The 57,671-nt window shown below is 75.6% G+C and carries 26 protein-coding genes (1 of these 26 running past the window's edge); 7 read left to right on the top strand and 19 right to left on the bottom strand.

The annotated features are described in order from the left end of the window. The 3 genes in view from C8054_RS11405 to C8054_RS11395 are tightly spaced (at most 48 nt apart) and all read right to left on the bottom strand, a layout consistent with a single transcriptional unit that may run on beyond the window. Nucleotides 1-723: the beginning of a beta-propeller domain-containing protein gene (locus C8054_RS11405; protein ID WP_107156745.1), read on the bottom strand. 1,221 nt of this gene lie to the left of the window's left edge; the window shows 723 of its 1,944 coding nt (coding positions 1-723); its start codon is at nt 721-723; the stop codon falls past the left edge of the window. A gap of 48 nt (nt 724-771) precedes the next feature. Further along, nucleotides 772-1,068, bottom strand: coding sequence for a MoaD/ThiS family protein (locus tag C8054_RS11400; RefSeq protein WP_107156744.1), 297 nt, complete (start codon nt 1,066-1,068; stop codon nt 772-774). Then, a complete protein-coding gene (locus C8054_RS11395) occupies nt 1,065-2,180 on the bottom strand; it encodes a sialidase family protein (protein ID WP_107156743.1) in 1,116 nt (371 codons plus the stop codon). The genes C8054_RS11400 and C8054_RS11395 overlap by 4 nt, the downstream gene beginning before the upstream one ends. Before the next feature lie 163 nt (nt 2,181-2,343). Here C8054_RS11395 and C8054_RS11390 point away from each other — a divergent pair, with 163 nt between their 5' ends. Next, nucleotides 2,344-2,757: an MmcQ/YjbR family DNA-binding protein gene (locus C8054_RS11390; protein WP_107156742.1), complete on the top strand. Its 414-nt coding sequence runs from the start codon at nt 2,344-2,346 to the stop codon at nt 2,755-2,757. A gap of 1 nt (nt 2,758) precedes the next feature. On the opposite strand, the gene C8054_RS11385 is transcribed toward C8054_RS11390, so the two are convergent. Next, the gene (locus C8054_RS11385; protein WP_107156827.1) at nt 2,759-3,286 is read right to left on the bottom strand and encodes a GNAT family N-acetyltransferase; all 528 of its coding nucleotides are present in this window, start codon (nt 3,284-3,286) and stop codon (nt 2,759-2,761) included. A 111-nt stretch (nt 3,287-3,397) separates the two neighbouring features. Here C8054_RS11385 and C8054_RS11380 point away from each other — a divergent pair, with 111 nt between their 5' ends. Next, nucleotides 3,398-4,288, top strand: a complete 891-nt coding sequence (locus C8054_RS11380; protein ID WP_107156741.1) for a S9 family peptidase — start codon at nt 3,398-3,400, stop codon at nt 4,286-4,288. A 50-nt stretch (nt 4,289-4,338) separates the two neighbouring features. Then, a complete protein-coding gene (locus C8054_RS11375) occupies nt 4,339-4,755 on the top strand; it encodes an ASCH domain-containing protein (protein WP_107156826.1) in 417 nt (138 codons plus the stop codon). A 90-nt stretch (nt 4,756-4,845) separates the two neighbouring features. On the opposite strand, the gene C8054_RS11370 is transcribed toward C8054_RS11375, so the two are convergent. Next, the gene (locus tag C8054_RS11370; RefSeq protein WP_107156740.1) at nt 4,846-5,268 is read right to left on the bottom strand and encodes a hypothetical protein; all 423 of its coding nucleotides are present in this window, start codon (nt 5,266-5,268) and stop codon (nt 4,846-4,848) included. A gap of 217 nt (nt 5,269-5,485) precedes the next feature. Here C8054_RS11370 and C8054_RS11365 point away from each other — a divergent pair, with 217 nt between their 5' ends. Then, nucleotides 5,486-6,322 carry a glycosyltransferase family 8 protein gene (locus C8054_RS11365; protein ID WP_158273843.1) on the top strand — a complete coding sequence of 279 codons (837 nt, stop codon included), beginning with the start codon at nt 5,486-5,488 and terminating at the stop codon, nt 6,320-6,322. A gap of 62 nt (nt 6,323-6,384) precedes the next feature. Here the strand turns inward: C8054_RS11365 and C8054_RS11360 are convergent, their stop codons facing one another. The 4 genes from C8054_RS11360 to C8054_RS11345 form a co-directional block, all read right to left on the bottom strand. Beyond that, complete coding sequence (locus C8054_RS11360; protein WP_107156738.1) at nt 6,385-6,750, bottom strand: glyoxalase/bleomycin resistance/extradiol dioxygenase family protein; 366 nt, start codon at nt 6,748-6,750, stop codon at nt 6,385-6,387. An 18-nt stretch (nt 6,751-6,768) separates the two neighbouring features. Further along, the gene (locus C8054_RS11355) at nt 6,769-7,083 is read right to left on the bottom strand and encodes a DUF5988 family protein (RefSeq protein WP_233219587.1); all 315 of its coding nucleotides are present in this window, start codon (nt 7,081-7,083) and stop codon (nt 6,769-6,771) included. A 188-nt stretch (nt 7,084-7,271) separates the two neighbouring features. Further along, nucleotides 7,272-8,012, bottom strand: coding sequence for an ABC transporter permease (locus C8054_RS11350; protein WP_107156737.1), 741 nt, complete (start codon nt 8,010-8,012; stop codon nt 7,272-7,274). Further along, entirely contained in the window at nt 8,009-8,941 is a 933-nt protein-coding gene (locus C8054_RS11345) for an ABC transporter ATP-binding protein (protein ID WP_107156736.1), read from the bottom strand. Before C8054_RS11345 ends, C8054_RS11350 begins: the two co-directional genes overlap by 4 nt. Before the next feature lie 284 nt (nt 8,942-9,225). Between C8054_RS11345 and C8054_RS11340 the strand changes: the two genes are divergently transcribed. Next, complete coding sequence (locus C8054_RS11340; protein WP_107156735.1) at nt 9,226-10,629, top strand: acyl-CoA synthetase; 1,404 nt, start codon at nt 9,226-9,228, stop codon at nt 10,627-10,629. On the opposite strand, the gene C8054_RS11335 is transcribed toward C8054_RS11340, so the two are convergent. Both C8054_RS11335 and C8054_RS11330 read right to left on the bottom strand, forming a co-directional pair. Then, nucleotides 10,626-11,291, bottom strand: a complete 666-nt coding sequence (locus C8054_RS11335; RefSeq protein ID WP_107156734.1) for a 4'-phosphopantetheinyl transferase — start codon at nt 11,289-11,291, stop codon at nt 10,626-10,628. The genes C8054_RS11340 and C8054_RS11335 overlap by 4 nt on opposite strands. A 51-nt stretch (nt 11,292-11,342) precedes the next feature. Next, nucleotides 11,343-12,734: an AMP-binding protein gene (locus C8054_RS11330; RefSeq protein ID WP_107156733.1), complete on the bottom strand. Its 1,392-nt coding sequence runs from the start codon at nt 12,732-12,734 to the stop codon at nt 11,343-11,345. Between the two features lie 1,286 nt (nt 12,735-14,020). Between C8054_RS11330 and C8054_RS11325 the strand changes: the two genes are divergently transcribed. Beyond that, entirely contained in the window at nt 14,021-16,777 is a 2,757-nt protein-coding gene (locus tag C8054_RS11325) for an AAA family ATPase (protein ID WP_107156824.1), read from the top strand. A 492-nt stretch (nt 16,778-17,269) separates the two neighbouring features. Next, a complete protein-coding gene (locus tag C8054_RS11320) occupies nt 17,270-20,077 on the top strand; it encodes an AAA family ATPase (protein WP_107156732.1) in 2,808 nt (935 codons plus the stop codon). Between the two features lie 93 nt (nt 20,078-20,170). Here the strand turns inward: C8054_RS11320 and C8054_RS11315 are convergent, their stop codons facing one another. From C8054_RS11315 to C8054_RS11280, 8 genes are all read right to left on the bottom strand, one after another. Next, on the bottom strand, nt 20,171-21,526 hold the full coding sequence (locus tag C8054_RS11315) for a glycosyltransferase (RefSeq protein WP_107156731.1): 1,356 nt from the start codon (nt 21,524-21,526) through the stop codon (nt 20,171-20,173). A 12-nt stretch (nt 21,527-21,538) separates the two neighbouring features. Further along, nucleotides 21,539-22,375 carry an ABC transporter permease gene (locus C8054_RS11310; RefSeq protein ID WP_107156730.1) on the bottom strand — a complete coding sequence of 279 codons (837 nt, stop codon included), beginning with the start codon at nt 22,373-22,375 and terminating at the stop codon, nt 21,539-21,541. After that, nucleotides 22,372-23,397, bottom strand: a complete 1,026-nt coding sequence (locus C8054_RS11305) for an ABC transporter ATP-binding protein (RefSeq protein WP_107156729.1) — start codon at nt 23,395-23,397, stop codon at nt 22,372-22,374. The genes C8054_RS11310 and C8054_RS11305 overlap by 4 nt, the downstream gene beginning before the upstream one ends. An 84-nt stretch (nt 23,398-23,481) precedes the next feature. After that, nucleotides 23,482-29,139, bottom strand: coding sequence for a type I polyketide synthase (locus tag C8054_RS33220; protein WP_107156728.1), 5,658 nt, complete (start codon nt 29,137-29,139; stop codon nt 23,482-23,484). A 25-nt stretch (nt 29,140-29,164) separates the two neighbouring features. Then, entirely contained in the window at nt 29,165-38,518 is a 9,354-nt protein-coding gene (locus C8054_RS33215; protein ID WP_107156727.1) for a type I polyketide synthase, read from the bottom strand. Nucleotides 38,519-38,562: 44 nt separating this feature from the next. Then, nucleotides 38,563-43,536: a type I polyketide synthase gene (locus C8054_RS11290; protein WP_107156726.1), complete on the bottom strand. Its 4,974-nt coding sequence runs from the start codon at nt 43,534-43,536 to the stop codon at nt 38,563-38,565. A gap of 31 nt (nt 43,537-43,567) precedes the next feature. After that, complete coding sequence (locus tag C8054_RS11285) at nt 43,568-54,511, bottom strand: type I polyketide synthase (protein ID WP_107156725.1); 10,944 nt, start codon at nt 54,509-54,511, stop codon at nt 43,568-43,570. Nucleotides 54,512-54,555: 44 nt separating this feature from the next. Then, nucleotides 54,556-57,671: SDR family NAD(P)-dependent oxidoreductase (locus C8054_RS11280; protein ID WP_146179909.1), on the bottom strand; the 3,116-nt coding region annotated here is incomplete at its 5' end.

Raw genomic sequence — 57,671 nt, 5'->3', positions numbered from 1 at the left:
GGGGAAGGCCAGCCGGGGTGTGGAGCGGACCACCACCCGGGCGGTCGCCCCGACCTGCCGCGCGTCGACCATGCTGCCGTCGATCCGGTAGTCGCCGAGGATCCGCGGCGCCTCGGCGAGGTCGACCAGGACCAGCCGGGCCTGCGGCTCGTCCGGGGCGGGCCGCCCCTTCGGCGCGGCGGACTTGGCCACCCGGCGGGCCGGGAGCAGCACGAGCGCCCGGTCGCCGTGCAGCAGCAGGCTGGTGTCGCCACGGGCGAACCGCTCCCCGACCGTCGGGTCGATCGCCAGCCGGCCGGTCAGCCGGCGACTCGCCGGATCCACCACGGAGAGCACGCCCCGGGTCACCGCGACGATCCGCCGGCCGTCGGTCTTGACCAGGTCCGGCTCGTCCACGCCGGCCTCGTGCACGGTGGTGCCGGAGAAACCGGCCGTGGGCGCGCTCGCCGCGTCCTTCGCGGCGGCCGGTCCGGCGGCCCGTTCGACGATGAGCCCGCCGTCGCCGCCCACCCCGAGGCCCCACGGACCGACCGCTGGCCGCGCCGCGGCCCGGAGCTGCCGCAACGCCTGCTCACAGGAGTCGAATGCGACCAACCGCAGCCCGCCGGCCGACCCGCCCCGGTCCCGGGGCGGCGGCGCGGCCGACGGTGCGGCGGTGCAGCCGGCGAGGGTCAGCGCGACGACCGTCGCCCATCCGACGGTTCGGGTTCTGCCACCAGTCATGAGCTCTCAGACGTGGCCGTCCCGGACCCGGTTCCCGGGTTCGTCGGCTCAGCCCCCGGCCATCGCGCCGAGCACGATGAACGGCTCCTTGCCGACGACCACCTCCTCGGGCAGCGGCGCGTCCGGCGGCTCGTGGGACAGGTCCCGTTCGCAGGCGTAGAAGCGGACGAACGGGCGGCGCGCGCCGCTGTGCCGGTCGCGGATCGTGCCCCGCAGCATCGGGTACGCGGCCTCCAGCGCGTCGAGCACCTCGCGCTGCGTGGGCGGACCGGCCACCTCGACGCGCACCTCGCCGGTGACGTGCGCCAGATTCTTCAGGTGGGCCGGCAGCACGACCCGGATCACGGCAGCACCTGGACCTCGACGGAGAGCACCGGCGGCAGGTCGCGCACGATCGGCGCCCAACTGTCGCCGGCGTCCGCCGAGTGGTAGACCTGCCCGCCGGAGGTGCCGAAGTAGATCCCGCACTCGTCGAGCGTGTCGACAGCCATCGCGTCGCGCAGCACGTTGACGTAGCAGTGCGACTGCGGCAGGCCCTCGGTCAGCGGCTCCCAGTGCTCGCCGCCGGTGCGGCTGCGGTAGACCCGCAGCCGGCCGTCCGGCGGGTAGTGCAGCGAGTCGCTGGTGATCGGCACCACGTAGATCGTCTCGGGCTCGTGCGCGTGCACCGCGATCGGGAAGCCGAAGTCCGACGGCAGGTCGCCGCTGACCTCCCGCCAGCTCCCGCCGGCGTCGTCGGTGCGCATCACGTCCCAGTGCTTCTGCATGAACAGGGTGTCGGGCCGGGACGGATGCTGGGCCAGCCGGTGCACGCAGTGGCCGGTCTCCGAATCCTGGTCGGGGATCTCCGCCGACCGGAGCCCCTTGTTGATCGGCAGCCAGCTCGCGCCGCCGTCGTCGCTGCGGAACGCCCCCGCCGCCGAGATCGCCACGTAGATCCGGTCCCGGTGGACCGGGTCCAGGATGATCGTGTGCAGGCACATCCCGCCCGCGCCGGGCTGCCAACCGGGACCGCTCGGGTGCTGGCGCAGCGCGGTCAGCTCGGTCCACTTCTCGCCGCCGTCGGTGGAGACGTAGAGCGCGGCGTCCTCCGCGCCGGCGTACACCGTGTCGGGGTCGTGCCGGGACGGTTCGAGATGCCAGATCCGCTTGAACTCCCACGGCCTGGGCGTGCCGTCATACCAGAGGTGCTCGCCGACGTCGCCGGCGTAGGCGAAGTCGTTGCCGACCGGGGCCCAGCTCCGGCCGCCGTCGTCCGAGCGCTGGATGAGCTGCCCGAACCAGCCGCCGGACTGGGACGCGTAGAGCCGGTCCGGAGCGACCGGGGAGCCGGTCAGATGGTAGATCTCCCAGCCGCCGAAGTGCGGGCCGTCGACCGTCCAGTCGCGGCGCCGCTCGTCCGACGTCAGCAGGAACGCGCCCTTGCGCGTGCCGACAAGCACTCGAACTATGCTCATATCCTCATCCTTTGTCCGCAGGTGCAGCAGCTATGACCACGGATCGCGTCGAGACTCATCGGTGTTCTACTCCCCGCCTACGACAATCGACGGCCCCACCGGCGGCGGCAAGGACGCCGCGCCGGCCGTCCGGGTTGTCGGTGGGAGTGGTTAACCTGCCCGCGTGACCGCCCCCGGAGACGTCCCACCCGACCACCTCGACCGCCTGCGACCGGTCTGCCTCGGCCTGCCGGAGACCCACGAGGAGCCGGCCTGGGTGGGCCTGCGCTGGCGGATCCGCACCCGCACGTTCGCCCACGCGTACACCGTCGGCCCCGACCACCCGGCCGCCGTCGCGCGGGCCACCGCGACCGACGAGCCGCTCTGCGTGCTGACGTTCCGCGCGCCCGGCGACGAGATCGCCGGGCTACTCGCCGCCGGTCCGCCGTTCTTCGCGCCGGGCTGGGGCGCCGACGTGGTCGGGATGACGCTCGACGACACGACGGACTGGACCGAGGTCGCCGAGCTGCTCACCGAGAGCTACTGCCTGCGGGCGCCGAGGAAGCTGGCCGCCCGGGTGGACCGGCCGCCGGGCTGAGTCAGCCGAGCTTCTTGCGCAGCGTCTCGAACGCCAGGTCCGGGCGACGCGGCACACCGAAGCGCTCGTCGCCGTAGGGGAACGGGCTCAACTCACCGGTGCGAGCGTAGCCGCGCCGCTCGTACCAGGCGATCAGGTCGTCGCGCTGGACGATCACGGTCATCCGCAGCTCACCGGCGTGCCAGCGCTCCCGGGCGTACCGCTCGGCCTCGGCCAGCAGCTCCCGACCCAACCCGCCGCCCTGGTGACCGGGCGCGACCGCGAACATGCCGAAGTACGCGTGGTCGTCCCGGCGCTCCAGCTGGCAGCAGGCGACCGGCGCGCCGTCCCGCTCCGCCAGCAGCACCACGCCGGCCGGGCCGGTCACCGCGGCGGCCACCATCTCCGGGTCGGTACGCTGGCCGTCGAGCAGGTCCGCCTCGTGGGTCCAACCGGCCCGGGCCCGGTCCCCACGGTAGGCCGACTCGATCAGGTCGACCAGGGCGGGCACGTCGGCGGGTCCTGCGGTACGGGTCGTGGTGCTGGTCATCGTGCTCTCCACGGTCGGCGCGGCGTACCCCGCCAGCGTACGCAGGCCGATGCGCGACGCACCCGGCGGCACGGGACGGCCGGAACCGGCGCGGCGTGGTTCACTGCCGGCGTGGAGACGACCATCGGCGCGTCGAGGCGGCCGGCGACGCTCGACCTGCCGGCCGGACCGGTCCGGGGCGGGCTGGTGGTGCTGCACGGTTCGCACGCCGACAAGCGGTCCCACTTCCTCTACCGGCACCTCGCCCGGCTGCTGCCACCGGCCGGCGTCGCGGTGCTGCGCTACGACCGCCGCCCCCGCGTCGACGGCCGCGACGTGCCGCTCGCCGACCAGGCCGAGGACGCCGCCGCCGCGGTCACCGTGCTGCGCCGGCACGTCGGCCCGGCACCGGTCGGGCTGTGGGGCTTCAGCCAGGGGGCCTGGGCGGCGGCGGTCACCGCCGCCGCGCACCCCGTCGACTTTCTGATCCTGGTCGGGTGCAGCGGGGTCAGCCCGGCCGCGCAGATGCGCTACGGCACCGCCGAGCAGCTACGCCGGCACGGCTACGGATCGGCCGACGTGGCCGAGCTGACCCGGTTGCGCGAGGTCGCCGAGGGGTTCCAACGCGGCGACGTGCCGCGCCCGACCGCGCAGGCGGCGCTGACGGCCGCGCTGTCGCGGCCCTGGTTCCCGCTGGCGTTCCTCCCCCGCGAGCTGTCCGAGCGGCCGGGCACCTGGGCCGACATGGATTTCGACCCGGTGCCGGTGTTCGCCCGGCTGACCGGCCCGGTGCTGCTCTGCTACGGCGAGACCGACGCCTGGATCCCGATCGAGGAGAGCATCGCGGTGTGGCGACGGGCGGCCCGCGACGCCGACCTGACCGTGGCCCGGCTGCCCGGTTGCGACCACGCGCCCACGCTCGGGGAGCGCGAGGAACTGGCCGCCGTCAGCCCGCGCTACGAGGCCGCGCTGCTCGACTGGCTCGACCGGTGGCTCCCGGCTCCCGGGGCCCCGCCGGCGTGACCGGCGAAACCGCGTCGCCGCCGACCCGCGGCGCGGCTACGCTGCCCGCCATGACCGCCGAGCTGCCCCCGTACGAGTTCGCCTTCCCCGGCCCGCTACGTGACCAACTGGTCACCGCCGTGCTGGACGGCACCAAGACCAGCACCACCGGGCTGCTTCAGGACAACGAGATCGAGGGCGAGCCGCTGCCGGCCGTCGGCAGCCGGTTCGCGGTGATCGACTCCGCCGGCCGACCGGTGGCCGTGATCGAGCTGGTCGAGGTCCGCGTGGCCCGGCTCGGTGACGTGGACCTCGACCATGCCCGGGACGAGGGCGAGGGCTACACGTCGGTCGCCGCCTGGCGCGCCGGCCACGAGGACTACTGGCACGGCGCCGACTACCGCGGGTGGCTCGGCGACCCCACGTTCACGGTCGACGACGACACGCCCGCCGTGCTGGAGCGCTTCCGCCTCGTCGAGACGCTGTGACGGCACGCTCTGCTAGCTGTGGGTGCAATTGTCGTCGCGGTGGCGACAACAGACGCACCCACAACCCGGTGGTGGGCAGGCCGATGCCGCTCAGTCCATCCACCAGGCCTGCATGTCCGCCCCGAGCGGCGTGAAGCGCAGCACGGTCACCACGGCACCGGCCACCACGCCGGCCAGCAGCAACACCCGCAGCCCGCGCGGCAGCGACCGCCGGTCCCGGGCCAGCAGCACCACGCCGTAACCGGCCAACAGCGGGCTGGCCAACCCGGCGAGATAGAGCAGCGCGGTGAGGCCGTAGAGCCACATGAACGGGTTCCAGCCGTGCATGCCGAACGGCACCAGGTCCTTCGGGTCGTACGCGCCGGTGCGCAGCTCGGCCGGGCCGGCGCCGGCCGACACCATCCGGCCCAGCCAGAGCGCGGCGACGGTGAGGAACGCGACCACCAGCGCCACCTGCGCCGTCGCGACGGTGCGCGCCAGCGGCGGACGGTGGGATCGGGCATCGACAGACATGAGGAAATACTATTCGGCGACCCACGGATGTCGGGGGGCATCGCATCGTCACCGGCGTGCCACACCTCGTCGCTGCCGTACCGACGGAATTGAGGGGGCATATTCAGGGGTTGTGCGTCGAACCCCCTGAGCGAATGCGCATTCCTTGCCGGGCCGACAATTCCACGGCTACTTTTCTGGACGTTGCGCTCACGCACCGCCGCGAAGGAGAGCACCCGTGGACCTGACCCTGACCTTTGACAACGCGTACGCGGCGCACGCCGCGGTCGTCATGTCGACAGTCGCCGAGTCGAACCCGGGCGAGACGCTCCGGTACTGGCTGGTGGCCGCCGACGACGTGCCGGCGAGCGCCCGGAACACGCTCACCCGCATCGCCGGGCCGAACGCCACAGTGGAGTTCCTCCGGGTGGACGCCGCGCAGGTGAACCTGTCGAAGGGCAGCGACCCGCTGATGGCGTACCTGTCACCGGCGATGTACCTGCGGCTGCTGGTGCCCGCGGCGCTGCCGGCGGACGTGCGCCGGCTGCTCTACCTGGACTGCGACACGATGTGCCTGAACAGCCTCAAGCCGCTGTTCGAGCTGGACATGGGCGGGGTGCCGCTCGGCGGGGTGCGGGACCCGTTCAACCGCCGGCTGCTGGACATGGGCGGCATCCCCGGCCTGTCGAGCTACGACCACCTCGACCCGCACGCGCTCTACTTCAACTCCGGCGTGCTGCTGATCGACGTGCCGCGCTGGAAGGAGTGCGAGGTGAGCGAGGTGTCGCTGGACTACCTGCGTCGGCACGCGCACGAGTCCCGCTACCCGGACCAGGACGCGCTCAACTTCGCGGTGCACGCCAACTGGCTGCGGTTGCCGTGGCGGTGGAACGACCTGATGGCCTGGCGACGGGAGCCGGAGTTCGGCGGCAAGCTCACCGACTCGTCGATCATCCACACCGCCGGCCCGGTCAAGCCGTGGCAGCCCGGCTTCCCGCAGGGCGCCCGGCGGGACTTCTACTGGCAGCACCGGCGGCGCAGCGGCGGCGGCCTCGGTTCGACGCTGCGGCGCTGATCCGCGCGGACACGACGAACGGCCCCGCCCGTCGGGCGGGGCCGTTCGTCGTCGTCGGACACCTAGGGGCCGGGCACCGCCCAGCGCAGGCCGGCCGGGTCCCGGAACACCACGCCCACCGGCGGGCCGCCACCTGTGGGTTCGAGCGTCGCGCCGGCCGCCAGCGCCCGCTGCACGAGCTGGTGCGGATCGGCCGGCGCGAGCGGCAGCGGGCCACCCGGACCGCCCGGGTCAGCCGGGCCGTCGGACCACTCGCTGACCGTCAGCCGGTGGCCGTCGACCACCAGTTCGGCGTGCAGGACGCGGCCGTCCAGCAGACACTCCCGCTGCACCGGCACCGCCTCGAAGACCGCCGCGTAGAACGCGGTCACCGTGGCGACGTCGGTCACCGTCAGGTGCGCACCGTTGCGCGGATCCCCGACGCCCATCGCGTTACCGCCTCTCGTTCACTCCGCGATACGGGTTCGGCCGGTCCAGCGGAAGACCGCCGGCGTGCCGTCGACGACGCCGGCCGGATCCCGCTCGAAGTGCTCGTAGCCCCCGTAGTGCCGTACCTTGATCTTGGATTCCACCGGGGACACCCGGTGGTTGCGCAGCTCGACCGGCAACGTCGCCGGCCCGCCCTCCAGCACCGCCTCGACGATGCCGGTGGCGTCCGTGCCTATCTGGTGGGCCGTCAGCGGCCAGGCGGTCCGGTCGTCACCGTTGACGAAGGACGTCGCCGTCCGGACGGCCGGGGCGGGATCGGAAGAAGCTGTCATGGCACGACCTCCGTCGTTCGTGTTCCGCCTCGCCGTGCGCGCGCCGTGGGCGCCGCGCACGAGCGCGGGGCGGATCGCCGCCGGCTCCGCCGGAGCGGCGCGTGCGGCGATCTCCCGTGCGACTCGAACGTAATCCAGATCACACCGCCGACGTACCCTTAGCCGCCCCCTAGCGAGGGCCGGCGGCCCTACTCCCAGCGGAACAGGCGGGTGGCGAGCAGGCAGCCCAGGACGGCGGTGCCGGCCAGCACGAGCAGCTGCGACACGGACGGGCTCTGCCCGGCCCACGCGGCGGAGAGAGTGTCCACGGTGGCGCCCAGCGGCGAGTATTCCCCGATGCGGGCCAGCACGGTGGGCATCTGGTCACGGGGCAGCCAGGCCCCGGCCAGGAACAGCAGCGGGAAGAACAGCGTCGGCCCGATGGACTGCGCCGACCGCGCCGACGGGGCGAGCGCGGCGATGAGCAGGCCGATCGCGAACAGGCAGGCCACCCCGAGCAGGAAGGCCAGCACGAAACCGGGCAGGTTGGCCGGCGCGGGCTGGTCCAGCAGGAAACGTACGCCGACCGCGGTGACCACCGCGCCGGCCACGCCCATGGCCAGGTTGACCACCACCTGGGCGATGAGCAGCAACGCCGGGCTGACCGGGGTGGTGGCCAGCCGGCGCAGCACCTTGCGTTCCCGGTAGATGCCCAGCGCCATCGGCAGCGTGAACAGCGCCAGCATCCCGATCGTCAGGGAGAGCGCGATGGACGGCAGGAACGTCTGCTCGCCGTGCTGCCCCGGGGTCGCCTCCTGGGTGGCGCCGCGCTGCGGCAGGCCGAACACCAGCATCAGGCCGAGCGGCAGCGCGAAGACGAAGAACAGCGAGACCGGCTCCCGCAGGAACAGCTTGGCCTCGACGGCGACGAGCTTGGACAGGGCGTTCACGATGACCTTCCGTCGAGCGCCGGCGGAGTGGCCGGGTGGCCGGTGAGGGAGACGAACGCGTCGTCCAGGGTGGGCTGCTCGACCCGGAGGCCGGCGTAGCGGATCTTGCGCTCGGTCAGCGCCGACAGCACCGCCTGGAGCACCTCCTCGGGACCGGTGACGGTGACCTCGTCGCCGTCCCGGCGCACGGAGCTGACCTCGGGCAGCGCGGACAGCAGCGCGTCGTCGAGGTGGTCGAGCGGGCGGAAGTGCACCCGGTGCTCGGCGTCCACCCGGGACATCAGCCCGGCCGGCGTGTCGATGGCGACCACCCGACCGGCGTCGATGAGCGCGAGCCGGTCGCAGAGCCGCTCGGCCTCGGCCATGAAGTGGGTGACCAGCACGACCGTCACGCCCCGGTCGCGGATCCGCTCGACCAGGTCCCAGGTGTCGCGCCGGCCCTTCGGGTCCAGCCCGGTGGTCAGCTCGTCGAGGATGGCGATCTCGGGGCGGCCGACCAACGCCAGCGCCACCGACAGGCGCTGCTTCTGGCCGCCGGAGAGCTTGTGGAACGCGGTGTTGCGCTGCTCGGCCAGCCCGAGGTCGGCCAGCAGCTCGTCGATGTCGGCGCGATTGCGGTAGAAGGAGCGGTAGAGGTCCAGCGCCTCCCGGACCCGCAGCTTGTCGGGGAGCTGGCTCTCCTGGAGCTGGGCGCCGACCCGCTGGCGCACCTCGGTGCGGTCCCGGATCGGGTCGAGCCCGAGCACCCGCACCGTGCCGCCGTCGGCGCGACGCAGACCCTGCACGCACTCCACGGTGGTGGTCTTGCCAGCGCCGTTGCGGCCGAGCACCCCGAAGATCTCGCCCTGCTCCACGCTGAACGAGACGTCGTCGACCGCCACCTTGTCGCCGTACCTCTTGTGCAGGTGCTCGACTTCGATGACCGGCATCTGGCGGGATCCTCCGTCGGGTACGGGTGCCGCCGGCGAGTCGCGGCGTCGGATGTGGGCGGGGGCGACCCGCGCGGCGGGCCGACGCCGCCCATCATCCGGGCAACCGAGACCCGGTTCAACCCATCGGCCGATGAATCGGGGGTGTACGGCCGCCGCCAGGGGTGTCGGACGGTCACCCGGCGTGTCGTCCGGCCCGGTGGGCGCAGGGGGTGGCCGGCCACCGGGCGGCCCGGTTACCGTCGGTGCGCCGCCGCCGGCGGCGAATCGCGAGAGGGGCGCCCGTGCCGCTGCTGAGCTGGCTCGACCGGTCCACCGACGAGCGACCGGACGCGATCCGCGTCGACGACCGGGCACTGTCCTGGGTGGAGCTGCGCCGGGCGGCTGCCGCGGTCGCCGACGACCTGCACGGGGTCCGCCGGGTGGCGGTGCCCGCCACGTCGAGCCTGGAGACCGTGGTCGGCGTGGTCGGCGGGCTGCTGGCCGGCGCGGCGGTGGTGCCGGTGCCGCCGGACGCCGGGCCGGTGGAGCGCGACCACGTGCTGCGCGACTCCGCCGCCGAGGTGCTGCTGACGACGCCCGGGACGCCGACCGTCGACGGTCCCGCCGGGCCGCCGACCCTGCCGGTGGACCTGACCCGCCGCTCGGACACCCGGCATCCCGAGCCGGACGCGGCGACCACCGCGCTGATCCTCTACACCAGCGGCACCACGGGCGCGCCGAAGGGCGCGGTGCTGTCCCGTCGCGCGGTCGCCGCCTGCCTGGACGGGCTCGCCGACGCCTGGGCCTGGACGCCGGACGACGTGCTGGCGCACGGCCTGCCGCTGTTCCACGTGCACGGGCTGGTGCTCGGCGTGCTCGGCCCGCTGCGGATCGGCGGCCGGCTGCACCACGTCGGCCGGCCCCGCCCCGACCGGTACGCGGCCGCCGCCGGCTCGCTCTACTTCGGCGTACCCACGATCTGGTCGCGGATCGCGGCGGAGCCATCGGCGGCGCGGGCCCTGCGCGGCGCCCGGCTGCTGGTGTCCGGCAGCGCCGCGCTCCCCGAGCCGGTCTTCACCGCGCTCACCGAGCTGACCGGCCACCGCCCGGTCGAACGGTACGGGATGACCGAGACCCTGATCACGGTGAGCGCCCGGGCGGACGCGCCCCGGCGGCCGGGCACGGTGGGCGTGCCGCTGCCCGGGGTGCGCACCCGGGTGGTCGACGAGCGGGGCACGACGCTGCCCACCGACGGGGAGAGCATGGGCGAACTCCAGGTCCGCGGCGACACGCTCTTCGACGGCTACCTGAACCGGCCGGACGCCGACGCGGCCGCCCGGACCACGGACGGTTGGTTCCGCACCGGTGACGTGGCGACGGTCGGCCCGGACGGCGCTCACCGGATCGTCGGCCGGGCCGCCACCGACCTGATCAAGAGCGGCGGGTACCGGATCGGCGCGGGTGAGGTGGAGGACGCGTTGCTGGCACATCCCGGGGTCCGGGAGGCGGCGGTGGTCGGCACCCCGCACCCGGATCTGGGCCAGCAGGTCACCGCGTACGTGGTCGGGAACGGGCTGGGCGAGGCCGAGCTGATCGACTTCGTGGCCCGGCAGCTCTCCGTGCACAAGCGGCCCCGGCAGGTGCGGCTGGTCGACGCGCTGCCCCGCAACGCCATGGGCAAGGTGCAGAAGAGCCGGCTGACCTAGCGTCGCGGCGCCGCCGGCACGGTGACGGCGGTGACCACCAGCCCCCGCTCCACCAGGAACCGGCCGTCGAACGCGGTCAGCTCCACGCCGCCGAGTCGTGGGCCGGGCACCAGCAGCCGGGCGGTGAACGTGCCGGCCGGGTCGACAGTGATGTCCGCCTCGGCGAAGTCCAGCCAGCGGCCGGTCAGCGGGAACCAGGCCTTGTAGACCGACTCCTTCGCGCTGAACAGCAGCCGGTCCCAGCAGGTTCCGGGGTGGGCGACGGCGAGCGCGGCGGTCCGGGTGCGTTCGGCCGGCAGCGCGACCGCCGCCAGCACCCCGTCGGGCAGCGGCGCGTGAGGCTCGGCGTCCACGCCGACGCTGCCGATCGTCCCGACGCGGGCCAGGGCGGCGCCGCGGTAGCCGTCGCAGTGGGTCATGCTGCCGACGACGCCGGCCGGCCAGCCGGGCGCGCCGCGGACGCCGGGCAGGATCGCCGCCGGCGGCAGGCCCAGCCGGGCCAGCGCCCGGCGGGCGCAGTGCCGGACGGTGGTGAACTCCTGGCGGCGCTTCGCCACCGAGTTCGCGACGACGTGCTCCTCGTCCGGGTGCAGGCGCAGCCCGACCGGGTCGGTGAAGCACTCCTCCACCACCACGGCCGGCGGCAGGATCCGCTCGATCACGCCCCGGATGGTAGGGCGTGTGCGCCGGTCCGTCCGACCCGCGGGCGATGGTCAGGGGTCGCGTACGGGGTGCTGTCCGCTCCGCCGGATCAGCAGCGACTTGCGGACCCGGCCCTGCGCGCCGCGGGGCAGCTCGTCGACGAAGTGCACCCGGCGGGGCCGGGCCGCCGCCGAGAGCAGCCGGCCGACGTGGTCGATGAGCGCCTGGGCGGTGAGCCCGGCCGCCGCGACGACGTACGCGACCACCTGCTCGCCGCGCGTGCGGTGCGGCGCGCCGACCACCGCCGCGTCGTGCACGCCGGGGTGGGTGAGCAGCACCTCCTCGACCTGCCGGGTCGGGACCGGCCGGCCGCCGCAGCGCACCACGCCGGTACCCTCCGGGCCGAGGATGCGGTGGCGTCCGGCCGGGTCCACCGTGGCCAGGTCGCCGGTGGGGTGCCAGCTGTCGACCGGTGGCGCCGACCCGGGCCGGTCGACGTACCCGCTGAACATCGTCGGGCTCCGGACGCTCAGCTCACCGACGGCGTCACCGTCGGCGGCCACCGGCCGGCCGGCGTGGTCCAGCACCCGGGTCTGCACGCCGGGCAGCGTGGTGACCGGTGCGCCGGCCGGACCGGTGAGCACGATCAGCGTCTCCGTGGTGCCGTACCCCTCCACCGGATGGTGGGAGGTCAGCAGCCGCAGCCGCTCGCCCACGGCGGGTGCCAGCGGGGCGTCGCCGGAGACCAGCATGCGCGCCCGCGACAGCGTCCGGGCCCGGGGCGCGTCCCGGGCGATGCGCGCCCACTGCCCGGGCAACGCCAGGTAGATGGTGCCGGCCGGGCCGGCGGTGGCGTGCCGGTCGAGGTGGACGAAACGGCTGCCCACCCGGAGCGCGCCGAGCAGTCCGACCACCAGCCCGTACGCCCGGAACAGCGGCGCGCCCTGGACGAGCACGTCCTCGGCGCTCCACCGCCAGGCGGCGGCGAGCAGGTCCAGGTCGGCCGCGATGGCCCGGTGCGAGATGCGGACGCCGCGGGAGAGCCCGCCGACGCCGCCGGTGTAGAGGATCACCGCGTCGCTGGCCGGCAGCGGGTCCGGGTGCGTGGCCCAGGACCGCTCCCGCAGGTCCACCGGGACGACCGGCAGGGTGGCGTCGGCGGTGGAGGTGGGGCCGAGCAGCACGTCGGCGCGGGACTCGCGCAGGATGCGGTGCCGCTCGTCCGCCTCGGCGCCGGGCGGCAACGGCACCACCGGCACGCCGGCCTGGACGGCGCCGACGATCCCGACCATGGTCTCCAGGCTCGGGCCGGCCTCGACCGCGACCGCCCGGGCGCCCAGGATCCGGCCGGTGACCGCGTTCGCGCAGCCCAGCAGCGCCTCGGCGGAGAGCGTCCGGCCGGCGACCCGGAGCGCGTCGCAACGGTCCGCCCCGGACCCCCGCAGCCCGGGCAGGAGCGTCATCGAACCGGGGCCCGGTATCTCGGCGGTGGTTGGCAGATCACGCGCGAACCCTTCACGTCCCGGGCGCGCGGCCCGTGGCCGATCCCCCCGTCGTGCGGTGGATTGTCATCCGCCGACCATGGCGGACAGTCCGAAATTAGGCGGCCGACGGGCGGCGGACAACCCCTACCCCGCATGCGCGACGCCGTCCGGTCGCGGTGTCACCGGCCCGGAGCGGCAGGTGGGGGGTGGACGGAGCCCACCGGATGAAAGTCATTCGCGTTGATCGGTCGACGGTGTGAGGCGTCCGCGGGTGCGAACGGAATCGGGGCGTCGAATCGCGCCTGTCGCTCCACCGCGGCATCCGGCACGACCGGGAAATAACGATTCCTATTTCATTCCGGGGCAGTTCCCGACGGGGCCGCTTTCTTTCCCGCCGCCGTTCCGTGGACCGATGCGCCGCGAATTTCTTGTTTAACAACAAGTTGCGGCAAAGGGCTTCCAGACGGACTGAAACGGGCAAGTTGGGCGAGGGCCGAAAGTGCGACGAGGGCGGCCGGAATCGGCCGGCAACCGCCGGGGCGAGAAACGTCCGAGCGCCGGCGCCCCGTACCGGACGCACCGGCCGGAGCAACCGGCGGCGACGCCGGCCCGCGGCATGCCGGCCGACCGACAGACATCGGGCCGCCGGCCGCCGCGCCCCGCCCGCGCGCCCGCCGTCCGGCAACAGGTGAACAGCGAGAACGCTCTCCCGCCGCGCGGCGGGAGCACACCCGCGACCGGGGGCCGCCGCGCTGACGGCCGGAGCCGGCCGGTCGGCCGCCGGATCCACCCCGAGCCGGGCCGTCCCGTTCTCCACGCGCATTAGCGGCAAGGGTGGAAAACGTTACCAACCGCCCTGTCGACCCGCCTGCGTCACGTTCCGGAAGAACCGGATGACTTTCCGCTGTCGGACCGCCCCGGGCACGCTCGCCGGCCACCGACGAGGCGATGCCATGTTTGCTCATCCTTTACATCCTTCGACTTGCCGCCCAATTGCCGGGCTGACATACTCCACTCCATGAATCGGGATCGATAGAGGCGGACCGCGTCGATCCGCCCAAATTGCGGGACCGCAGGTGGCGGCGGATTTTCGACGTGCGTGACCAGGCGCGACGTTCGATGAAACGCCCACGTCGTACCATCGTTGTCGGTATTCGCCAATTGGAATGGGTCAAGGATTTGTGGGTCTCTGACTGCAACGGGTGTCACCGGAGACCACGGCGCACGGCCCGCCCGGGGGCCGCGGCCGGGCGGAGGCCCACCCGATGACGATGGCCGAACGGGACCGGCATCTCGACGTCCTGACCGGTCGGCTCGCCGGCCTGCTCCACCCCGGCGGACCCGCCCTCACCCCCGGCCCGATCACGCTGATCACCGGACCGGTCGGCGCCGGCAAGACCACGCTCCTCCAGTCCTTCGCCCGACGGTGCGCCGAGGCCGGAGTCACGTTCCTCGGCGCCAGCGCGTCGCGCAGCGAACGCACAGTGCCGCTGGAGGTGGTACGGCAACTCGTCCGACGGGCCACCGTGGACGACGCCGACCGCGACCGCGTCGGCCGGCTGCTGGACCGGGCCGTGCTGCGTTGGGGCGAGACGGCCGACGAGGAGGCGCTCGCCCCGCTCACCGCCGCGATCGGCGGCGAACTGCTGGAACTCGTCGCGCGGGCACCCGCCGTGGTCGCGGTCGACGATGTCCAGCACGCCGACGCGCCGTCGCTACGGTGCCTCGACCACCTGACCCGTCGGGTCACCGGCCTGCCGGTGCTGATCGTGCTGACCGAGGCGCCGCGCACCCGGCCGTGGCATCCCACCGCGTACGCCGAGCTGCTCCAGCCGGCCCGACTGCACCGGGTCCGGCTGCCCCTGCTCACCGCGGACGGAACACACCGGATCCTGGCCGACCGGCTGGGCGCGCCGGTGGCCCGGCGGATCGCCGACGAGGCGTACCGGATCAGCGGCGGCAACCCGCTGCTCGTGCACGCGCTGGCCGACGACCACCCGGCCGGCGCCGAGACGCCGACACCCGGCGAGGCGTTCCGGGAGGCGGTGCTGAGCTGTCTCTACCGCTGCGAACACCTGGTGCTCAAGACCGCCCGCGCGCTGGCGGTGACCGAGGAGCCGCTGCACGGCCCGCTCCTGCCCCACCTGGTCGACCTCCCCTCCGAGCTGAACCTGCACGCCGTCGACGCGGCCACCAGCGCCGGTCTCGTCGACGCCGACGGCCTCCGCCACCCGGCGGTACGCCGGGCGGTGCTCGACGGCATGACGGTGGAGGAACGCGCCCGGTTGCACCGCGCCGCCGCCCAGCTGCTGCACGATGACGGCGCCCCGCCGCCGCGGATCGCGCCGCACCTGCTCACCGCCGACGAGCTGGCCGAGCCGTGGATGGCGCAGACCCTGCTCGACGCCGGCGAGCAGGCGCTGGCCGACGGCGACGTGGACACCGGCCGGCGCTACCTGCGCCGCGCCAACCGGGACTGCGCCGACGAGTGCCTGCGGGCCCGGATCCGCTCCGCCCTGGCCCGCGCCGAGTGGCGGCTGGACCCGCAGGGCGCGGTCCCCCACCTGCTCGGCGTCGCCACCGCCGTACGCGCCGGCCACCTGGACACCCGGCAGGCCGCCGGTCCGATCCAGTACCTGCTCTGGCACGGCCAGATCGGCCGGGCCATGGAACTCATCCACCACCTCGGTGAACGCGCCGACGGGGTGGACGCGCGCTCGGCCGCCGACCTGATGATCATCAAGGGCTGGATGGCCACGCTCTACCCCGGGGTCCCGCTCGACGGCGTCGCCGCACCGGCCGGCACCACCCGGGACCCGCTCGCCCTCGCCCGGGTCCGGCACCGCCTGCGCGGTGTTCTCCTGCTCGACACGGTTCTGGGTCGGGGCGACCTCGGCGCGCTGGAGAACGCCGAACGCACGCTCGGGACGCTCGGGCTGGACGACGAGCCGAACATGTGGAGCGCCGTCTGCGCGGTGATCGCCATGATCTACGCCGACCGGCTCGACCTGGCCGGCGAGTGGTGCGACCGGCTGGACCGGATCGCCTCCGCCCGCCGGCACCGGACGCCGCGTGCCCTGCTCACCGCCGTCGCCGCCACCGTGGCGGGTCGACGCGGCGACCTGCGCCGGGCACGTGAGCTCGCCGAGTCGGCGCTCAACCGGCTGTCCCCGAAGGGGTGGGGAGTCGTCATCGGCGCGCCGCTGGCCATCCGACTGTGGACGCTGACCTGCCTCGAGGAGTGGGACGAGGCGGCGGCCTGCCTGCGTACGCCGGTGCCGCCGACGCTGTTCGAGACCCCGTTCGGCCTGCACTACCTGCACGCCCGGGGGGTGCACGCCCTGGCCGCGGGCAGCCCTGAGGCGGCCCTGGCCGACTTCCAGTTGTGCGGGCAGCTGATGACCTCGTGGCGGCTCGACCAGGCGCCGCTGGTCCCCTGGCGGACCGAATCGGCGCGGGCGCTGCTGCGGATGGGCCGCCGGCAGCAGGCCGAGAAGGTGGTCCGGGAAGAGCTGGACCGGCTCCGCCCGACCGACCTGCGCTACCGGGGCGCCGCGCTGCGGGTGCTCGGCACCGTCGAGGAGGGAACGGAGCGGATCCGGCACCTGCGGTGCGCGGTACGGCTGCTGCGCCAGTGCGGGGACCGGGTCGAGCTGGCGCGCGCCCTCGGCGACCTCGGCCAGGCCCAGCAGCAGGCCGGCGACCTGCGTCAGGCGCGCAGCACGGCCCGGGCCGCGCGGGACCTGGCCGAGGAGTGCGGGATCCCGGTACTGCGGCCGACCGCGGCCGGCCGGGCCACCGCGCCCGATCCGGCTTCCGACGCCGGGATCCTGCTCACCGGCCTCAGCGACGCGGAGTCCCGGGTCGCCGCGCTGGCCGCGCAGGGGCACACCAACCGGGAGATCGCCGAGCGGATGTTCCTCACCGTCAGCGCCATCGAGCAGCGGCTGACCCGGATCTACCGCAAGCTGGACGTCAACTCCCGCAGCGAACTGGCCGCCCGGCTACGGCTCGACCGCTGAGCCCGACCGGCCACCCCGGACCCCCTGGGACCGACCACCCCCGTACCCCTGATGGTCCGCCCGCGGCCGACCATTCGGCCTGCGGGCCCCGCCGAATTGTGGTCTCCTCTCCTCGATCGGTCGTCACCTGCTGTCCATCGAGGCGAAACAGGCCCGTCATCCGGTCGGCCCACGCCCCCCTTCCGGACGGCCACGCAACCCCTAACGTCCGGTCGGCACCGTAGGTTTACCGCCGAAACGGTGGGGTCCCGGGACCGTTGTCGCACGCCAGGGCCGATGCCAGACTCGCCTGGAGCCGGAACCGTCGTCCGACGACGCGTTCCGGTGGGGAGGATTCCAGGTCCACCCGGCCGGCGACCCGGTGCGCTTCACCCCCTGTTTCGCGTCTGCGACGGGTGGGGTGAAGGGGTCGTCGACGACACCGGGCGGAGCGGCCTGCCGGCGGCGGTGACCCCGTCGCGGCGCCGCCGACGAGAAGGGCTGACGACACACGTGCTGGTACAGCGAGAAGAACAGCTCACCCTGCTGCGCGAGACCTTCCAGAACTGCGAACGGCAGCGGAGGGGACACGTCTCGCTCGTCACCGGCGCGGTGGGCAGCGGCAAGACGAGCGTGCTGGAGTCGTTCGGCGACTGGGCGGCCACCGCCGGTGGCCGGGTGCTCAGCGCAACCGCGTCGCGCGCCGAGCGCGGACTGCACCTGGGGGTGCTGGGGCAACTCCTCCAGGGGGCGCGGCTCGACCCCGAGACCGGGGTACGGGTGGAGCGTCTGCTGCGCCACTCCCCGGCCGCCCCGCCGGAGCCCGGGCACGGCGGCGACGACGCCGCCGACCAGGTGTGGGCGCCGGTGCTGCACGGCCTGTTCGGCACGCTGCTCGAACTGGCCGAGTCGGCGCCGCTCGTGCTGACCGTCGACGACGTGCACCACGCCGACCCGGCGTCGCTGCACTGCCTGCTCTACGTCGCCCGCCGGCTGCGGCACACCCCGATCATGGTGGTGCTCGCGGAGGCCCGCACGTTGCGCCCGTCGCACCCGCACTTCCGGGCCGAACTGTTCAGCCAGCCCCACTTCACCCGGATCACCCTGCCGCCGCTGACCGTGGAGGCGATCGCCCGGCTGGTCGACGACGACGTCGAGCCGGCGGCCCGCGAGGCCGCCGAGCGCTGCCTGCGGATGACCGGCGGCAACCCGCTGCTCACCCGCGCGCTCATCGAGGAACAGCCCCGGCCGGCGACGGACGAGGAACCGACCATGGACGCCACCCTCGGCGACGCGTTCGACCAGGCGGTGCTCGGCTGCCTGTACCGGCACGAGCCGGGCGTACGCCGGGTGGCTCAGGCGATGGCGGTGCTGGACCGGCCGGGCGGCCCGGCGGACCTGCTCGGCCACCTGCTCGACGTGGTGCCGGAGTCGGTCACCCCGATGGTCAGCATGCTGCGCACCACCGGCCTGCTGGACCATGATCGGCTGCGGCACCCCAGGATCCGACGGTCCATCCTGGCCGACATGTCCGTCGACGAGCGACGCGACCTGCACCAGCGGGCCGCCGAGGTGCTGCACGAACACGGTGTCGAGCCGGGCGGCGTGGCCGAGCACCTGGTCGCCGCCGGGTGGGCCGAGGCCGGGTGGACCGTTCCCGTGCTGCACGACGCCGCCGCCCAGGCGCTCGCCGCCGGCCGGCCCGACGTGGCCGCCGGCTGCCTGCGCCTGGTCGGCCGCGCCGAGGTGGACGACGAACAGCGGGTCGCCATCACCGCCATGCAGGTCAGCGCGCGCTGGCAGATCAATCCGCTGGCCGTCAACGGGCACCTCGACCAACTGGTCGACGCCGCCCGGGCGGGCGGCTGGCCGGCCGACGCCGCCCTGTCCGCCGCGCCGTACCTGCTGTGGCAGGGGCGGGTCGAGGAGGCCGACGAGGCGATCACCGGCTGCGCCGGGGACGACGAGCAGGCCCACGCGACGGGCCGTCGCCGGACGATGCACCTGCTGCTGGGGCTCTCCCACCCGGAGCACCTGGCCGCCGTACGGGAAGCGGCCGGTGTGCCGCGGACCGCGCTGCTGGCCGGCGGCTCCTCACCGGCGCAGGCGCTGGGCCTCGTCGGCGCGGCGCTGACGCCGACCGGCGACCACGACGCGGTGGCCGGCGCCGAACAACTGCTGCACCGCCACCACTGCGACGACGGCATGCTCCCCATGTTGGCCGCGCCGCTGCTGGCGCTGCTCTGGGCCGGGCGTGCCGACCGGGTGGCCGCCTGGACGGCGGCGCTGCTGGAGCGGCCGGCCGTGCGGCACGCCCCGCTCTGGCGGGCGGTGCTGCGGGCGCTGCGCGCCGAGGCGGCGCTGCGGCTGGGCGACCTGACCGTGGCCGACCAGCAGGCCCGGGCCGCGCTCGACGACCTGCCGGTGGCCGCCTGGGGAGTCGCCGCGGCCGGCCCGCTGGCCACGCTGATCTCCTGCGCCACCGAGTCCGGTCGACACGCCGAGGCGGACCGCTGGCTGGCGCAGAGCGTGCCGGCCGGCGCCTTCCGCACCCCGCTCGGGCTGCACTACCTGGCCGCCCGGGCCCGCCACCACCTGGCGCTCGGCCGGGCCCACGCGGCCACCACCGACCTGCGTCGGTGCGGCGAACTCATGCGCGCCTGGGGCGTGGACGTGGCCGGGCTGGTGCCCTGGCGGCTGGAGCTGGCCCGGGTACAGCTCGCGGTGGGCAACAAGGCGCACGCCACCCAGTTGCTCCAGGAGCAGTTGCGGGTGCCGCACGGGGTGGACGACCGTACCCGGGGCCGGGCGCTGCGGCTGCTCGCCGGCACCACCGCGCCGGACCACCGGCGCAAGCTGCTCTCCGAGGCGGTGAACCTGTTGCAGGGCTGCGGCGACCGACTGGAGCTGGTCCGGGCGCTCGGGGACACCGGGCAGACGCTGCAACGGGCCGGCGACTCGGCGCAGGCGCGGCTGCTGGTCCGTCGGGCGTACCAGCTGGCGCAGGACTGCGGCGCCTCCGTGCTGGCGCAACGGCTGGTCCGGCGCGAGCCGGGCAGCGTGCCGGCGGGTCCGCCGGCCGAGACGCCGGAGCCGGAGGACGGACTCAGTGAGGCCGAACGCCGGGTCGCGGCGCTCGCCGCCCAGGGCCACACCAACCGGCAGATCTCCAGCAAGCTGTTCATCACGGTGAGCACCGTGGAGCAGCACCTGACCCGGGTCTACCGCAAGCTCGACGTCAAGCGCCGCTCGGACCTGCCGGCCCGACTGGTGGCCTTCGCCGAGCCGCTGGGCGAGGAGATCCAGCCCGCCGCGTCCTGACCCGACCGTCGGTGTAAGGCGGGGCCCCTTGTTAACACCGGGTGTTAACAAGGGGCCCCGCCTCTACCGAATGCGTTAAGAAGGGGCCCTTCCTTATCCGCTCAGCACGAGGTCGGCGGCGGCGGTCACGCCGCCGGCGTGGCGCAGGCAGTCACGCCAGCGGGCGGCGCGGTCCCGGAAGGACGGCTCGGCCAGCAGCCGGCGCAGCTTCCCGACGATGTCGTCGACGTCGAGCGGGTCCTCGTGCTCGACCGCCAGCGCCACGCCGGCGTCGACCACCCGCACCGCCCCGTCGTAGCAGTCGAACCAGAACGGCATCACCAGCTGCGGCACCCCGAACCAGGCCGCCTCGTGGATCGCGTTCGCGGCGGCGTGGTTGAAGAACACCCGGACGTGCGGGTGCGCCAGCACCTCCACCTGCGACGGCAGCCACGACTCGACGCGCAGGTTCGGTGGCAGTTCGTCGGCCGGCGGCAGCAACGCGTGCCGGGCGGCGGGCAGCTTCCACAGCACCTGGTGCGCCGGCCCGAGCCGGGCGGCCACCTCGACCAGCGCGGCCACCTGCGCGGCGGTCGGGCGCATGATGGTGCCGAAGCCGACGTAGACCACCGACTCGTGGGCGTCGAGCCAGGCCCGCAGGTCGGCGCCGTCCGGGCTCGGCACGATCTCCCGGGGCACCATCGAGCCCACCATGCGCAGGTTCGCCGGCGCGGTGTCGAACGGGTACTCCAGCCCGAACACCGTGTAGGCGAGCAGCGCCTGGGCCGCCTCGGCGTACTGGGAGGGGCGCAGCTCGACGTTGCTGATGCCGGCGTCCGCGCGCCGTGCCGCGGCGGCGGTGCTGCGGGCGAGCCGCTCCGGCTCGGTGAGCGTGGCCACCAGCGCGGCCCGGTAGCGGTCGTTCGCCGCCCGCTGGCTGGGGTTCATCGCCAGTGGCAGCCCGGACAACGACATCGGGTACGTCGGCGGCAGGCTGTCCTGGAGGAAGTTCGACGGCGGCACCGTGACGCTGATGACGAACGGCACCCCGCGGGTGATGGCCGCGTCCAGGCCGAACGAGGCGAACGAGTCCACCACCGCCCGCGCCGGCCGCACCTCGTCGATGACCGCCAGGCAGCGCTCGTACAGCTCGTGCAGGTGGTCGAAGTCGGTGGACGCGTCGACGTAGCTGGCGAAGTTCACCACCCGGGAGCCGGTGGACATCCGGTGGTGCGTCTCGTCGTCCCAGTGCTCCGGGCGGACCTCCACCCGGGGCGGGCCGAGCGAGACGAACCGCACGTCGCCGTCGCCGGGCAGCGCCTCGATCTCGGCCCGCCGCTCGTCGGTGCAGGCGAACCGGACCGGTCGGGCGGCCCGGCGCTTCAGCTCGCCGGCCAGCGTGAGCAGCGGGTTGAACAGCCCCGCGCTGCCGGAGCTGACCAGCAGCAGCGGGGCGTCGTCGGGGGTCATCGCGGCCGTCCCCTAGTCCATCGCCCGGCGCATGAAGCCGCGGATGCCGACGGCGGTGAAGACCACGAACACCCCGGCGAGCACGACCAGGTCCAGCCAGAGCGGCACCGACTGGACGCCGGGCGGCGCGACGAGCGACCGGGTGGCCTCGCTGACGTAGGTGAGCGGGTTGAGCGCGCAGACCACCTGGAACCAGGGCAGCGAGTCCAGCGCGCGCAGCGGGAACTGGGTGGCGCCGGTGAACATCAGCGGCGTCAGCGTGACCGTGAACATGATCTGGATGCGGTGCGGCGGGACCAGGGTGCCGAACGTCAGACCCAGGGCGGCGCCGACCAGCGCGCCGGCGGCCAGCACGCCGATCACCGGCAGCAGCGTGGACAGCGGCCAGGTGACGCCGAGGATCAGCATGCCGACCGGGATGAGCACCAGCCCGGCGACCAGGCCCCGGATCGCGCCGAAGACGATCTTCTCGAACGCGACGAGCGGGATCGCCATCGGCGACAGCAGCCGGTCCTCGATCTCCCGGGTGAAGGAGAAGTCCATCACCATCGGCAGCGCGGTGTTCTCCAGCCCGATCAGGAACGCGTTGAGCGCGATGACGCCGGGCAGCAGCACGTTGGCGAAGTCGTCGCTGGCGTAGCCGAGATCCTTGAGCACCTTGCCGAAGATCAACAGCATGAACAGCGGCTGGAGGAAGACCTGGGCCATGAATCCGCCCAGCTCCCGGCTGGTGACGAAGACGTCGCGCCAGAGCACCGCCCGGAACGTGGTGAGCTGGTCGCGCAGGCGTACCGGCGGGGGTGCGGTGACGGCCGGCGGCGCCGGCGCGGCGGGGGCGGTGACGGTCACCGAAGGTCCCTTCCGGTCAGGTGGATGAAGACGTCCTCCAGGCTGGGCTGGCCGACGCTGAGGTCACGGACCTCGCAGCCGAGGTCGGTGAGGACCTTCAACGCCATCGGCACGGCGTTGGCCGGCGCACCGGCGGTGTAGACCCGGAACGACAGCGGCGCGTCCGGATCCTCCGGCGTCGGCATCATGGGCATGCCGGGGAACATCGGCAGCTCCGCCGCGCCGCCCGCGCGCAGCCGTTCGACGCGTTCCACGTCCGGCACGTCGGTCAGCGCGGTCTGCACCGCCTCGGCCGGGGCGCCGGGCGCGACCACGAGCGTCAGCGTGCTGCTGCCGGGCAGCGTCCGGGTCAGCGCGGTCGGCGTGTCCAGGGTGAGCAGCTTGCCGTGGTCGACGATGCCGACCCGGTCGCAGAGCTTCTCCGCCTCCTCCATGTCGTGCGTGGTCACCACGACGGTGACCCCGGACCGCTTCAGGTCGGCGATCCGCTCGTGCACGAACAGCCGGGACTGCGGGTCGAGACCGGCGGACGGCTCGTCGAGGAAGAGCACCCGGGGGGCGTGCATCAACGCCCGGGCGATCATGGTGCGTTGGGCCAGGCCGCCGGAGAGGAAGTCGGTGCGGGCCTTCGCGAAGTCCTTCAGGCCCATCTGTTCCAGCAGCTCGTCGGCCCGCTTCACCCGGCGGGCCCGGGACACCCGGTGGTACGCGGAGTGGAACAGCAGGTTCTGCCGGACGGTGAGCGACCGGTCCAGGTTGACCCGCTGCGGCACCACCGCGAGCAGTTGCCGGGCCACGGCCGGCGCGCGGGACACGTCCGCGCCGCAGACCAGGGCACGACCGGAGGTGGCCCGCACCCGGGTCGTCAGCACCCCGATCGTCGTGGTCTTACCCGCGCCGTTCGGCCCGAGCAGACCGAAGACCTCGCCCGCGGCGACCGAGAAACTCAGTCCGTCCACCGCCGGCGGCATGTCGGGCCGGTACTTCTTGACCAGCCCGTCGACCACCACTGCCTCGTCCACGTCGTCATGCTCCCGTCCTGGTTCCTGGTAAGACAGTTGTCCGCCACCGCGATAGGGGGCGTTAGGGGCAGCCAAGGGGCGGCCTCACAGCCCCCGCTCGGCGAGCCACGCGTCGACGGTGGCGGCGAGCTCCGGGCCGCGTTCGCCGACCATGGTGAAGTGGTCGCCGGCCGCGTCCCGCGTCTCGTGCGGGTACGGCCACACCGACTTCCACCCGTCGGGTTCCCCGGTCCACTCCCCCAGCGGCTCGCCGGCGCGTACGAGCAGCGTCGGCGCGGCCATCGGCGTGGGGTTCCAGTCCAGGAACAGCGGCAGGTAGCCGGCCCACGCGGTGGCCCGGTGGTCGTCCATCGGGGTGTACGCGCTGTCCCGCTCGACCATCCCGTCGAGAAGCTGCGAGGTCCAGCCGCCGAGCACCTCGCTGCCGGCCGGGTAGGTGTCCATCAGCACCACCGCGGCCGGGGCGCGGCCCTGCCCCTCCAGCTCGGCGGCGAGCAGGTTGGCCACCATCGCGCCGCCGGAGTGGCCGGCCAGCACGAAGTCGCCGGATCCGACCGCGCGCAGCACGGTGTCCGCGTGCACCCGCAGCAGCGCGTCGAGGTCGGCGGGCAGCTCCTCGCCGACGCCGAAGCCGGGGTTGGGCAGCGCCCACACGTCCCGCCGGCCGCGCATCCCGGCGGCGACGCGGGCGTACTCGTGCGCGCCGGAGAGCAGCGACATGGTGCAGCAGCAGACCACCGGCGTGGCCGGCCCGTCGGCCAGCCGCATGACGGCCGCCGGTCGGGTCAGCTCCTCCGGGGTGCGGAAGCTGGGCCGGAACTGGGCCAGCTTGACCAGCAGCTCGGCGTACCCGGCCGCGTCGGCGCGCGCCTTGGGCTGCCGGAACAGCCCGCCGAGCAGGCCGCCCGCGCCCTCCGGTGACGCCGCGTCGGCGGGCGCGTCGGCGGCCGGCCCGCCGAGGATCGCGCCGAGCAGGTGGCCGGCCAGCGCGACCGGGGTGGGGTGGTCGAAGAGCAGGGTGGCGGACAGCTCCGCGCCGGTCTCCTGGCGCAGCGCGTCGCGCAGCTCCAGCGCGGTGAGCGAGTCGAAGCCCAGCTCCAGGAAGTCCCGGTCCTCCTCGACCGCGCCCGGCCCGGCGTGTCCGAGGACGGTGGCGGCCTGCGCCCGGACCAGGTCCAGCAGGATCCGGCGCCGGTCGGCGGCGGGCACGGCGGCCAGCCGGTCCCGCAGCGCGGTCGCCGGGTCGGAGCCGCTCCCGGCGGCCGGGGCGGTCGGTTCGGTCACCGCGTCCGGCACGCCGCGCAGCAGCGGGGCCGGCCGGACCGCGGTGAACGCGGGCACGAACGCCGGCCAGTCGACGTCCGCGACGGCGACCTCGTCGCCGCCGGCGGCGACGGCCCGGTCCAGCGCGTCGAGGGCCACACCGGGGTCCAGCGGGCGGACGCCCCGGCGGCGGAGCTGCTCGGGGTCGGTGACCTCGCCGTGCCACGGCGCCCACGCCAGCACGGTGGCCGGTCGACCGGCGGCGCGGCGGCGGGCGGCGAGGGCGGCCAGGCCGGCGCCGGTCGCGGCGGTGACCGCGGCGCCGCCACTGCCCCAGGTGGCGGCCGTGGAGACGAAGATCAGGAACTTGTCGACCGGGTGGTCGGCGCAGACGGCGTCGAGGCGGGCCACCGCGGCCAGGTGCGCGCCGACGGTGCCGGCCAACCGGTCCGGGTCGGCCGCCGCGACCGGCTCGCCGGCTCCGCCGGCGTCGGCCACGTGCAGCACGGTACGCACCGGCGTGCCGGCCGCGGCCAGTCGCGCCAACGCGGCGGACAGCGCCTCCGGACCGGCCACGGTGGTCACCTCGACGCCGTGCACCGTGAGCCGCTCCGCGCCGTCGACGGTGGTCCGCTCGACGCCGTCCGTGCTCTCGACGCCGTCCACCGTGGTCCGCCCGTCGCCGGCCCGGTCGATGTCGGCAGGCCGGGGTAGGCCGGCCACCAGCAGGTGGGTCGCGCCCGCCTCGGCGAGCCGGCGCAGCAGGTACGGGCGGCGGACCGGGGCGTCGCCGTGCACCAGCACCGCGCCGTCCGGCCGCCACGGCCGGTCGACGCCGGCCGGCGCGCGTTCCAGCCGGCGGGCGCGCAGGCCACCGGCGCGGATCGCGAGCTGGTCCTCGACGCCGTCCCCCGCCACCACGCGGGCGAGCCGGACGGCGTCCGGGCCGGCCGGGTCGGCGGGCAGGTCCAGCAGGCCGCCCCAGAGCCGGGGGTGTTCCAACGCCAGCACCCGGCCGAGGCCCCAGACGGTGGCGCCCGCCGGGTCGGGCGCCGGGTCGTCGGCGTCGACGGCGACCGCGCCCCGGGTGACGCACCACAGCGGCGCGGTGACCCCGGCGTCGGCGAGCACCCGCACCAGCGCGACGGTGCCGGCGAGGACGTGCGCGCCGGCGGTGGCCGTCGCTCCGGCCGCGTCGCCGGTGGCCGCCGATCCGGCCGCGCCGGTGGCCGGCCCCGATCCGGCCGCGCCGGTGCCCGGCCCCGGTCCGGCCGCCGGCGCTCCGGTGTCCGCCGACGCGTGGCCGGCGGCGACGGCGGGCAGCAGCGAGATCACCCGGACCGGGGTGACCGTGTCGAGGCGGTCACGCAGCACGGCGACCGGGTCGACGCCGGGCGGCGCCGGGACGGGCACCGGGTCCAGGCCCTCGGCGCGTACCGCGTCGGTCACCGCGTCGAGCAGGTCGCCGGGTGGGCCGACGATCAGGCAGGGTCCGGTCGGCGCGGCGCCGGTCGGCGGCTCGACCGGGGTCCAGCCGGTCCGGTAGCGCAGTCCGTCCAGGGTGGTCGTCCGGCGGCGACGGTCCCGATAGCCGGTCAGCGCCGGCAGCAGGTCGCCGAGCGGGCCGGCGGCGTCGTCGTCGAGACCGAGCAGGGCGGCCAGCGCGGCCGGGTCGCCGTCCTCGGCGGTGGACCAGAACTCGCCGTCGGCCGGGTCGGCGGGGCGGGGGCCCAGGTCGAGCCGGATCGGGTCGGGCCAGAACCGCTCGTGCGCGAACGCGTACGTGGGCAGGTCGACCCGGGTCGCGTCGGTGCCGGCGAACAGCGCGGGCCAGCGTACGCCGGCGCCGCGCAGGTCCACGGCGGCGAGCGCGGCGAGCAGGCCGGCCGGTTCGGCCAGCTCACGCCGGGCGACCGGCACGAACGCGGCCGGCTCGGCGTCGGGCAGGCACTCGCGGGCCAGCGCGGTCAGCGCGGCGTCCGGACCCAGGTCCAGGAAGGTGCCGGTCCCGGCGGCGGCGAGCGTGGCCACCGCCGACGAGAACCGCACCGTGTCGCGGACGTGCTCGACCCAGTAGCCCGGGTCGGTGGCTTGCGCGTCGGTGAGCGGCTCGCCGGTGCGGTCGGAGACCAGCGGCACGCTCGGCGGCTGCCAGGTGAGTTTCTCGGCGACCACCCGGAACTCGGCCAGCATGTCGTCCATCCGGGCCGAGTGGAACGCGTGGCCGACCCGCAGCCGGCGGGTCCGGCGGCCCTGGGCGGCGAGCCGTTCCCCGGCGGCGAGCACCGCGTCCTCGTCACCGGAGAGCACCACCGACTCGGGGCCGTTCACCGCGGCCAGCGCCACCCGCGCGTCGAGCAGCGGCGTCACCTCGGCGACGGACGCGCGGACCGCGAGCATCGCGCCACCGGCCGGCAGCGCCTGCATGAGCCGGGCCCGGGCGGCCACCAGCGTGGCCGCGTCGGGCAGCGACAGCACGCCGGCGACGTGCGCGGCGGCCAGCTCGCCGACGGAGTGGCCCAGCAGGTGTGCCGGGCGCAGACCGAGCGCGGTGACCAGCCGGTACGCGGCCACCTGGTAGGCGAAGAGCGCGGGCTGGGTCCACTCGGTGCGGTCCAGCAGCGCCGCCTCGGGGGTGTCCGGCGCGACGAACGCCACCTCGCGCAGCGGCCGGCTCAGGTGCCTGTCGAGTTCGGCGGCCACCTCGTCGAACGCGGCGGCGAAGACCGGGAACCGGCGGTGCAGCTCGGCGCCCATGCCGGGCCGTTGGCCGCCCTGCCCGGGAAAGAGGACGGCGAGCTTGCCGGCGGTCCGGGCCACGCCGCGGACCACGCCGGGCGCGGGCCGGTCCTCGGCGACCGCGCGCAGCCCGGCGCGCAGCGCCGCCGGGTCGTCGCCGGTGACCGCGGCCCGGTGCGGCAGCGCCGCCCGCGTGGTGAGCAGCGCGTACGCGACGTCGGCCGGGCGCAGGTCGGGGTGGGTGTCGAGGTGCTCCAGCAGCCGACGGGCCTGCCCGGCGAGCGCCGGCCCGGAACGCGCGGAGACCACCCAGGGCGCCGGCGGGGCGGGGCGGCCGGCCGGCGGAGTCGGCGGGTCCTCGACCTGTTCGATGACGGCGTGGGCGTTGGTGCCGCTGACGCCGAACGCGGAGACGCCGGCCCGGCGCGGGCGGTCGGACGCCGGCCACTGCCGCGCGTCGGTCAGCAGCTCCACCGCGCCGGCCGTCCAGTCGACGTGCGGGGTGGGCCGGTCGACGTGCAGCGTGGCCGGGAGCCGGCCGTGCCGCATGGCGAGCACCATCTTGATGATCCCGGCGACGCCGGCGGCGGCCTGGGTGTGCCCGATGTTCGACTTGACCGAGCCGAGCAGCAGCGGCGTGGAACGGTCCTGCCCATAGGTCGCCAACAGCGCCTGCGCCTCGATCGGGTCGCCCAGCGTGGTGCCGGTGCCGTGCGCCTCCACCACGTCCACCTCGGCGGCGGTGAGCCCGGCGTTGGCCAGCGCGGCCCGGATCACCTTCCGCTGGGCGGGGCCGTTGGGCGCGGTGAGGCCGCTGCTGGCGCCGTCCTGGTTGACCGCGGTGCCACGTACCACGGCGAGCACCGGGTGGCCGTGGCGGCGGGCGTCGGAGAGCCGCTCGACGAGCAGCATGCCGACGCCCTCGGACCAGCCGGTGCCGTCGGCGGCGGCGGCGAACGACTTGCACCGGCCGTCGGTGGACAGGCCGCGCTGCCGGGAGAACTCCACGAAGACGGTGGGGGTGGCCATCACGGACACGCCGCCGGCCAGCGCCAGCGTGCACTCCCCCAGCCGCAGCGCCTGGCAGGCCAGGTGCAGCGCGACGAGCGACGACGAGCAGGCGGTGTCCACGGTGATCGCCGGGCCCTCCAGGCCCAGCGCGTACGCGATCCGGCCGCTGGCCACCGCCGCCGCGCTGCCGGTGCCGAGGTAGCCCTCGACGCCGCCGCCGACGCCGGTGAGCAGCGCCGCGTAGTCGCCCTGGCTGCTGGTGGCCGCGTACACGCCGGTGGGCGCGCCGCGCAGCGCGGTGGGGTCGACGCCGGCGGACTCGAACGCCTCCCACGCGGTCTCCAGCAGCAGCCGCTGCTGCGGGTCCATGGCGAGGGCCTCGCGCGGGCTGATGCCGAAGAACGCCGGGTCGAAGTCGCCGGCGTCGGGCAGGAAACCGCCGTCGCGGACGTAGGAGGTGCCCCGGCTGGCCGGGTCGGTGTCGTAGAGCGCGTCGAGGTCCCAGCCCCGGTCGGCGGGGAACGGCGCCATCGCGTCGCGGCCCGCGTCGACCAGCTCCCAGAGCTGCTCGGGCGAGCGCACCCCGCCGGGGAAACGGCAGCTCATCCCGATGATCGCCACCGGTTCGGTGAGCCGGTCGGTGAGCTGCTGGTTCTGCTGCTTGAGTTTCTGGTTGTCCAGCAGCGACGCGCGCAGCGCGCCGACCACCTCGTCCAGCGAGACGCTCATCGGGCCCTCCCTGCGGCCGGCCGGGTCACGAGTCGGATCCTTCGAGCGCCATCCGGACCAGTCCGGCGACGTCGAGGTCGTGGATCTCGGCCGCCGGCACGTCCGGGGCCGGATCGACGGCCGGCGCGGCGGTGTCCTGGCCGAGGCGCAGCAACTGGTCGAGCAGGCCGGCCTGGCGCAGCCGGTCCAGCGGGATGGCCGCGAGCACCCGCCGGACCGTCTCCTCGTCGGCGCCGCCGGCCGGCTCGTCGCCGCCGGGGAACAGCTCGTCGTCGAGGTACGCGGCCAGCCCGGCCGGGGTCGGGTAGTCGAACACCACTGTGGTGGGCAGCTCCCGCCCGGTCGCGGCGGTGAGCAGGTTGCGCAGCTCCACCGCGGTCAGCGAGTCGAACCCGAGGTCGAGGAAGCCCCGTTCCGCCTCGACCGCGTCGACCGAGGGGTGGCCGAGCACCTTCGCCGCGTCGGTGCGTACCAGGTCCAGCAGCGCGTCCCGGCGGTCGTCGACGGTCAGCGCGCGCAGCTCGGCGAGCCGGTCCCGGCCCGCCGGCCCGACCGCCGTGACCGGCTCGGCGGCGACGGCGAGCGCCCGCACGGCCGGCAGGTCGGCCAGCAGCGGGCTGGGCCGCAACGCGGTGAACAGCGGGTGGAACGTGGCCCAGTCGACGTCGGCGACGGTGACGCAGGTGTCGTCGGCGGCGAGCGCGTGCCGCAGCCCGGCCATCGCCGGCTCGGGCGGCAGCACCCGCAGGCCACGGCGGCGCAGTTGCTCCGGCGCGTCGTCGTCGAACATGCCGGACTCGGTCCACGGCCCCCAGGCCACCGACGTGGCGGGCAGCCCGTGCGCCCGCCGTCGCTCGGCGAACGCGTCCAGCGCGGCGTTGCCGGCCGCGTATCCGCCCTGCCCGCCGCTGCCCCAGGTGGCGGCGATGGAGGAGAAGAGCACGAACGCGTCCAGTTCGACGCCGTCGAGCAGCTCGTCGAGCAGTTCCGCGCCGGCCAGTTTCGGACCGATGACGTACGCCAGGTCCTCCAGCGTGGTCTCGGCCAGCGGCACCACCTCGCTGACGCCGGCGGCGTGCACCACCGCGCGCAGCGGCGGCCCGTCGGCGCGCAGATCGGCGAGCAGCGCGGCCATGGCGGTCCGGTCGGCGGCGTCGGCGCGGGCGACCCGGCAGTCGACGCCGGACGCGGTCAGCTCGGCCAGCAGGTCGGCCGCGCCCGGCGTGTCGACGCCGCGCCGGCTGGTCAGCACGATGCGTTCGGCGCCGGCGTCGGCCACCCAGCGGGCCACGTGCCCGCCGAGCGCGCCGGTGCCGCCGGTGATCAGGACGGTGCCGCGCGGCTGCCACGGCGTGCGCTCCCCGTCGGTGGCGGCGGGGGCGAGCCGCCGGGCGTACGTCCCGTCGCCGCGCACCGCGAGCTGGTCCTCGGCGGTGGTGGTCAGCAGCGTGGCGAGCCGGCGGGCGACCTCGTCGTCCACGGTGGCGGGCAGGTCGACCAGGCCGGCCCAGCGGGCGGGCTGTTCCAGCGCGGCGACGCGACCGAGGCCCCACAGCGCCGCCTGGCGGGGGCGGGGCGGGGTGTCACCGACGTCGACGGCCCCCCGGGTGGCGCACCAGAGCCGGGCCGGCGCGTCCAGGTCGGTGAGCGCCTGGAGCAGTCCGACGGTGGCGGCCAGGCCGCGCGGCAGCGTCGGGTGCTCGGCGTGCGGCGTCTCGTCCAGTCCGAGCAGGGACAGGATGTGGGTCGGCCCGTCGGCGGTGGCGGCGGCGACCAGGTCGGTCAGCCGGGCGGCCAGTTCGTCGGCGTCGACGGCGGTGTCCACCGGCGCGGTGGTGGCCGCCGGGCCGAGCGCACCGGCCAGCGCGACCAGGTCCGGTTCGGCGGCCCGGTCGGCGGGCAGCAGCACCAGCCAGCGGCCCGGACCGTCCGGCGCGGGCCCGGTGGGGGCGTCGACCGGCTCCCAGCGCACCCGGTAGCGGCTGCCGTCCACCATCGACCGTTCCTGACCGCGTCGCCGCCACGCCGACAGCGCCGGCAGCACCGTGTCGAACGGCTGGTCCGGGGCCACGTCCAGCTCGGTGAGCAGGCCGTCCAGGTCCTCGGCTTCGACGGCCGCCCAGAACCGGCGTTCCACGGCGGTGTCCTCGGTCGGCGGCGCGGTCAGCCAGGCCGGCGGCTGCGGCCAGTAGCGCTGCCTGTCGAACACGTGGGTGGGCAGGTCGGCCGGCTGCGGGTCGGCGTCGGCGTGGAGCGCCGGCCAGTCCACGCCCACGCCGTGCACGTGCAGCGCGGCGACCGCGCGCAGCAGGGTGAGCGGTTCCGGCCGGTCCCGGCGCAGCGTGGGCAGCACCGGCGGGACCGGCCCGTGGGCGGCCAGCACGCCCTGGGCCGGCGCGGTGAGCACCGCGTCCGGGCCGACCTCGAGGTACGCGGTGCAGCCGTGCTCGCGCAACGCGGTGACCGCGTCGGCGAAGCGGACGGTGTCGCGGGCGTGCCGGGCCCAGTAGCCGGGCGCGCCGATGCCGGCCACGTCGACCGGCGCGCCGGTGACGGTGGAGATCAGTGGCACGGTCGGCGGGTGGTGCGGCAGCCGGGCGGCGAGCGCGGCCAGCTCGTCGAGCACCGGTTCCATCAGCGGGCTGTGGAACGCGTGGCTGACGGTGAGTCGTCGGGTGCGTACCCCCCGGGCGGTCCAGTCTGCGGCGGCGGCGTCGACGGCGTCGGTGGGGCCGGCGACCACGACGGCGGCGGGGCCGTTGACCGCGGCGAGCGCGAGCCCGTCGGCGAGCGTGGCGCGGACGTCGTCCTCGCTCGCGGCGACCGCGAGCATGGCGCCGCCGTCGGGCAGCGCCGCCATGAGCCGGCCCCGGGTGGCGACCAGTTCGGCGGCGTCGGCCAGGGTGAGCACGCCGGCGGCGTGGGCGGCGGCGAACTCGCCGATGGAGTGCCCGGCCACCGCGTCCGGGCGCAGGCCCCACGCGCTGAGCAGCCGGAACAGCGCCACCTCGACGGCGAACAGCGCCGGCTGGGTGAACTCGGTGCGGTCCAGCAGCGCCGCGGTGTCGCTGCCGGGGTCGGCGTCGAGCAGCGGGCGCAGCGGGCGGGACAGGTGCTCATCGAGCGCGGCGCACGCCTCGGTCAGCGCGTCGGCGAACACCGGGTACGCGGCGGCCAGTTCGCGGCCCATGCCGGGGCGTTGCGCGCCCTGCCCGGAGAACAGGTACGCCACCCGGGGCCGGCCGGTCACCGCGCCGGTGACCAGCGCGGGCGAGTCGTCGCCGGCAGCCAGCGCGCGGAGTCCGGCGCGCAGCGCCCGCCGGTCGGTGGCGAGCACCACCGCGCGGTGGTCCAGCGCGGCCCGGGACACCGCCGAGGACCAGCCGACGTCGACGAGCGGGGGCGCGGTCGGCCCGGCGAGCCGGTCGGCCCACGGCGTGGCCTGCGCGGCCAGCGAGGCGGCGGTACGCGCGGACAGCAGCACCGGCACCACCGGCGGCTCCGCCGGCTCACCGGTCGGCACCGGTGGCTCGGGGGCCTGCTCCAGGATGGTGTGGGCGTTGGTGCCGCTGATCCCGAACGAGGAGACGGCGGCGCGGCGCGGCCGGCCGGTCAGCGGCCAGGGCCGCCCCTCGGTCAGCAGGTCCACCGAGCCGGTCGTCCAGTCCACCTGGTCGCTGGGCGCGTCGACGTGCAGCGTCGGCGGCAGGTAGCCGTGGCGCAGCGCGAGGATCATCTTGATCACGCCGGCGACACCGGCGGCGGCCTGGGTGTGGCCGATGTTCGACTTGATCGAGCCGAGCAGCAGCGGCCGGTCCTCGGGGCGGCCCTGCCCGTACGTGGCGAGCAGCGCCTGCGCCTCGATCGGGTCGCCGAGCCGGGTGCCGGTGCCGTGCGCCTCGACCGCGTCCACGTCGCCCGCGTCGAGCCGGGCGTTGGCCAGCGCCGCGCGGATGACCCGCTGCTGGGCCGGCCCGTTGGGGGCGGTGAGCCCGTTGGACGCGCCGTCCTGGTTGACCGCGCTGCCCCGCACCACGGCGAGCACCGGGTGGCCGTTGCGGCGGGCGTCGGAGAGCCGCTCGACGAGCAGCACGCCGACGCCCTCGCCCCAGCTCGTGCCGTCGGCGCCGGCGGCGAACGCCTTGACCCGGCTGTCCGGGGAGAGTCCACGTTGCCGGCTGAAGCCGACGAACACGCCGGGGGTGGACATCACGGTGACGCCGGCGACCAGCGCCAGGGAACACTCGGCGGCGCGCAGCGCCTGGCCGGCCCAGTGCAGCGCGACGAGCGACGAGGAGCAGGCGGTGTCGACGGACACGGCCGGCCCTTCCAGCCCGAGCGTGTACGACACCCGGCCGGAGAGCACGCTGCCGGCGTTGCCGGTCATCAGGTGCCCCTCGGCGCCCTCGGCGGTGAGCATGAGGTTGCGGTAGTCCTGGTAGTTGGTGCCGACGAAGACGCCGGTGGGGGTCCCGCGCAGCGTCCGGGGGTCGATGCCGGCGCGTTCGATCGCCTCCCACGAGGTCTCCAGCAGCAACCGCTGCTGCGGGTCCATGGCGAGCGCCTCGCGGGGCGAGATGCCGAAGAAGCCGGGGTCGAAGTCGGCCACGTCGGGCAGGAAGCCGCCCTGGCGGGCGTAGCTGGTGCCCTCGACGGCGGGGTCGGTGTCGAAGAGCCGGTCGAGGTCCCAGCCCCGGTCGGTGGGGAAGTCGCCGATGGCGTCGCCGCCGGCGGCGAGCAGTTGCCACAGCCGTTCCGGGTCGTCCGCGCCGCCGGGGAAGCGGCAGCTCATCGCCACCACGGCCAGCGGCTCGTCGGGGGTGGCCACGGCGGCCGGCCCGTCGACCGGCGCGCCGGCGCCGGTGAGCAGCTCGTCGAGGTGCCCGGCCAGCACCGCCGGGTTCGGGTAGTCGAACGCGAGCGTGGCGGGCAGCCGCAGTTCGGTGGCGGTGGCGAGCAGGTTGCGCAGGTCCACCGCGGTCAGCGAGTCGAGGCCGAGGTCGCGGAACGGGCGGGTGACCGGCACGTCGTCGGCGGCGCCGTAGCCGAGCGCGGTGGCGGCGCACTGGCGGACCAGGTCGCGCAGCGTCTCGGTGCGTTCGGCGGCGGTGCGGCCGGCGAGCTGCCGGGCCAGCGCCGAGCCGGGCTGGTCGCCCGGTTCGGGCGTGGCCGGCGTCTCCGGGGGCCGCAGCGCGTCGGTGACCTCGGGCAGGTCGCCGAGCAGCGGGCTGGGCCGGACCAGCGCGAACGCGGGCGCGAAGCGGCCCCAGTCGACGTCGGCGACGACCACTGTGGGTTCGTCGCGGCCCAACGCCCGGGCCAGCGCCGCGACGGCCAGTTCCGGGTCCATGGCGACCATGCCGCCGCGGCGCAGCCGCTGCTGGGCGCGTTCGTTGTCGGCGGGCAGGCCGGCGCCGGCCCAGGCGCCCCAGGCCACGGAGAGCGCCGGCAGCCCGTCGGCGCGACGCCGGTGGGCGAGCGCGTCGAGGTGGGCGTTGGCCGCGCCGTACGCGCCCTGGCCGGCGTTGCCGGTGGTGCCGGCGACGGAGGAGAAGAGCACGAACGCGTCCAGCTCGTGGTCGCGGGTGAGCGCGTCGAGGTGGTCGGCGGCGGCGCTCTTGGGCGCGGCGACGGTGTGCAGGCGGGCCGGGGTGACGGTGTCCACGATGCCGTCGTCGAGCACGGCGGCGGTGTGCAGCACGGCCCGCAGCGGCGCGTCGTCGGGCAGGTCGGCGAGGAGCGCGGCGAGCTGGTCGCGGTCGGTGACGTCGCAGCGGGCCACGGTGACGCGTACCCCGAGGTCGGTCAGCTCGGCGGCGAGGTCGCCGGCGCCGGGGGCGTCGGGGCCGCGGCGGCTGGCCAGCAGCACGTGCGCGGCGCCGGCGCGGGCGGCCCAGCGGGCCAGGTGCCCGCCGAGGCCGCCGGTGCCGCCGGTGATCAGCACGGTGTCGCGGAGCCGGACGGTGTCGTCGGCGAGGTCGGTGTCGCGGGTGAGCCGGCGGGCGTGGGCGCCGGTGTCGCGGACGGCGATCTGGTCCTCGGGCCCGTCGGCGCCGAGCACCGCGCCGAGCAGCGCGGCGGTGGTGGCGTCGAGCCGGTCGGGCAGGTCGACCAAACCGCGCCAGCGGGCCGGGTGTTCCAGCGCGACGGCCCGGCCGAGGCCCCAGACCGCGGCGGCGGCCGGGTCGGGGGCGGGGTCGGTGTCGCCGGTGGTGACGGCGCGGCGGGTGGCGCACCAGAGCGGCGCCTCGACGCCGAGCGCGCCGAGCGCCTGGACCAGGTGGGCGGTGCCAGCGACGCCGAGCGTGGTGGCCGGGTGCTCGGGGTGGGCGCGTCCGTCGAGGCCGAGCAGGGAGAGCACGGCGGCGGGTCCGTCGGCGGGCAGCGCGGCGCGCAGCCGGTCGGCGAGCGCGGCCGGGTCGTCGGCCGGGTCGACGGGCACGGGTACGGCGTCGGCGCCGACGTTGCCGAGCGCGCCGAGCACGCCGGTGACGAGCGGGTCGTCGGCCAGGTCGGCGGGGGCCGGGACCAGCCAGGCGCCGGTGAGCCGGGTCAGCGGCAGGTCGGGCAGCGGGGTCCAGGTGACCCGGTAGTGCCACCGGTCGGGGTCGGGTTCCCCGTCGCGGTCGGTGACGAAGCGGGGCGGGGCGGGCCAGTACCGCTGGTGGTCGAACGCGTAGGTGGGCAGCGCGACGGTGTCCGTGCCGGCGAGCACGCTGGTCAGGTCGACCGGCAGGCCGATGCTGTGCGCGGTGGCCAGGTTGGTCAGCAGGCGGGTCGGGTCGTCCTCACCACGTCGCAACGTGGACAGCGTGTGCCCGGCGGTGCCGAGGTCGTCCAGGATCGCGGTGACCGGCATGGTCAGCACCGGATGCGGGCTGATCTCCACGAACGTCGTGTGTCCGGCCTCGACGGCGGCGCGCACCGCCATGTCGAACCGGACCGTGCGGCGCAGGTTGTCGTACCAGTAGTCGGCCGTCATCGTCGCCGGGTCCACCCACTCCCCGGTCAACGTGGACACCAGACGCGTGTGACCCGCCTGCGGCGTCACACCGGCCAGCTCCGTACGGAGCTGCTGCGCGACCTCCTCCACGGCGGCGGAGTGCGACGCGTAGTCGACCGGGATCAACCGGGCCCGGACGCCGTCGGCCTGACACGACTCGACCAGGTCCGCGACCGCCTGCGGCGGACCGGACACCACCACGGTCGCCGGGCCGTTGACCGCCGCCACCCCGACACCATCGAAGCCACCCAGCCGGGCGCTCACCTCGTCAGCGGACAGGTCCACCGACGCCATCGTCCCGGTACCGCGCAGCACCGCCAGCGCCCGCGACCGCAACGCCACCGTCTTCGCCGCGTCGTCAAGCGACAGGATCCCGGCGACGCAGGCGGCACCGATCTCCCCCTGCGAATGCCCGAGCACGGCCTGTGGGTTGACCCCCACGTGCCGCCACACCGCGGCCAGGGCGACACCCACCGCCCACAGCACCGGCTGCACCACCTCGACCCGCGCCAACCACGACTCGTCGTCACCGGTCAGCACCGACACCAGATCGACATCGAGGTAGGGAGAGAGAGCCACCCGGCACTCGGCCAGCGCCGCGTCGAACGGCGCGCACCGACCGACCAGGCCGGAAGCCATCCGCGCCGACTGCGCGCCCTGACCCGGGAACACGAACACCGGGCCGGCGGGCCGCTCGGCGGTGCCGGTCACGACCGCCGGTGACGGCGAACCCGCCGCGAGCGCGTCGAGGCCGGACAGCAACTCCTCGGCCGACGAGCCGAGCACCACGGCCCGCTTGTCGAACGTCGACCGGGTGGTGGCCAGCGACCAGGCCACCGTCGCCGGGTCGGCCGGGTGCGCGCGCAGGTGCGCGGCCAGCCGGCCGGCCTGCCCGGCGAGGCCGCCCCGGGTCCGGGCGGAGACCGGCCAGGCGGTGACGTCGGCGGCGAGCAGCCCCGGGGCGGGGACCGCGGCGGGCGGCGCGGGCGACTCCGGCGCCTGTTCCACGATGACGTGCGCGTTGGTGCCGGAGATGCCGAACGACGAGACCGCCGCCCGGCGGGGCCGGTCGCGTTCCGGCCACGGCCGCGCCGACGTCACCAGCTCCAGCGCGCCGGACGACCAGTCGATGTGCGGGGACGGCTCGTCGACGTGCAGCGTCGCCGGCACCAGTCCGTGCCGGAGGGCCAGCACCACCTTGATCACCCCGGCCACGCCGGCGGCGGCCTGGGCGTGCCCGATGTTCGACTTCACCGAGCCGAGCAGCGCCGGCCCGGCGTCGCCGCGGTCCTGCCCGTACGTGGCGAGCAGCGCCTGCGCCTCGATCGGGTCACCGAGGTTGGTGCCGGTGCCGTGCGCCTCGATGAGGTCCACGTCGGCGGTGGCCAGCCGGGCGGCGGTGAGCGCCTGGCTGATCACGCGCTGCTGGGCTGGCCCGTTCGGGGCGGTCAGCCCGTTCGACGCGCCGTCCTGGTTGACCGCGCTGCCGCGCAGCACCGCGAGCACCGGGTGCCCGTTGCGGCGGGCGTCGGAGAGCCGCTCCACCAGCAGCCAGCCGACGCCCTCGGAGAACCCGGCGCCGTCGGCGGCGGCGGCGAAGGAGCGGCACCGCCCGTCCGGGGACAACGCCCGCTGCCGGCTCGACCCGATGTAGAGGCCGGGGGTGGCCATCACGGTGACGCCACCGGCGAGCGCCAGCTCGCACTCCCCCGCCCGCAGCGCCTGCGCGGCCAGGTGCAGCGCGACCAGCGAGGACGAGCAGGCGGTGTCGATGGAGACGGCCGGGCCCTCCAGGCCGAGCGTGTACGACACCCGGCCGGAGGCGACCGCCGCCGCCCCGCCGGTCATCGAGTGGCCCTCGTCGCCGTCGGGCGACATCATCAGCAGCGTGCCGTAGTCCTGCCCGTTGGTGCCGACGAACACTCCGGTACGGCTGCCGCGCAGCGTGGCGGGGTCGATGCCGGCGGACTCGACGGCCTCCCACGCGGTCTCCAGCAGCAGCCGCTGCTGCGGGTCCATGGTGAGCGCCTCGCGGGGGCTGATGCCGAAGAACGCGGCGTCGAAGTCCCCGGCCCCGTCGAGGAAGCCGCCCTCGCGGGCGTACGAGGTGCCGGGGTGGTCGGGGTCGGGATGGTAGAGCCGGTCGAGGTCCCAGCCCCGGTCGTCGGGGAACGGCGCGACCGCGTCCCGGCCGTCGGTCAGCAACTCCCACAGGTCCTGCGGGTCGCGGACGCCACCGGGCAGCCGGCAGCTCATCGCGACGATCGCCACCGGCTCCAGTTCCTGGGACTGGGCCTCGCTGAGCCGGCGGCGGGTGTCGTGCAGGTCCGCCATGACCCGCTTGAGGTAGTCGCGGAGCTTGTCTTCATTGGCCATCGGTAGCCGCTTCCTCGCAGGGGACGGGAGTGAGCCGGTGCGGGTCAGGAGAGACCGAGGTCGCGGTCCACCATGGCGAACAGCTCGTCGTCGCTGGCGTCGCCGAGATGACGGCCGAGGTCGTCGTCGCCGCCGCTGCCCTGGCCGAGCCGGGTGAGCATGGCCTGGAGGCGGACCGTCGCCCGGACCCGGGCGGCCTCGTCGCGGGCCACCACGTCGAGCCCGTCGGCGATCCGGTCGAGGTCGTCGAGCAACGCGGTCGGGGTGACCACGTCGTCCTGGGCCACCTCGGCGTAGAGGTACTCGGCCAGCGTGGTCGGCGTCGGGTAGTCGAAGACCAGGGTGACCGGCAGCGCCACCCCGCTCGCCAGGCCGAGCCGGTTGCGCAGCTCGACCGCGGTGACCGAGTCGAAACCCAGTTCACGGAACGCGCGGTGCTCGTCCACCGACTCCCCGGACGGGTAGTTGAGCACGGCCGCGACCTGGCTGCGGACCAGCGCGAGCAGCACCGCCATCCGGTCGCCGGCGGGCAGCCCGGCGAGCCGGTCGCGCAGCGACTCCGGGCCGTCGGGCACCTCGCCGCCGGTGGTCCGCTCGACCGTCCGCAGCCGGCGGACGTCCGGCAGGTCGCTGATCAGCGGGCCGGGCCGGGTGGCGGTGAACGCGACGGAGAACCGCTCCCAGGCGATGTCGGCGACGGTGAGGAACGCCTCGCCGTGGTCGACGGCCTGGTGCAGCGCGGCGATCGCGGCCTCCGGCGGCATCTCGGGTACGCCGTGCCGGTGCAGCAGTTCACCGAACGGACCGTCGGCCATGCCGCCGCCGGCCCAGGCGCCCCAGGCGATGGACGTGCCGGGCAGGCCGAGTCCGCGCCGGTGCTGGGCGAGCGCGTCGAGGAACGCGTTGCTCGGGGCGTAGTTGCCGACGCCGGAGCTGCCCACCGAACCGGCGAACGAGGAGAACAGCACGAACGCCCCGAGGTCGAGGTCGAGCGTCAGTTCGTGCAGGTGGTAGGCGACGTCCACCTTGGCCGCGAGGACCCGCTCGATCTGGTCGATGCGCAGCTCGTTGATCAGGGCGTCGTCGAGCACCGCGCTGGCGTGCACCACTGCTTTCAGCGGCCGGTCGGCGGGAATGCCGTCGATCAGCGCGGCCAGCGCGTCCCGGTCCGCGGCGTCGCAGGTGACCACGCTGGCGGTGGCGCCGAGCGCGGTGAGGTCGGCGACGAGTTCGGCGGCGCCGGGGGCGTCCATGCCGCGCCGGCTGGCCACCACGATGTGCTCCACCCCGCTGCGGGCGAGCCAGCGGGCGGCGTGCCCGCCCAGCGCGCCGGTGCCGCCGGTGACCAGCGCGGTGCCGGAGGGCTGCCAGGGGTGCGCGGGCCGGCTGTCGCCGAGCGGGACGCGGGTGAGCCGCCGGCCGAGCAGTCCGCCGGGGCGTACCGCGATCTGGTCCTCCTCGCCGGCGGCGGTGAGCGCCGCGACCAGCAGGCCGGCGCTGCGCTCGTCGACCGCCTCCGGCAGGTCGACGAGTCCGCCCCAACGCTGCGGGTGTTCCAGCGCGGCGACGCGGCCGAAGCCCCAGATCATCGCCTGGCCGGGCGAGCGGAGCAGTTCGGCGCGGCCGACCGAGACGGCGCCGGACGTGACCGCCCACATCGGGGCGGCCAGGCCGATGTCGCCGAGCGCCTGGACCAGCGCGACGGTGGCGGCGAAGCCGCCGGGGACGGACGGGTGCATCGGGTGGACGAGTTCGTCGAACGCGAGCAGCGACACCACGCCGGTCACCTCGGTGAGCGTGCCGTCCGCGCCGGTGGTGAGTGCCTCGCGCAGCAGCTTGCCGAGCAGGTCCCGGTCGACGTCGGTGGTGCTGACCGGCAGCGGGACGACGGTGGCGCCGGCGGCGGCGAACGCGTCGACGCACGCCTCCTGCCAGGGTTCGACGATGTCGCCGGTGGGCAGCACGACGAGCCAGGTGCCGGCCATGCCACGGTTGGTGATGCCGGTGAGCGGCTTCCAGGTGTCCTGGTAGCGCCAGCTGTCGATGTCGGACTGGCGACGCTGCTGCCGCCGCCAGCGGTGCAGCACCGGCAGCGCCGGGGCGAGCGCGTCGAGCGCCTGCCCGGCGGGGAGGTCGTCGCCGGCGAGCACCTCGGCGAGGCCGGACAGGTCGTCGCGTTCGACGGCGGCCCAGAAGCCGCTGTCGTCCGGGCTGCCGTGATCGGCCGCCTGCTCCGCCCGCTCGGGGCCACCGCTGCCGTCGAGCCAGAGCCGCTGGTGGTCGAACGCGTAGGTGGGCAGCGCGACGGTGTCCGTCTCGGCGAGGACCGTGGTCAGGTCGACGGGCAGGCCGATGCTGTGCGCGGTGGCCAGGTTGGTCAGCAGGCGGGTCGGGTCGTCCTCACCCCGACGCAGCGTCGACAACGTGTGCCCGGCGGTGCCGAGGTCGTCCAGGATCGCCGTCACCGGCATGGTCAGCACCGGATGCGGGCTGATCTCCACGAACGTGGTGTGACCCGCCTCGACCGCCGTCCGCACCGCCGAGTCGAACCGGACCGTGCGGCGCAGGTTGTCGTACCAGTAGTCGGCCGTCATCGTGGCCGGGTCGACCCACTCCCCGGTCAGCGTGGACACCAGCCGGGTGTGACCGGCCTGCGGCGTCACGCCGGCCAGGTCGGCACGCAACTGCTGCGCGACGTCCTCCACGGCCGCCGAGTGCGACGCGTAGTCCACCGGGATCAGCCGGGCCCGGACGCCGTCGGCCTGACACGACTCGACCAGATCCGCGACCGCCTGCGGCGGACCGGACACCACGACCGTGGCCGGGCCGTTGACCGCCGCCACCCCGACACCGTCGACGCCACCCAGCCGGGCGGTCACCTCGTCGGCGGACAGGTCGACCGACGCCATCGTGCCGGTGCCGCGCAGCACCGACAGCGCCCGCGACCGCAACGCCACCGTCTTCGCCGCGTCGTCCAGGGACAGGATCCCGGCGACGCACGCCGCGCCGATCTCGCCCTGGGAGTGGCCGATCACCGCGTCGGGCGTCACGCCGGCCGCGCGCCAGACGGCGGCGAGCGCCACCCCGACCGCCCACAGCACCGGCTGCACCACCTCGACGCGGTCCAGCCAGGACTCGTCGTCTCCGGTCAGCACCGACACGAGATCGACGTCGAGGTGGGGGGCCAGCGCCGCCTGGCACTCGGCCAGCGCGGTGTCGAACGGCGCGCACCGACCGACCAGGCCGGCGGCCATCTGAGCGGACTGGGCGCCCTGGCCGGGGAAGACGAAGACCGGGCCGGCGCCGGCGGCGGACGCCGTACCGGTGACCAGGCTGCCGGCCGGCAGGCCGGCGGCGAGCGCGTCCAGGCCGGCGAGCAGTTCGGCGGCGTCCGCGCCGACGACGACGGCGCGCTGGTCGAGCGTGGACCGGGTGGTGGCCAGCGACCAGGCCACGGATGCCGGGTCGGCGGGGTGGGCGCGCAGGTGCGCCGCCAGTCGGGCGGCCTGCCCGGCGAGCGCGCCCCGGGTCCGGGCCGACACCGGCCAGGCGGTGGGGCCGGCGGCGAGCAGGCCGGCGCGGCGCGGCGCGGGGGCGTCGTCGGCGGGCGCCTCAGCCGGCTCGGCGGCGGAGGGGCGGTACTCCTCGACGATGACGTGCGCGTTGGTGCCGCTGACCCCGAACGAGGAGACGCCGCCACGGCGGGGCCGGCCCAGTTCCGGCCACTGCCGGTTCTCGGTGATCAGCTCCACCGCGCCGGCGTCCCAGTCGACGTGCGGGGACGGCTCGTCCACGTGCAGCGTCGCCGGCAGCGTGCCGTGCCGCAGCGCCATCACCATCTTGACCAGCCCGGCCACGCCGGCGGCGCTCTGCGTGTGGCCGATGTTCGACTTCACCGAGCCCAGCCAGAGCGGGCGGTCCGCGGGCCGGTCCTGCCCGTACGTGGCGAGCAGCGCCTGTGCCTCGATCGGGTCGCCGAGCGTGGTGCCGGTGCCGTGCGCCTCGACCAGGTCGACGTCGGCCGTGCCGAGTCGGGCGTCGGCCAGCGCGGCCCGGATGACCCGCTGCTGGGAGGGGCCGTTCGGGGCGGTCAGGCCGTTGGACGCGCCGTCCTGGTTGAGCGCGCTGCCGCGGATCACGGCGAGGATCGGGTGGCCGTTGCGTTCGGCGTCGGCGAGCCGCTCCACCACGACGACGCCGCCGCCCTCGCCCCAGCCGGTGCCGTCGGCGCCGGCCGCGAACGCGCGGCACCGCCCGTCGACGGACATGCCGCGCTGGCGGGAGAAGACGATGAACACGCCCGGGGTGGCCATCACGGTGACGCCACCGGCGACCGCCAGGTCGCACTCGCCGCGGCGCAGCGCCTGCCCGGCCAGGTGCAGCGCGACAAGCGACGACGAGCAGGCGGTGTCGACGGTGACGGCGGGGCCGTTGAGGCCGAGCGTGAACGAGATCCGGCCGGAGGCGACGCTCGTGGTGTTGCCGGTGCCGAGGTACATGTCCACGCCGTCCGGCACGTACGGCAGGCCCATCCCGTAGTTGGAGGTGCTCAGCCCGACGAAGACGCCGGTGGCGCTGCCGCGCAGCGACAACGGGTCGATGCCGGCCCGCTCGATCGCCTCCCAGGACGTCTCCAGCAGCAGCCGCTGCTGCGGGTCCATGGCGAGCGCCTCGCGGGGCGAGATGCCGAACAGGGCCGGGTCGAAGTCACCGGCGCGGTCGAGGAACCCGCCGACCCGGGTGTAGCTCTTGCCGGGCTTGTCCGGGTCGGGGTCGTACAGCCCGTCGAGGTCCCAGCCCCGGTCGTCGGGGAACTCGGTGAGCGCGTCACGCCCCTCGGCGACCAGGTCCCACAGTTCCTCCGGGGACCGGACGCCGCCGGGGAACCGGCAGCTCATCGACACGATGGCGAGTGGTTCCTGGTCCCGCGCCTCGACGGTCTGCAGCTTGCGCTTCGTGTCGTGCAGGTCGGCGGTCACCCGCTTGAGGAAGTACCGCAGCTTGTCGTCGTCGCTCATCGCGTCCCTGCCTTGATCCGCGGTGGTCATGTCAGGAGATTCCAAACTCTTTGCTGATGAAGTCGAAGATCTCGTCGTCGCTGGCCGCGTCGAGGTCGGGCCGCTCCGGTTCCTCGGCCGGGCCGGCGAGGTCGGTGGCCTTGGCCAGCAGGTCACGCATCCGGGTGGCGAACCGGTCCCGGGTCGCCGGGTCGAGCGCCAGCGTGGTGAGCAGCGACTCGACCGCGTCGATGCCCTGGAACAGCGGCTGGGTGGAGGGCGCCGCGTCGGCGGCGATCTCGCCGGCCAGCTTCTCGGCGAGGGCGTGCGGCGTCGGGTAGTCGAAGACCAGCGTGGCGGGCAACCGCAGCCCGGACAGCGTGTTGAGCCGGTTGCGCAGGTCGACCGCGGTCAGCGAGTCGAAGCCCAGGTCGGTGAAGAGGCGGCCGGGGTCGACGGCTTCCGGCCCGGCGTGGCCGAGCACCGCGGCCACGTTCGCCCGGACCACGTCGAGCAGCACCTTGCGCCGCTCCGGGTCGGCCAGGCCGGCGAGCCGCTGGGCGAGCGGCACGCCGCCGGTGCCGGCGCCGCCCGCGTCGACCGAGCGCCGCAGCGGCACCCGGACCAGGCCGCGCAGCAGCGGCGCGAGCACCCCGGCCTCGGCCTGGCCGCGCAGCGCCGCCACGTCCAACCGCATCGGTACGACGGCAGCGGTGTCCAGCCGCCAGGCGGCGTCGAACAGGTGCAGCGCCTGCTCGGTGGCGAGCCCGGCGGCACCCTGCTCGGTCATCCGCCGCACGTCGGCGTCGGCGAGGTGACCGGTCATGCCGCTGGCCTGCTCCCAGAGGCCCCAGGCGAGCGAGATGCCGGGCAGGCCCTGGGCCCGCCGGTGCGCGGCGAGCGCGTCGAGGAACGCGTTGGCCGCACCGTAGTTGGCCTGGCCGGCGCTGCCGAGCGTGGCGGCGGCGGACGAGAACAGCACGAACGCGCCGAGATCCCGGCCGGCGGCGAGCCGGTGCAGGTGCCACGCCGCGTCGATCTTGGGGATGCCGACCGCGTCGACGCGGTCCGGGGTGAGCGACTCCAGCACGCCGTCGTCGAGCACGCCGGCGGCGTGCACCACGGCGGTGAGCGGATGCGCGGCGGGAATGCCGTCGAGCAGCGCGGCGAGCGCGTCCGGGTCGGCGGCGTCGCAGGCGGCGACCGTGACCTCGGTGCCGACGCCGGCCAGCTCGGTGACCAGGTCGTCGATGCCGTCGGCGGTCGCGCCGCGCCGCCCGGCGAGCAGCAGGTGCCGCATGCCGTGGGTGGTGGCGAGGTGGCGGGCCAGCAGCCGGCCCAGCACGCCGGTACCGCCGGTGATCAGCACGGTGCCGTCCGGGTCGACGCCGCCGGGCCGGGGCTCCAGCCCGGCCGGCACGCGGGCCAGGCGCGGCGCGCGCACCTGGCCGGCGTGCACGGCGAGCTGCGGTTCGCCGGTGCCGATCGCGGCGGCGAGCAGCGCGGCGCCGGCCGGCTCGGCGTCCAGGTCGACGAGGTGGATCCGGTCGGGGTGTTCGAGCTGGGCGGTGCGGACGAGTCCCCAGGCGGGCGCCGACCGCAGGTCGACCTCGGCCGGGTCGCCGGTGGCGACGGCGCCGCGGGTGACCAGCACCAGGCGGGTGTCGGCGAACCGGTCGTCGGCGAGCCAGGCCTGGAGCGTGCCGAGCAGGCGGTGGGTGGTGGCGCGGGCCTGCGCGGCCAGTTCGGGGCCGGCGCCGGCGCCGGTGCCGCCGACCGGCACGATCAGTGTCCCGGGGGCGGGTTCCCCACCGGCGAGCAGCTCGGCGAAGGATTCCGGGGCGAGGTCGGGGCGGACGCGGGCACCGGCGGCCTCGGCGGCGGCGTTGAGCGCGAGGTCGTCGCCGAGCACCACCCATCCGGTGGCGGCCGGCAACGGTCCGGCGGTCACCGGCAACACCGGCCAGTCCACCTGGAACAGCGACTCGTGCCGGCCGGAGCGGGCCGCGCCGAGCGCGTCACCGGTGACCCGGCGCATGATCAGCGAGTCGGCGTGCAGGACCGGGGCGCCGGTGGCGTCGGCGACCTGGAACGTGACGCCGACGTCGCCGGCCGCGGCGACGCGGACCCGCAGCGCGGTGGCGCCGGCGGCGAGCAGCGTGACACCGGTCCAGGCGAACGGCAGCCGGGGCACGCTGGCGTCGGCGCCGTCGCCCATCCGGCCGAGGAACCCGCCGATGGACATCGCCTGGAGCGCGCCGTCGAGCAGCGCCGGGTGGAGCCCGAACCGGCCGGCCTCGGCGTGGTGGTCGGCGGGGAGCGCCACCTCGGCGAAGACCTCGTCGCCCCGGGTCCAGGCGGCGCGCAGGCCGCGGAAGACCGGGCCGTAGCCGAAGACGGTGGCTTCCAGGCCGGCGTAGAAGGAGTCGGAGGCGACCGGCGTGGCGCCGGGCGGCGGCCACACACCGAGGTCGAACGCGGGCGGTTCGGCGCCGCGCGGGGCGAGCAGCCCGGTGGCGTGGCAGGTCCAGGCCACGTCGGCGAGGATCTCGTCGGAGCCGTCCCGGTACGGGCGGGAGTGCAGTTGCACCGGGCGGCGGCCGGTCTCGTCGCGCTCGCCGACGGTGAGCTGGATCTGGAGCGACCCGAGTTCCGGCAGCACGAGCGGGGCGAGCAGGGTGAGTTCCTCGACCACCGGCGCGCCGGCCTGGTCGCCGGCGTGCGCGGCCAGTTCGACGAACGCGGTGCCGGGCAGCAGGATCGCGTTCATCACCCGGTGCTCGCCGAGCCACGGGTGGGTGCGGACGGACAGCCGCCCGGTGAAGACCAGCCGCTCGCTGTCGGGGAACGTGACGGCGGCGCTGAGCAGCGGGTGGCCGGCGTCCTGGAGGCCGGCGGAGGCGACGTCCTGGGCCCGGTGGGCGGGCGGGTCGAGCCAGAACCGCTGCTGCTCGAACGCGTAGGTGGGCAGCGGGACGGTGTCCGTCTCGGCGAGCACGCTGGTCAGGTCGACCGGCAGGCCGACACTGTGCGCGGTGGCCAGGTTGGTCAGCAGGCGGGTCGGGTCGTCCTCACCACGTCGCAACGTGGACAGCGTGTGCCCGGCGGTGCCGAGGTCGTCGAGGATCGCGGTGACCGGCATGGTCAGCACCGGGTGCGGGCTGATCTCCACGAACGTCGTGTGTCCCGCCCCGACCGCCGTGCGCACTGCGGTGTCGAAGCGCACGGTCTGCCGCAGGTTGTCGTACCAGTAGTCCGCCATCATCGTCGCCGGGTCCACCCACTCCCCGGTCAACGTCGACACCAACCGGATGTGACCCGGCTGCGGCGTCACGCCGGCCAGGTCGGTGCGGAGCTGCTGCGCGACCTCCTCCACGGCGGCGGAGTGGGAGGCGTAGTCGACCGGGATCAGCCGGGCCCGGACGCCGTCGGCCTGACACGACTCGACCAGGTCCGCGACCGCCTGCGGCGGACCGGACACCACCACGGTCGCCGGGCCGTTGACCGCCGCCACCCCGACGCCGTCGAAGCCGCCCAGCCGGGCGGTGACGTCGTCAGCGGACAGGTCGACCGATGCCATCGTGCCGGTGCCGCGCAGCACCGACAGCGCCCGGGACCGCAACGCCACCGTCTTCGCCGCGTCGTCAAGGGACAGGATCCCGGCCACACACGCCGCGCCGATCTCACCCTGCGAATGCCCGACCACCGCCTGCGGGTCGACCCCGACGTGCCGCCACACCGCGGCCAGGGCGACACCCACCGCCCACAGCACCGGCTGCACCACCTCGACCCGCGCCAACCACGACTCGTCGTCACCGGTCAACACCGCCACCAGATCGACATCGAGGTACGGAGAAAGCGCCACCCGGCACTCGGCCAGCGCCGCATCGAACGGCCCGCACCGACCCACCAGACCCGCCGCCATCCGCGCCGACTGCGCGCCCTGACCCGGGAACACGAACACCGGACCGGCGGTGGCGGAGGCCGTGCCGGTGACCAGGTGTGGTGACGGCGCCCCGTCGGCGAGCGCGTCCAGGCCGGACAGCAACTCCTCGACCGACGAGCCGACCACGGCGGCCCGCTGGTCGAACGCCGACCGGGTGGCGACCAACGACCAGGCCACCGCCGCGGTGTCCACGTCGCCCTGCGCGCGGACGTGCCCGGCCAGGCGGGCGGCCTGCCCGGCCAGCGCGGCGCGGGACCGTGCGGAGACCGCCCACACCGTCGCGGCGGTGTCCAGCAGGCCGGCGCCGGTGGCGGCCGGGGCGGCCGGTTCGTCGCCCTGTTCCACGATGACGTGCGCGTTGGTGCCGGAGATGCCGAACGACGACACCGCCGCCCGGCGCGGGCGGTCGCCCGCCGGCCAGGGCCGCGCCTCGGTGGCCAGTTCCACCGCGCCGGCGTCCCAGTCGATGTGCGGGGACGGCTCGTCCACGTGCAGCGTGCGGGGTACGGTGCCGTGCCGCATGGCCTGCACCATCTTGATCACACCGGCGACGCCGGCGGCGGCCTGGGCGTGGCCGATGTTCGACTTGATCGAGCCGAGCAGCAGCGGCCGGTCGGCGGGCCGGTCCTGCCCGTACGTGGCGAGCAGCGCCTGCGCCTCGATCGGGTCACCCAAGGTGGTGCCGGTGCCGTGCGCCTCGACCACGTCCACGTCGGCCGGGGACAGCCGCGCGGCGGCCAGCGCCGCCCGGATCACCCGCTGCTGCGACGGGCCGTTCGGGGCGGTCAGCCCGTTGGACGCGCCGTCGGAGTTGACCGCGCTGCCACGAACGACCGCGAGGACGTGTCGGCCCTGCCGGCGGGCGTCGGAGAGACGCTGCACCAGCAGCAGGCCGACGCCCTCGGCCCAGCCGGTACCGTCGGCGGACGCGGCAAACGACTTGCACCGGCCGTCGGCGGCCAGTCCGCGCTGGCGGGAGAACTCCACGAACGCGGTCGGGGTGGCCATCACGATGACGCCGCCCGCGAGGGCCATGTCGCACTCGCCGCGGCGCAGCGCCTGCCCGGCCCAGTGCAGCGCGACGAGCGACGACGAGCAGGCGGTGTCCAGCGAGACGGCCGGCCCTTCCAGCCCGTACGTGTAGGCGACCCGGCCGGAGATGACGCTGCTGGTCATGCCGGTGAGCGCGTACCCGGAGGTCTCCTCCGGGGCGAACGCGAGCAGCGAGCCGTAGTCCTGGCCGCTGGTGCCGACGAAAACGCCGGTGCTGCTGCCGCGTACCCCGGTCGGGTCGATGCCGGCGGACTCGAACGTCTCCCAGGTGGTCTCCAGCAGCAGCCGCTGCTGCGGGTCCATGGCGAGCGCCTCGCGCGGGCTGATGCCGAAGAAGCCGGGGTCGAACCGGTCGACGTCGGCGAGGAAGCCGCCGCCGCGGGCGTAGAACGTGCCGGCGGCGTCCGGGTCGGGGCTGTAGAGCGTGTCCAGGTCCCAGCCCCGGTCGCCGGGCAGGTCGGTGATCGCGTCGACGCCGTCGGCGACGAGCCGCCACAGGTCGTCCGGGGTGGACACGCCGCCGGGCAGCCGGCAGGCCATGCCGATGATGGCCAGCGGCTCGTCGTCGCCGACGGTGACCGGGGCGGTCGCCGGGTGGGCCGGGACCGGCACGCCCGCGATCTCGGTGTCCAGGTGGGCGGCGAGTTCCTGCGGGCTCGGGTAGTCGAAGACCAGCGTGGCGGGCAGCCGCAGGCCGAACGCGTTGCCGAGCCGGTTGCGCATCTCGACGGCGGTGAGCGAGTCGAAGCCGAGGTCGCTGAACGCGCGGCGCGGGTCGACGGCGGCCGGGTCGGGGTAACCGAGCACGGCGGCGGCCTGCCCCCGGACGATCTCCAGCAGCGCGGCCCGCCGGTCGGTGTCGGCGAGCGCGGCGAGCTGCTGCACCAGCGACGCCCCGGTGGCCGGCGCGGCGGCGGTGCCCCGACCGGCGCGGATCAGCGCCCGGTACAGCGGCGGGACGGCGCCGGCGAACTGGGCCCGCATGGCGGCCAGGTCGAGGCGGGCGGGCACCAGCGCGGCGGCCGGGACGCGGCAGGCGGCGTCGAAGAGCGCCAGCCCCTCCTCCGCCTCCATCGCGGACACGCCGGAGCGGGAGATGCGGTTGAGGTGGACGTCGTCCAGTTCGGTGGTCATGCCGCTGCGGTCGGCCCAGAGGCCCCACGCGAGGGTGAGCGCGGCGAGGCCACGGGCGCGGCGGTGGTGGGCCAGCCCGTCGAGGAACGCGTTGGCGGCGGCGTAGTTACCCTGGCCGGGTCCGCCGGCGGTGGCCGCGAGCGAGGAGTACGAGACGAACGCGGTGAGGTCGAGGTCGGCGGTCAGCTCGTGCAGGTGCCAGGCGGCGTCCACCTTCGGACGCAGCACGCCGTCGACCCGGTCGGGGGTGAGCGAGGAGATGACGCCGTCGTCGCGTACCCCGGCGGCGTGCACCACTGCGGTGAGCGGGTGGTCGGCGGGGAGGTCGGCGAGCAGCGCGGCGACCGCGTCGCGGTCGGCGACGTCGCAGGCGGCGACCGTGACGGTGGCGCCCAGCGCGGTCAGCTCGTCGCAGAGCTCCGGGATGCCGGCGGCGTCCCGGCCGCGCCGGCTGGTGAGCACCAGGTGCCGCACGCCGTGCCGGGTCACCAGGTGCCGGCTCATGAGCTGGCCGAGCGTGCCGGTGGCGCCGGTGATCAGCACGGTGCCGTCGGCGTCGAACGCCGGGTCGGCCGGCTCGGCGGGCGCGGGCACCCGGGTGAGCCGGGCGCCGGCCGCGACACCGGCACGGACGGCGACCTGCGGTTCGTCGGTGTCCAGCGCCGCCACCAGCGCGGCGGCGGCGGTCGCCGGGTCGTCCACGTCGACCAGCACGAACCGGCCCGGGTTCTCCGACTGGGCGGAACGCACCAGGCCGATGACGGCCGCGCCGGCCAGGTCGGTGAGGTCGGCGTCCGGCTCGGTGGCGACCGCGCCGCGGGTGAGCACGACCAGCCGGGTGGCCTCGTAGCGGTCGTCGGCGAGGAACCGCTGGAGCACGTCGAGCGCCCGGTGGGTCGTCTCGGCGACCCAGCGGGGCACGTCGCGCTCGCCGCGCGGGTCGAGGAACGGCACGACAAGCACGCCGGGCGCGTCGGCGTCGTCGTCGAGCGCGCCGGTCAGGGCCGCGAGATCGGGGTACGCGGTGACGGCCGTCCCGGTGGCGGCGACCGCGTCGGCGAGCCCGGGGTCGGTGTCGAGCACCGCCCACGTGCCGGCGGCCGGCCCGGTGGGCAGCGGCAGCGGGGTCCAGTCGATCCGGTACAGCGACTCGGGTCCGCCGCCGCCGGCGGTGCGGAGCTGGTCGGCGGTGACCGGCCGCAGCACCAGCGAGCCGACCGAGGCGATCGGGGCGCCGTCGACGCCGGCGAGGAGCAGCGAGACGCTGTCCGGGCCGGTGTGCCGGACCCGGACCCGGGCGGCGGCGGCGCCGGCGGCGTGCAGCGCGATGTCGTTCCAGGAGAACGGCAGCCGGCCGTGGCCGGGGGGCAGCCCGGGGCCGGCGGGTTCACCGGCGGCGCTGGTGAGGCCGAGCGTGTGCAGCGCGGCGTCGAGCAGCGCCGGGTGCACGCCGTAGCCGCCGGCCTCGGCGGCCGGTGTCTCGGGCAGCGTCAGGTCGGCGAAGAGGTCGTCGCCGCGCCGCCAGGCGGTGCGCAGCGCGATGAACGACGGGCCGTAGTCGTAGCCCTGCGCGGCCAGGTGCGGGTAGAGCTGGTCGGTGGGCACCTCGGTGGCGTCCGGCGGCGGCCAGGCGGCCAGGTCGGACCAGCCGGGTACGCCGGGTTGCGCCGGCCGGTCGGCGAGGACGCCGCTGGCGTTGCGGGTCCAGGTGCGTGGGTCCCCGTCGGCGGTCTCCCGGTCGGTCGGCTCGTCGCCGGGCCGGTCGTGGTCGGGCGCGGAGTGCAGCGACACGGACCGGCAGCCGGTCTCGTCGGCCGGGCCGATCCAGAGCTGGATGTCGACGCCGCCGTTCTCGGGCAGGATCAGCGGCGCTTCGAGGGTCAGTTCGCGGACGTGGTCGGCGCCGACGTGGGCGCCGGCCTGGAGGGCCAGCTCGACGAAGCCGGTGCCGGGCAGCAGCACGGTGTCGAAGACGACGTGGTCGGCGATCCACGGGTGGGTACGCCGGGACAGCCGGCCGGTGAACAGGAAGCCCTCGGCGTGGGCGACGCCGACGGCGGCGCCGAGCAGCGGGTGCCGGGCGGGGCGCAGGCCGACCGCGGTGACGTCCCCGGTCCAGCCGCCGCCGGCCTCCGGCCAGTAGCGCCGACGCTGGAACGCGTAGGTGGGCAGGTCGACGCGGGTCGCGCCGGTGCCGGCGAACCAGGGCGCCCAGTCGATCTGGACACCGTGCACGTGCAGCTCGGCCAGGCCGGCCAGCAACGCCCCGGTCTCGTCCCGGTCCCGGCGCTGCACGGCGGTCGCGACCACGGCCTCGTCGTCGGGCAGGATCTCCGCGGTCAGCGCGGTGAGCACGCTCTGCGGGCCGACCTCCAGGAACGTGTCCGCCCCGGCGGCGCGCAACGCGGCGACCCCGTCGGCGTACCGCACCGCTTCCCGCACGTGCCGCACCCAGTAGTCCGGGCCGGTGATCTCGTCCCCGGCCAACGCACCGGTCACGTTCGACACGATCGGCAGGGCCGGTGCGGCGAACGTGAGCCCGTCGAGCACGGTGCGGAACTCGGCGAGCATCGGCTCCATCAGCGGGCTGTGGAACGCGTGCGACACCGTCAACCGGCGGACCCGCACACCGCGGTCCCGCCAGGCGCGCTCCAGCTCGGTCAACGCGTCGACCGGCCCGGACAGCACCACCGACGACGGCCCGTTGACCGCCGCGATCCCCACGTCCGCGCGACCGGCGATCGACGCGGCCACCTCGGACTCCGGCGCGGCGACCGCGAGCATCCCGCCACCGGCGGGCAGCGCCTGCATCAACCGGCCGCGCGCCGCCACCAACTGGCACGCGTCCGGCAGGGACAACACACCCGCCACGTGGGCGGCGGTGACCTCACCGATCGAGTGGCCACCCACGAAGTCGGGGGTGACGCCGAACGACTCGACCAGGCGGAACAACGCCACCTCGGCCGCGAACAGACCGGCCTGCGTGAACTGCGTCTGATCCAGCAGGTCGCCGTCGCCGAACAGCACCGGCTTCACCGGCTGCGGCAGCAACGGATCGAGTGCCGCGCACACCTCGTCGAGCGCGGCGGCGAACACCGGGAACGTCTCGGACAGCTCCCGGCCCATGCCGGCACGCTGCGCGCCCTGCCCGGAGAAGAGCACCGCCAGGCCCTGCCGGTCGGTGGCCGCGCCGGTCGCCGTGGCGGCCGTCGGCGTTCCGGCCGCGAGCGCCCGCAGGCCGGCGAGCAGGTCGTCGCGGTCGGTGGCGGCCAGCACGGCCCGCCGGTCCAGCGCCGCCCGCGCGGTGGTCGACGAGAACGCCACGTCGAGCGCGGTCGACGCCGGGTCGGCGGCCAGCCGCGCGGCCCAGCGGCCGGCCTGGTCGGCGAGCGCGGCGTCGTCGCGGGCGGACACCAGCACCGGTACGACCGGGCGGGTACGTGTCGGCGCGGCGTCGGCCGGGGCGGGTTCGTCCGGCGGCGCCTGTTCGAGGATGGTGTGCGCGTTGGTGCCGGACACGCCGAACGAGGAGATCGCCGAGCGGCGGGGCCGGTCTACCGCCGGCCACGGGGTGGCCTCGGTGACCAGCTCGACCGCTCCGGTGTCCCAGTCGACCTGCGGCGTCGGCGCGTCCACGTGCAGCGTGGGCGGGACGAGCCCGTGCCGCATCGCCTGCACCATCTTGATCACCCCGGCGACGCCGGCCGCGGCCTGCGTGTGCCCCAGGTTCGACTTGACGGAGCCGAGCAGCAGCGGCGCGGCGTCGCCCCGGTCCTGCCCGTACGTGGCCAGCAGCGCCTGCGCCTCGATCGGGTCGCCGAGCCGGGTGCCGGTGCCGTGCGCCTCCACCACGTCCACGCCGCCGGCGGCGAGCCCGGCGTTGGCCAGGGCCTGCTGGATCACCCGCTGCTGCGACGGGCCGTTCGGGGCGCTCAGCCCGTTCGACGCGCCGTCCTGGTTGACCGCGCTGCCGCGCAGCACGGCGAGGATCGGGTGGCCGTTGCGGCGGGCGTCGGAGACGCGTTCCAGTAGCAGCACACCGACGCCCTCGGACCAGCCGGTGCCGTCGGCGGCGGCGGCGAACGCCTTGCACCGGCCGTCGGCGGCCAGTCCGCGCTGGCGGGAGAACTCGACGAACGCGCCCGGCGTACACATGGCGGTGACGCCGGCGACGACGGCGAGCGTGCACTCCCGCTGCCGCAGTGCCTGCCCGGCCAGGTGCATCGCCACCAGCGACGACGAGCAGGCGGTGTCGACGGTGACCGCGGGCCCTTCCAGGCCGAACGTGTAGGCGATCCGGCCGGACACCACGCTGCCGGCGTTGCCGGTCATCAGGTGCCCTTCCAGGCCCTGCGCGGCGGCGGTCATCAGCACGGTGCCGTAGTCCTGGCCGGTGCTGCCGGCGAACACGCCGGTGCGGCTGCCGCGCAGCGTGTGCGGGTCGATGCCGGCCCGCTCGAAGACCTCCCAGGTGGTCTCCAGCAGCCACCGCTGCTGGGGGTCCATGGCGAGCGCCTCGCGCGGCGAGATGGCGAAGAAGCCGCTGTCGAAGTCGGCCAGGTCGGTGACGAAGCCGCCGTGGCGCGCGTACGAGGTGCCGGCGTCCTCGGGGTCGCCGGCGTGCAGCGCGTCGAGGTCCCAGCCCCTGTCGGTGGGGAACTCGGTCATCACGTCCCGGCCGGACGCCACCACGTCCCACAGCTGCTCCGGGGTGCGGATGCCGCCGGGGAAGCGGCAGCTCATGCCGACGATCGCGACCGGCTCCTGCTCGCCGGCCTCCACCTCGCGCAGCCGCTGCCGCACCTGGTGCAGGTCGGCGGTGACCCGCTTGAGGTAGTCGAGAAGCTTCGCCTCGTCAGCCATGGTCCGCCCATTCCCTGTGTTGCCCCGAGCCGGCAGTGGTCACGTCAGGACACCCCCAGCTCGCGGTCGATGAAGTCGAAGACCTCGTCCGGGGTGGCGTCCTGGAGCTTGTCGGCGACGCCGTCGCCGTCCGCCGGGGCGTCCACCTCGTTGAGCGAGGCCAGCAGCGTCCGGAGCCGTTCGGTGATCCGCAGCCGCGCGCCCCGGTCGGGGGCGGCGCCGGACAGCGCCGCCTCCAGCCGCTCCAGTTCGCCGAAGACCGGCGCGGCGGCGGCCACTCCCCCGTCCACGACGGCGGCGCGGACGTGGTCGGCGAGCAGCGCGGCGGTCGGGTAGTCGAACACCACCGTGGCGGGCAGCCGGACGCCGGTGGCGGCGGTGAGCCGGTTGCGCAGCTCCACCGCGGTCAGCGAGTCGAAGCCGAGGTCCCGGAACGCCCGGTCGGGTTCGACGGCGGTGTCCGAGGCGTGTCCGAGCACCGCCGCCGCCTGGCCCCGGACGAGGTCGAGCAGCGTCCTGCGGCGTTCCACCTCACTCTGCCCGGCGAGCAGGGCGGCGAGCGACTCGGCGGAGGGGCCGGCGTCGTCGGCGCGTTCGGCGGTGGCGCGGAGCGCCTCCGGGATGCCGGTGAGCAGCGGGCTGGGTCGGACCGCGGTGAAGCCGGGCACGTACCGGGCCCAGTCGACGCCGGCGACCACGGTGACCGGTTCGCGGCGGGCGAGGCAGCCGGCGAGCGCGGCGAGCGCGAGGTCGCTGTCGAGCCGGGCGACGCCGCTGCGCCGCCGGCGTTCGGCGACGGCGGGGTCGGCGTCGGCCATGCCGCCGGTGGCCCAGGGTCCCCAGGCGACGGAGGTGGCCGGCAGACCCCGCCGGTGCCGTTGTTCGGCCAACGCGTCGAGGTAGGCGTTCGCGGCGGCGTAGCTGCCCTGCCCGGCGGCGCCGAGCTGGCCGGGCAGCGCGGAGAAGAGCACGAAGGCGCGCAGGTCCCGATCGGCGGTCAGCTCGTGCAGGTGCAGCGCGCCGAGCACCTTGGGTCGCAGCACGTCGGCGATCCGGTCGGCGGTGAGACCGTCGAGGACCCCGTCGTCGAGGACGCCGGCGGTGTGTACGACGCCGGTCAACGGCGCGTCGGCGGGCACCTCGTCGAGGAGCTTGGCGAGCGCGGCCCGGTCGGCCACGTCGCAGGCGGCGACCGTGACCCGGGCGCCCCGGTCGGTGAGGTCGCGGACCAGGTCGGCGGTACCGGGCGCGTCGGCGCCGCGTCGGCTGACCAGCATCAGGTGCGTGGCGCCCCGGTCGGCGAGCCAGCGGGCCACCTGCCCGCCGAGCGCGCCGGTGCCGCCGGTGACCAGCGTGGTGCCGGCGTGGTCGAGTTCCGGGTCGGTGCCGCCGCCGGGCGCCCGGACGAGCCGGCGGACCAGCAGCGTGACGCCGTCGACGGCGAGCTGGTCCTCCCCGTCGGGGCCGGTGAGCGCGGCGCAGAGCAGGTCCCAGCCGTGGTCGTCGAGCGTGGCCGGCACGTCGACCAGGCCGCCCCAGCGTTCCGGGTGTTCCAGCGCGACGACCCGGCCGAGGCCCCAGAGCAGGGCCTGTTCGGGCCGGCCGGCGCCGCCGTCGCGGGTGGTGCCGGCGGCGCCGCGGGTGACGCACCACAGCGGCGCGGCCACGTCGAGGTCCCCGAGCGCCTGGATCAGCGCCAGCGAGCGGGCCAGGAACGGCGGCACCGGCTCGGTGGCGTCGACCGGGCCGTCGGCGAGCGCGAGCAGGGAGAGCACCCGGTCGGCCGGGTCGGGGCCGGCGGCGGTGAGCCGGGCGGCGACGGCGGCGCGGTCGGTGTCGTCGGCGGGCAGCAGCACCAGCCGGGCGTCCGCGCCGCGCCGGGTCAGTTCGGCCACCGCGGTCTCCGCCTCGGCGGTGCCGGCCTCGTCGGCGACGATCCACCAGACGCCGGTGAGGTAGCCGACCGGAATTCCGCCGTACGGCTGCCAGACGGCGCGGTAGCGCAGGTCGTCGAGCGTGGACCGGTCGCGTTGCCGGCGGCGCCAGTCGGCGAGCAGCGGCAGGACCGCGCCGAGCCGGTCGAGGGATTCGGCGGCGTCGGCGGCGGTGAGGTCGGCGAGCGCCGCGAGGTCCTCGTTGTCGACGGCGGCCCAGAAGGCTGCGTCGACGCCGGTCGGGCTCTCCCCGGCGGCGGGCGCGTCGAGGCTGGCGCGGGGCCAGTAGCGGGCCCGGTCGAACGCGTAGGTGGGCAGCGCGACGGTGTCCGTGCCGGCGAGCACGCTGGTCAGGTCGACCGGCAGGCCGATGCTGTACGCGGTGGCCAGGTTGGTCAACAGCCGGGTCGGGTCGTCCTCACCCCGACGCAACGTCGACAACGTGTGCCCGGCCGTGCCGAGGTCGTCCAGGATCGCCGTCACCGGCATCGTCAGCACCGGATGCGGGCTGATCTCCACGAACGTGCTGTGGCCCGCCCCGACCGCCGTCCGCACCGCGGTGTCGAAGCGCACGGTCTGCCGCAGGTTGTCGTACCAGTAGTCCGCCGTCATCGTCGCCGGATCCACCCACTCACCGGTCAACGTCGACACCAGACGCGTGTGACCCAGCTGCGGCGTCACGCCGGCCAGGTCGGTGCGGAGCTGCTGCGCGACCTCCTCCACGGCCGCCGAGTGCGACGCGTAGTCCACCGGGATCAACCGGGCCCGGATACCGTCGGCCTGACACGACTCGACCAGGTCCGCGACCGCCTGCGGCGGACCGGAGACCACCACGGTCGCCGGGCCGTTGATCGCCGCCACCCCGACGCCGTCGAAGCCGCCCAGCCGGGCGGTGACGTCGTCAGCGGACAGGTCGACCGATGCCATCGTGCCGGTGCCGCGCAGCACCGACAGCGCCCGCGACCGCAACGCCACCGTCTTCGCCGCGTCGTCAAGCGACAGGATCCCGGCCACGCAGGCGGCACCGATCTCACCCTGCGAGTGACCAATCACCGCCTGCGGGTCGACCCCGACGTGCCGCCACACCGCGGCCAGGGCGACACCCACCGCCCACAGCACCGGCTGCACCACCTCGACCCGCGCCAACCACGACTCGTCGTCACCGGTCAACACCGCCACCAGATCGACATCGAGGTACGGAGAAAGCGCCACCCGGCACTCGGCCA

This window comes from Micromonospora sp. RP3T (genome assembly GCF_003027925.1).
Classification (GTDB): Bacteria; Actinomycetota; Actinomycetes; order Mycobacteriales; family Micromonosporaceae; genus Micromonospora.
Note: the sequence above shows the minus strand (reverse complement) of the source record. Positions and strands in the feature narration are given on the sequence as shown.

Coding starts and splice junctions, on each gene's coding strand:
- C8054_RS33215 (WP_107156727.1), bottom strand. CDS start 38,518: ATGGCCAATGAAGACAAGCTCCGCGACTACCTCAAGCGGGTCATGGCG.
- C8054_RS11285 (WP_107156725.1), bottom strand. CDS start 54,511: ATGGCTGACGAGGCGAAGCTTCTCGACTACCTCAAGCGGGTCACCGCC.
- C8054_RS33220 (WP_107156728.1), bottom strand. CDS start 29,139: ATGAGCGTCTCGCTGGACGAGGTGGTCGGCGCGCTGCGCGCGTCGCTG.
- C8054_RS11315 (WP_107156731.1), bottom strand. CDS start 21,526: ATGACCCCCGACGACGCCCCGCTGCTGCTGGTCAGCTCCGGCAGCGCG.
- C8054_RS11345 (WP_107156736.1), bottom strand. CDS start 8,941: ATGCCGGTCATCGAAGTCGAGCACCTGCACAAGAGGTACGGCGACAAG.
- C8054_RS11330 (WP_107156733.1), bottom strand. CDS start 12,734: ATGACGCTCCTGCCCGGGCTGCGGGGGTCCGGGGCGGACCGTTGCGAC.
- C8054_RS11370 (WP_107156740.1), bottom strand. CDS start 5,268: ATGTCTGTCGATGCCCGATCCCACCGTCCGCCGCTGGCGCGCACCGTC.
- C8054_RS11375 (WP_107156826.1), top strand. CDS start 4,339: ATGACCGCCGAGCTGCCCCCGTACGAGTTCGCCTTCCCCGGCCCGCTA.
- C8054_RS11355 (WP_233219587.1), bottom strand. CDS start 7,083: ATGACAGCTTCTTCCGATCCCGCCCCGGCCGTCCGGACGGCGACGTCC.
- C8054_RS11360 (WP_107156738.1), bottom strand. CDS start 6,750: ATGGGCGTCGGGGATCCGCGCAACGGTGCGCACCTGACGGTGACCGAC.
- C8054_RS11395 (WP_107156743.1), bottom strand. CDS start 2,180: ATGAGCATAGTTCGAGTGCTTGTCGGCACGCGCAAGGGCGCGTTCCTG.
- C8054_RS11325 (WP_107156824.1), top strand. CDS start 14,021: ATGACGATGGCCGAACGGGACCGGCATCTCGACGTCCTGACCGGTCGG.
- C8054_RS11290 (WP_107156726.1), bottom strand. CDS start 43,536: ATGAGCGACGACGACAAGCTGCGGTACTTCCTCAAGCGGGTGACCGCC.
- C8054_RS11385 (WP_107156827.1), bottom strand. CDS start 3,286: ATGACCAGCACCACGACCCGTACCGCAGGACCCGCCGACGTGCCCGCC.